Origin of the sequence: Mesorhizobium sp. M0296 (assembly GCF_040321675.1) — a bacterium.
Classification (GTDB): domain Bacteria; phylum Pseudomonadota; class Alphaproteobacteria; order Rhizobiales; family Rhizobiaceae; genus Mesorhizobium.
Map to the genome: position 1 here is coordinate 1 of NZ_JAMYRZ010000031.1, position 57,082 is coordinate 57,082.

General features: G+C 62.9%; 52 protein-coding genes (1 of these 52 cut by a window edge). 24 read left to right on the forward strand and 28 right to left on the reverse strand.

What is annotated here, in order from left to right; translation table 11 throughout:
• Window positions 1-197: 197 nt before the first annotated feature.
• The 11 genes from NKI97_RS25130 to NKI97_RS25180 form a co-directional block, all read right to left on the reverse strand.
• A complete protein-coding gene (locus tag NKI97_RS25130; RefSeq protein WP_352837140.1) occupies window positions 198-1,718 on the reverse strand; it encodes a hypothetical protein in 1,521 nt (506 codons plus the stop codon).
• Window positions 1,719-1,810: 92 nt separating this feature from the next.
• On the reverse strand, window positions 1,811-3,208 hold the full coding sequence (locus NKI97_RS25135; protein WP_352452205.1) for an NAD(P)(+) transhydrogenase (Re/Si-specific) subunit beta: 1,398 nt from the start codon (window positions 3,206-3,208) through the stop codon (window positions 1,811-1,813).
• Window positions 3,209-3,214: 6 nt separating this feature from the next.
• Complete coding sequence (locus NKI97_RS25140; RefSeq protein WP_036238371.1) at window positions 3,215-3,637, reverse strand: NAD(P) transhydrogenase subunit alpha part 2; 423 nt, start codon at window positions 3,635-3,637, stop codon at window positions 3,215-3,217.
• Window positions 3,637-4,911, reverse strand: a complete 1,275-nt coding sequence (locus NKI97_RS25145) for a Re/Si-specific NAD(P)(+) transhydrogenase subunit alpha (RefSeq protein ID WP_352837143.1) — start codon at window positions 4,909-4,911, stop codon at window positions 3,637-3,639. Before NKI97_RS25145 ends, NKI97_RS25140 begins: the two co-directional genes overlap by 1 nt.
• Before the next feature lie 81 nt (window positions 4,912-4,992).
• Complete coding sequence (locus NKI97_RS25150) at window positions 4,993-5,217, reverse strand: aa3-type cytochrome c oxidase subunit IV (RefSeq protein WP_023676259.1); 225 nt, start codon at window positions 5,215-5,217, stop codon at window positions 4,993-4,995.
• Between the two features lie 173 nt (window positions 5,218-5,390).
• Complete coding sequence (locus NKI97_RS25155; protein WP_013528205.1) at window positions 5,391-5,540, reverse strand: DUF3096 domain-containing protein; 150 nt, start codon at window positions 5,538-5,540, stop codon at window positions 5,391-5,393.
• Window positions 5,541-5,659: 119 nt separating this feature from the next.
• On the reverse strand, window positions 5,660-6,442 hold the full coding sequence (locus NKI97_RS25160; protein ID WP_023676258.1) for an N-acyl amino acid synthase FeeM domain-containing protein: 783 nt from the start codon (window positions 6,440-6,442) through the stop codon (window positions 5,660-5,662).
• A 150-nt stretch (window positions 6,443-6,592) separates the two neighbouring features.
• Window positions 6,593-8,914 (reverse strand): putative bifunctional diguanylate cyclase/phosphodiesterase, encoded by a 2,322-nt coding sequence (locus tag NKI97_RS25165; protein ID WP_352452207.1) that lies wholly within the window; start codon window positions 8,912-8,914, stop codon window positions 6,593-6,595.
• A 152-nt stretch (window positions 8,915-9,066) separates the two neighbouring features.
• Window positions 9,067-12,546, reverse strand: a complete 3,480-nt coding sequence (locus NKI97_RS25170; protein ID WP_352837146.1) for an indolepyruvate ferredoxin oxidoreductase family protein — start codon at window positions 12,544-12,546, stop codon at window positions 9,067-9,069.
• A 225-nt stretch (window positions 12,547-12,771) separates the two neighbouring features.
• Window positions 12,772-13,302, reverse strand: a complete 531-nt coding sequence (locus NKI97_RS25175) for a hypothetical protein (RefSeq protein WP_352452209.1) — start codon at window positions 13,300-13,302, stop codon at window positions 12,772-12,774.
• On the reverse strand, window positions 13,295-13,903 hold the full coding sequence (locus tag NKI97_RS25180) for a CGNR zinc finger domain-containing protein (RefSeq protein ID WP_352837149.1): 609 nt from the start codon (window positions 13,901-13,903) through the stop codon (window positions 13,295-13,297). The genes NKI97_RS25175 and NKI97_RS25180 overlap by 8 nt, the downstream gene beginning before the upstream one ends.
• Before the next feature lie 137 nt (window positions 13,904-14,040).
• Between NKI97_RS25180 and NKI97_RS25185 the strand changes: the two genes are divergently transcribed.
• The 4 genes from NKI97_RS25185 to NKI97_RS25200 all read left to right on the forward strand — a co-directional run bounded on the left by NKI97_RS25185 (window position 14,041) and on the right by NKI97_RS25200 (window position 18,552).
• Window positions 14,041-14,946, forward strand: a complete 906-nt coding sequence (locus tag NKI97_RS25185) for a branched-chain amino acid ABC transporter permease (RefSeq protein WP_023676253.1) — start codon at window positions 14,041-14,043, stop codon at window positions 14,944-14,946.
• Window positions 14,947-15,150: 204 nt separating this feature from the next.
• Window positions 15,151-15,735, forward strand: a complete 585-nt coding sequence (locus NKI97_RS25190) for a TRAP transporter small permease subunit (protein ID WP_352452211.1) — start codon at window positions 15,151-15,153, stop codon at window positions 15,733-15,735.
• On the forward strand, window positions 15,735-17,513 hold the full coding sequence (locus NKI97_RS25195) for a TRAP transporter large permease (protein WP_352454837.1): 1,779 nt from the start codon (window positions 15,735-15,737) through the stop codon (window positions 17,511-17,513). The genes NKI97_RS25190 and NKI97_RS25195 overlap by 1 nt, the downstream gene beginning before the upstream one ends.
• Before the next feature lie 16 nt (window positions 17,514-17,529).
• Window positions 17,530-18,552, forward strand: coding sequence for a zinc-dependent alcohol dehydrogenase family protein (locus NKI97_RS25200; RefSeq protein ID WP_352452212.1), 1,023 nt, complete (start codon window positions 17,530-17,532; stop codon window positions 18,550-18,552).
• Window positions 18,553-18,617: 65 nt separating this feature from the next.
• Here the strand turns inward: NKI97_RS25200 and NKI97_RS25205 are convergent, their stop codons facing one another.
• Window positions 18,618-19,727, reverse strand: coding sequence for a TRAP transporter substrate-binding protein (locus tag NKI97_RS25205; protein WP_023676249.1), 1,110 nt, complete (start codon window positions 19,725-19,727; stop codon window positions 18,618-18,620).
• 284 nt (window positions 19,728-20,011) lie between these two features.
• Here NKI97_RS25205 and NKI97_RS25210 point away from each other — a divergent pair, with 284 nt between their 5' ends.
• Complete coding sequence (locus tag NKI97_RS25210) at window positions 20,012-20,785, forward strand: gamma-glutamyl-gamma-aminobutyrate hydrolase family protein (RefSeq protein ID WP_352452213.1); 774 nt, start codon at window positions 20,012-20,014, stop codon at window positions 20,783-20,785.
• 14 nt (window positions 20,786-20,799) lie between these two features.
• On the opposite strand, the gene NKI97_RS25215 is transcribed toward NKI97_RS25210, so the two are convergent.
• The 5 genes from NKI97_RS25215 to NKI97_RS25235 all read right to left on the reverse strand — a co-directional run bounded on the left by NKI97_RS25215 (window position 20,800) and on the right by NKI97_RS25235 (window position 24,907).
• Window positions 20,800-21,195, reverse strand: coding sequence for a hypothetical protein (locus NKI97_RS25215; protein ID WP_352452214.1), 396 nt, complete (start codon window positions 21,193-21,195; stop codon window positions 20,800-20,802).
• 154 nt (window positions 21,196-21,349) lie between these two features.
• The gene (locus NKI97_RS25220) at window positions 21,350-22,330 is read right to left on the reverse strand and encodes a 2-hydroxyacid dehydrogenase (RefSeq protein ID WP_352452215.1); all 981 of its coding nucleotides are present in this window, start codon (window positions 22,328-22,330) and stop codon (window positions 21,350-21,352) included.
• Window positions 22,327-23,349: a LacI family DNA-binding transcriptional regulator gene (locus NKI97_RS25225; RefSeq protein WP_023676245.1), complete on the reverse strand. Its 1,023-nt coding sequence runs from the start codon at window positions 23,347-23,349 to the stop codon at window positions 22,327-22,329. The genes NKI97_RS25220 and NKI97_RS25225 overlap by 4 nt, the downstream gene beginning before the upstream one ends.
• A gap of 68 nt (window positions 23,350-23,417) precedes the next feature.
• Entirely contained in the window at window positions 23,418-24,302 is an 885-nt protein-coding gene (locus tag NKI97_RS25230) for a DMT family transporter (RefSeq protein ID WP_352743835.1), read from the reverse strand.
• Window positions 24,303-24,499: 197 nt separating this feature from the next.
• On the reverse strand, window positions 24,500-24,907 hold the full coding sequence (locus NKI97_RS25235) for a DUF2000 family protein (RefSeq protein WP_352452217.1): 408 nt from the start codon (window positions 24,905-24,907) through the stop codon (window positions 24,500-24,502).
• 52 nt (window positions 24,908-24,959) lie between these two features.
• Between NKI97_RS25235 and NKI97_RS25240 the strand changes: the two genes are divergently transcribed.
• Window positions 24,960-25,832, forward strand: a complete 873-nt coding sequence (locus NKI97_RS25240; RefSeq protein ID WP_352452254.1) for an AraC family transcriptional regulator — start codon at window positions 24,960-24,962, stop codon at window positions 25,830-25,832.
• Window positions 25,833-25,834: 2 nt separating this feature from the next.
• On the opposite strand, the gene NKI97_RS25245 is transcribed toward NKI97_RS25240, so the two are convergent.
• Complete coding sequence (locus NKI97_RS25245) at window positions 25,835-26,317, reverse strand: MarR family winged helix-turn-helix transcriptional regulator (RefSeq protein ID WP_352454736.1); 483 nt, start codon at window positions 26,315-26,317, stop codon at window positions 25,835-25,837.
• A gap of 203 nt (window positions 26,318-26,520) precedes the next feature.
• Window positions 26,521-27,243: an intradiol ring-cleavage dioxygenase gene (locus NKI97_RS25250; RefSeq protein ID WP_352452219.1), complete on the reverse strand. Its 723-nt coding sequence runs from the start codon at window positions 27,241-27,243 to the stop codon at window positions 26,521-26,523.
• Between the two features lie 197 nt (window positions 27,244-27,440).
• On the opposite strand from NKI97_RS25250, the gene NKI97_RS25255 reads away from it, so the two are divergent.
• Both NKI97_RS25255 and NKI97_RS25260 read left to right on the forward strand, forming a co-directional pair.
• On the forward strand, window positions 27,441-28,508 hold the full coding sequence (locus NKI97_RS25255; RefSeq protein ID WP_352452220.1) for a CobW family GTP-binding protein: 1,068 nt from the start codon (window positions 27,441-27,443) through the stop codon (window positions 28,506-28,508).
• Between the two features lie 250 nt (window positions 28,509-28,758).
• Window positions 28,759-29,733 (forward strand): WD40 repeat domain-containing protein, encoded by a 975-nt coding sequence (locus tag NKI97_RS25260; protein WP_352452221.1) that lies wholly within the window; start codon window positions 28,759-28,761, stop codon window positions 29,731-29,733.
• Window positions 29,734-29,741: 8 nt separating this feature from the next.
• Here the strand turns inward: NKI97_RS25260 and NKI97_RS25265 are convergent, their stop codons facing one another.
• The gene (locus tag NKI97_RS25265) at window positions 29,742-30,065 is read right to left on the reverse strand and encodes a hypothetical protein (RefSeq protein ID WP_352837156.1); all 324 of its coding nucleotides are present in this window, start codon (window positions 30,063-30,065) and stop codon (window positions 29,742-29,744) included.
• Window positions 30,066-30,349: 284 nt separating this feature from the next.
• Here NKI97_RS25265 and NKI97_RS25270 point away from each other — a divergent pair, with 284 nt between their 5' ends.
• The 3 genes from NKI97_RS25270 (at window position 30,350) to NKI97_RS25280 (ending at window position 33,978) form a co-directional block, all read left to right on the forward strand.
• Window positions 30,350-31,732 (forward strand): aspartate aminotransferase family protein, encoded by a 1,383-nt coding sequence (locus tag NKI97_RS25270; protein WP_352452223.1) that lies wholly within the window; start codon window positions 30,350-30,352, stop codon window positions 31,730-31,732.
• A gap of 14 nt (window positions 31,733-31,746) precedes the next feature.
• Window positions 31,747-33,168 (forward strand): glutamine synthetase family protein, encoded by a 1,422-nt coding sequence (locus NKI97_RS25275; RefSeq protein ID WP_352454740.1) that lies wholly within the window; start codon window positions 31,747-31,749, stop codon window positions 33,166-33,168.
• Between the two features lie 132 nt (window positions 33,169-33,300).
• The gene (locus tag NKI97_RS25280; protein WP_023676234.1) at window positions 33,301-33,978 is read left to right on the forward strand and encodes a UdgX family uracil-DNA binding protein; all 678 of its coding nucleotides are present in this window, start codon (window positions 33,301-33,303) and stop codon (window positions 33,976-33,978) included.
• A gap of 1 nt (window position 33,979) precedes the next feature.
• On the opposite strand, the gene NKI97_RS25285 is transcribed toward NKI97_RS25280, so the two are convergent.
• The 4 genes from NKI97_RS25285 to NKI97_RS25300 form a co-directional block, all read right to left on the reverse strand.
• Window positions 33,980-35,245 (reverse strand): glycerate kinase type-2 family protein, encoded by a 1,266-nt coding sequence (locus NKI97_RS25285; protein ID WP_352452225.1) that lies wholly within the window; start codon window positions 35,243-35,245, stop codon window positions 33,980-33,982.
• Window positions 35,246-35,420: 175 nt separating this feature from the next.
• Window positions 35,421-35,927 (reverse strand): heme-degrading domain-containing protein, encoded by a 507-nt coding sequence (locus tag NKI97_RS25290; RefSeq protein ID WP_352452226.1) that lies wholly within the window; start codon window positions 35,925-35,927, stop codon window positions 35,421-35,423.
• 74 nt (window positions 35,928-36,001) lie between these two features.
• Window positions 36,002-37,315, reverse strand: a complete 1,314-nt coding sequence (gene guaD, locus NKI97_RS25295; protein WP_352743842.1) for a guanine deaminase — start codon at window positions 37,313-37,315, stop codon at window positions 36,002-36,004.
• A gap of 1 nt (window position 37,316) precedes the next feature.
• Window positions 37,317-38,534, reverse strand: a complete 1,218-nt coding sequence (locus tag NKI97_RS25300; protein WP_352452228.1) for a urate hydroxylase PuuD — start codon at window positions 38,532-38,534, stop codon at window positions 37,317-37,319.
• A gap of 140 nt (window positions 38,535-38,674) precedes the next feature.
• Between NKI97_RS25300 and NKI97_RS25305 the strand changes: the two genes are divergently transcribed.
• The 4 genes from NKI97_RS25305 to dps all read left to right on the forward strand — a co-directional run bounded on the left by NKI97_RS25305 (window position 38,675) and on the right by dps (window position 42,568).
• Entirely contained in the window at window positions 38,675-39,595 is a 921-nt protein-coding gene (locus NKI97_RS25305; protein ID WP_352452229.1) for a LysR family transcriptional regulator, read from the forward strand.
• 74 nt (window positions 39,596-39,669) lie between these two features.
• The gene (locus tag NKI97_RS25310) at window positions 39,670-40,683 is read left to right on the forward strand and encodes an LLM class flavin-dependent oxidoreductase (RefSeq protein ID WP_352837162.1); all 1,014 of its coding nucleotides are present in this window, start codon (window positions 39,670-39,672) and stop codon (window positions 40,681-40,683) included.
• Window positions 40,680-41,933: an LLM class flavin-dependent oxidoreductase gene (locus NKI97_RS25315; protein WP_352452231.1), complete on the forward strand. Its 1,254-nt coding sequence runs from the start codon at window positions 40,680-40,682 to the stop codon at window positions 41,931-41,933. The genes NKI97_RS25310 and NKI97_RS25315 overlap by 4 nt, the downstream gene beginning before the upstream one ends.
• 146 nt (window positions 41,934-42,079) lie before the next feature.
• Window positions 42,080-42,568, forward strand: a complete 489-nt coding sequence (gene dps, locus NKI97_RS25320) for a DNA starvation/stationary phase protection protein Dps (RefSeq protein ID WP_352837165.1) — start codon at window positions 42,080-42,082, stop codon at window positions 42,566-42,568.
• A gap of 8 nt (window positions 42,569-42,576) precedes the next feature.
• Here the strand turns inward: dps and xdhC are convergent, their stop codons facing one another.
• From xdhC to uraH, 4 genes are all read right to left on the reverse strand, one after another.
• Entirely contained in the window at window positions 42,577-43,566 is a 990-nt protein-coding gene (gene xdhC / locus NKI97_RS25325; protein ID WP_352452255.1) for a xanthine dehydrogenase accessory protein XdhC, read from the reverse strand.
• A 62-nt stretch (window positions 43,567-43,628) separates the two neighbouring features.
• Entirely contained in the window at window positions 43,629-45,980 is a 2,352-nt protein-coding gene (gene xdhB, locus NKI97_RS25330; protein WP_352743997.1) for a xanthine dehydrogenase molybdopterin binding subunit, read from the reverse strand.
• Window positions 45,980-47,461, reverse strand: coding sequence for a xanthine dehydrogenase small subunit (xdhA, locus tag NKI97_RS25335; RefSeq protein WP_352452234.1), 1,482 nt, complete (start codon window positions 47,459-47,461; stop codon window positions 45,980-45,982). The genes xdhB and xdhA overlap by 1 nt, the downstream gene beginning before the upstream one ends.
• A 1-nt stretch (window position 47,462) precedes the next feature.
• The gene (uraH, locus tag NKI97_RS25340; RefSeq protein ID WP_352452235.1) at window positions 47,463-47,837 is read right to left on the reverse strand and encodes a hydroxyisourate hydrolase; all 375 of its coding nucleotides are present in this window, start codon (window positions 47,835-47,837) and stop codon (window positions 47,463-47,465) included.
• Between the two features lie 173 nt (window positions 47,838-48,010).
• On the opposite strand from uraH, the gene puuE reads away from it, so the two are divergent.
• The 9 genes from puuE to NKI97_RS25385 form a co-directional block, all read left to right on the forward strand.
• Window positions 48,011-49,444: an allantoinase PuuE gene (puuE, locus tag NKI97_RS25345; protein WP_352452236.1), complete on the forward strand. Its 1,434-nt coding sequence runs from the start codon at window positions 48,011-48,013 to the stop codon at window positions 49,442-49,444.
• A gap of 63 nt (window positions 49,445-49,507) precedes the next feature.
• The gene (locus NKI97_RS25350) at window positions 49,508-50,356 is read left to right on the forward strand and encodes a bifunctional allantoicase/(S)-ureidoglycine aminohydrolase (protein WP_023676221.1); all 849 of its coding nucleotides are present in this window, start codon (window positions 49,508-49,510) and stop codon (window positions 50,354-50,356) included.
• Window positions 50,353-50,856 (forward strand): ureidoglycolate lyase, encoded by a 504-nt coding sequence (locus NKI97_RS25355; RefSeq protein WP_352452237.1) that lies wholly within the window; start codon window positions 50,353-50,355, stop codon window positions 50,854-50,856. Before NKI97_RS25350 ends, NKI97_RS25355 begins: the two co-directional genes overlap by 4 nt.
• Window positions 50,856-51,449: a nucleoside deaminase gene (locus NKI97_RS25360; protein WP_352743999.1), complete on the forward strand. Its 594-nt coding sequence runs from the start codon at window positions 50,856-50,858 to the stop codon at window positions 51,447-51,449. The genes NKI97_RS25355 and NKI97_RS25360 overlap by 1 nt, the downstream gene beginning before the upstream one ends.
• 85 nt (window positions 51,450-51,534) lie before the next feature.
• Window positions 51,535-53,517 (forward strand): CocE/NonD family hydrolase, encoded by a 1,983-nt coding sequence (locus NKI97_RS25365; RefSeq protein ID WP_352452239.1) that lies wholly within the window; start codon window positions 51,535-51,537, stop codon window positions 53,515-53,517.
• Window positions 53,518-53,671: 154 nt separating this feature from the next.
• Complete coding sequence (locus NKI97_RS25370) at window positions 53,672-55,258, forward strand: ABC transporter substrate-binding protein (RefSeq protein ID WP_023676219.1); 1,587 nt, start codon at window positions 53,672-53,674, stop codon at window positions 55,256-55,258.
• Window positions 55,259-55,274: 16 nt separating this feature from the next.
• A complete protein-coding gene (locus tag NKI97_RS25375; RefSeq protein WP_352837171.1) occupies window positions 55,275-56,234 on the forward strand; it encodes an ABC transporter permease in 960 nt (319 codons plus the stop codon).
• Window positions 56,235-56,245: 11 nt separating this feature from the next.
• On the forward strand, window positions 56,246-57,073 hold the full coding sequence (locus NKI97_RS25380) for an ABC transporter permease (RefSeq protein ID WP_352452240.1): 828 nt from the start codon (window positions 56,246-56,248) through the stop codon (window positions 57,071-57,073).
• Window positions 57,073-57,082, forward strand: partial view of an ABC transporter ATP-binding protein gene (locus tag NKI97_RS25385; protein ID WP_352837174.1) — the beginning only. The gene runs 1,676 nt beyond the window's last position; the window shows 10 of its 1,686 coding nt (coding positions 1-10); the start codon lies at window positions 57,073-57,075; its stop codon lies off the right edge, out of view. Before NKI97_RS25380 ends, NKI97_RS25385 begins: the two co-directional genes overlap by 1 nt.

Genomic DNA, 57,082 nt, shown 5'->3' on the forward strand with positions numbered 1-57,082 from the left:
TGTCGCTGGTCGTCGGGGCCTTCATTGCCAGCGCGGCTGCAGCACTTGGCGGCAGGCAGCGCGACGACGAGGAAGCGATTTTCCTGACCAATCGTTGATCGGTGACTAAGCGAACTCGGTCCGCTTCGGGAAGATTGCGTCCGAAGGGGACCTTGCTTTGAACTGCCGCCGCGGCATTGTCGTGCGCTGCTCGCCGCCTACAGCTCAGCTTCCAGTTTGCGGCCGAGATCGACCGCATCGCGCAGCACGGCAAGGTGCGAGCGCGGTTGTACGCCGGCCGGCGCGTTGACCTCGACGCCGCTCGCCGTCAGCGACCAGTAGAGCCTGTGCGTGAAGACGCGGCCGCCCGAGCCGCGCAGCTCGACCTGGATGTTTTCCACGCCGGGACCAAAATTTTCCGTCATCCGCCCTGAAATCGGGTCGCCGGTCAGCCAGCCATTGCCCCTGTCGAAAATATTGGTCCAGCGCGTCGCGGCAAACACCGCGCCATGATGCACCGCCCGCTGCGGCTTGCCGGAATGGCTGCGCCCTTCCTGGTAGAGCATGGTCCCGCCCGCCGCCCTGTCGGCGATCGGCGGGCATGCCGAAAACAGGCGCTCGGCGATGCCGCGCCTGAATTCGGCGAGGTTGTAGGTCACCAGAAACTCGCTGTGGGTCAGCGGACTGCCGAGCGTGACGAAATCGCTGATCTTCCACGGCAGCGGATGATCGGCGTCGCCGACGCGAAGCTGCCGGTAGAGCTCCCATTGGCTGCGCCGGAATGCGGGGAGGTCATCGAGGCTGTCGGGCCAACCGGAGGCATCGGCGGCCAGCGTCGCCTTGTCGACGACGTGGATCGCCTTCAGCCTCGCTTTGTCGCGAATGGCTTCCAACTTTCTAGGCCTGAAATCGGCCCACAATATCTGCAACAGATCATAGGCGATGATCGACCCGAGGCTGTGCGAGACCAGCACGATGCGGTCATAGGCATCGTCCATCATGAGACGCTTCAGCAGCTTGAGGCCACGCTCGCGGACCAGCGCCCGCTTCTCGACCGTTGCCGCTTCGGCCCGCACATAGGCGGCAACGTCGCCGAAATAAGGCAAGCCAAACTGGTCCACCGACCAGATGACGAACGACGCCAGAACCGTGACAAGCACACCGGTCGTCCAGGAGATGTAGCCTTGCCAGGTCGACGTTGCGAGCGCCAGCGCCGCGCCAAGGACGACGATGGTGGCCAAAAGCGTGACGACATAGAGTTTGAGCACATCGCGCGGAATATCGGCCGGCTTGCGCCAGAGCAGGGTCGTCACCCAGGCAGCAAGGCGGCTTCGGGTCGTGCCCTGGGTGATGTCGGCCCAGTAAAGCTCATAGAAATCGGTGCGGCGGCCATCGACATCATAGGGCGTGGTGATCCGGCGGAGTTCGTGCGAATTGGTCCGGCTGTCGGGCGTGATCCAGCTCTGGTTGATCTTCGCACCCATCGGGTCGGGCGGATCGGGGACATGGGCATAGAACGGTGCACGGGCAGGATCGTGGCTCCATACGGCCTGGACAAACTCCCTTAACGTATCCATGGGCCGCTGCTCGCCCATGCCGTGCACGACCACTACCGCCTGGCTGCGCTTGCGTGGCGCCTTCTCTGCTGCGGTCAGATCGGCGGCCGGCGATGCAGCAGAACCAGGGTCGGGCACCAGCACCTCCACGATGACGCCGTTAGCAAGACGACGGGTCGGCATCGTAGCTTCAGAACCGGTAACAGCCAAGAAAAAGCCCGGCGCGGAGCCGGGCTGTATTCGACGATCGGCAGTGAGTTGGCAGCGACGCCGTTTCAGTGATCCATCGCTTTGACGATCTCCTCGGTCATCTTCTTGGCGTCGCCGAGCAGCATCATGGTGCCGTCCTTGTAGAACAGCGTGTTGTCGATGCCGGCATAGCCGGAGCCGAGCGAGCGCTTGACGAACAAGCAAGTGCGCGCCTTGTCGACGTCGAGGATTGGCATGCCGTAGATAGGTGAGGACTTGTCGTCACGAGCCGAGGGATTGGTGACGTCATTGGCCCCGATGACATAGGCGACGTCGGCCTGCGCGAACTCAGAGTTGATGTCCTCCAGCTCGAACACTTCGTCATAAGGCACATTGGCTTCGGCCAAGAGCACGTTCATGTGGCCGGGCATGCGGCCGGCAACCGGGTGGATGGCGTATTTGACGTCGACGCCGTTGGCCTTGAGCTTGTCGGCCATCTCGCGCAGCGCGTGCTGCGCCTGGGCGACGGCCATGCCGTAGCCCGGCACGATGATGACCTTTTGCGCATTCATCATCAGATAGGCGGCATCCTCGGCCGAGCCCTGCTTGACCGTGCGCTCGATGCCGTCATTGGCAATGGCTGATGTCTCGCCGCCGAAGCCGCCGAGGATGACCGAGATGAAGCTCCGGTTCATGCCTTTGCACATGATGTAAGACAGGATGGCGCCCGACGAGCCGACCAGCGCGCCGGTGATGATCAGCGCCAGATTGCCGAGCGTGAAGCCCAGAGCGGCCGCGGCCCAGCCCGAATAGGAATTCAGCATCGACACGACCACCGGCATATCGGCGCCACCAATCGGGATGATGAGAAGCACACCCAGCACCAGCGAGGCGGCAACGATCAGCCAGAACACCACCTTGGACTCGGCGGTGACGAGCAGCACGATCAGCACGATCAGCGCAATGCCCAGGGCCGCGTTGATGAAGTGGCGGCCACCGATCATGATCGGCTTGCCCGACATGCGGCCGTCGAGCTTCAAAAAGGCGATGACCGAGCCGGTGAAGGTGATGGCACCTATGGCAACGCCGAGGCTCATCTCGATCAGTGCCTGGGCATGAATATCGGCGACGGTGCCGATGCCGAAGCTTTCCGGTGCATAGATGGCGGCGGCCGCCACCATGACCGCGGCAAGACCGACCAGCGAGTGGAAGGCGGCGACCAGCTGCGGCATCGAGGTCATGGCAATGCGCCGTGCCGTGACCGCACCGGCCGAGCCGCCTATCAGCAGCCCGAGCACTATGAGGCCGAAGCGCCCGGCCGAAGGGGTCGCCAGCGACAGCGTCGTGGCGATGGCGATGCCCATGCCGATCATGCCGTACATGTTGCCCTGGCGACTGGTGGTCGGATGCGACAGGCCGCGCAATGCCAGGATGAACAGGATGCCGGAGACCAGATAGAGAAAGGAGGCGAAGTTGGCGTTCATAGCGGCCTACTTTTCCTTCTTCTTGTACATGGCCAGCATGCGCTGGGTGACGAGGAAGCCGCCGAAGATGTTGACCGATACCAGCATCAGCGCAACGAAGCCGAAGCCGGTGGCAAGCCCTGAGGCCGAGATGCCGACGGCCAGCAGCGCGCCGACGACGATGACCGAGGAAATGGCGTTGGTAACCGCCATCAGCGGCGTGTGCAGTGCCGGCGTGACGGACCACACGACGTAGTAGCCGACGAAGATCGCCAGGACAAAGATGGCGAAGCGAAAGACGAAGGGATCGATGGCACCGCCGGACAGCGCGTGAGCGGCGTCACCCGCCGCCTCGGTGCCGGGCGCGGCCGCCAGGTTCTGCACCGCGAGCCGCACGGCAGCTGTCGCCTGGTCGAGCTGGTCGAGGGCTTTCTGCAGAGTCTGATCCATCACGCGATCCCTCCGGTGGTCTTGGGCTTCCTCGAAGCGGCCGTTTTCTTCGTAGCCGGCTTCGCCGAAGCCTCGGCAACCATCGTCCTGGCCGGAATGGCCGGTGGCTCGACATATTGGCCCTTTGGCGGCTCCTGCTCAGCCTTTGCGAAAGCCGGATGCACGATCTTGCCAGCATCGGTCAGCATCGTCGCCTTGACCAGTTCGTCGTCGTGGTTGATGGCAAGCATCTTCGCCGCCTTGTCGACCAGCGTCTCGAGGAAGGCATAGAGGTTCCTGGCATAGAGAAGCGAGGCCGAGGCGGCGACGCGACCGGGAACGTTGAGATGGCCGACGATCTTTACCCCGTTGGCCGTGGTCACCACCTTGCCGGCTTCGGCGCCCTCGACATTGCCGCCGCGCTCGACCGCGAGGTCGACGATCACAGAGCCGGGTTTCATCGAGGCGACCATTGCTGCCGAGACCAGCTTCGGCGCCGGACGGCCGGGGATCAGCGCGGTGGTGATGACGATGTCCTGCTTGGCGATGTGCTCGGCGGTCAGCGCCGCCTGCTTGGCCTGGTATTCCTTCGACATTTCCTTGGCGTAGCCGCCGGCCGTCTCGGCCGCCTTGAACTCCTCGTCCTCGACGGCCAGGAATTTTGCGCCGAGCGAGGCGACCTGCTCCTTGGCGGCCGGGCGCACGTCGGTGGCGGTGACCACGGCGCCGAGGCGGCGCGCGGTGGCGATGGCCTGCAGACCGGCGACGCCGACGCCCATGACGAACGCCTTCGCTGCCGGTACGGTGCCGGCCGCCGTCATCATCATCGGTAACGCTCGGTCATATTCGGCAGCCGCGTCGATCACCGCCTGATAGCCGGCGAGGTTGGCCTGGCTGGATAGAACGTCCATCGACTGGGCGCGGGTGATGCGCGGCATGAACTCCATGGAGAAGGCAGTAACACCGGCCTTGGCAAGGGCAGCGACGGCAGCGTCGTTGCCGTAGGGATCCATGATCGCGATGACAGCGGCGCCGGACTTGTAGCCCTTCAGCTCGGCGTCCATGGGCCGGCGCACCTTCAGCACGACATCGGCCCTGGCTGCATCGCCGGCCTTGCCGATCGCGGCGCCCACCCGGGCGAACTCCTCGTCGGGAATGCGCGACGCAGTGCCGGCGCCGGTTTCGACAATCACGTCGAAACCCAGTGCCGCCAGCCGCTTCACCGTGTCGGGGGAGGCCCCGACGCGCGGCTCGTTTGCGTCGAGCTCACGAGGGATGAAAACCGTCTGTCCCACCGCATGATCCTTTCGGCCGGAACCCTGTTACCGCAAGACACCGACCGACCCCGGCGGCGCCTTCGACAAAGGTTGGAGGAGTTATCGGAGAATAAAGGCGCCGATGGCCAGGATCAGCACGAACAGGATAGTCCCCGAGAAGAAGCCGCCCACAAAGAAGCCGAACGCCATGGCAAGAAGCACGGCGGCGCAAAATAGCGACCCATATTTGGCCAGCATCACAAAGCCGGCATAGGTGCGGTCGTGCTCGGCATAGTCCATCTTCGCGCCTAGTTCGACAGGACCGGTCGGCGTGTGTTCAGCCATTGGAATACCCCTTCGAAGACATCTTTCAGGCACATAGCGAAAAGCCGCGTTAAGGGCAATGGCGCTATTGCCGCATCGCCGCAGCCAACAATCTCAAGCAAAACTTGAAATCGCTGCGCGAAGCGCGGCGATACCAATCACAATGGATGGCAGGTCCGCTATTGCCGATGTCGTTAGCCGGCGAGATGCGGGAACAGACCGAGCAGGCCGACAACGATCAGATAAAGGGCGACGATATAATTGAGCAGCCGCGGCATCACCAGGATCAGCACGCCTGCAATCAGCGAGATAAGCGGGGTAAGGGCGAGCGTGGAAATGGTCATATCGGTTCCTTTGATCGGATCGCTATCGAAGCGATGCTTGGCGGATGCCGGCCGTGCCGACCTACTACCAGCACCCTTGCCCAGAACGCCGAAGCGACCGGAAGGCTCCATGGGCTCGTTCAGGCGGCTTCGCGAAAATACTTGGCGGTGGGCAGGATGGTCAGCGGGGCGAGTTCGCCGGCACCGGGCGTATCGAACAACATGCGCTGCTCCATTGGCGTCGAACGGAAGAACGGAAAGCGAGCGTAGGTTTCATTCTTGATCGCCAGGACATCGGCTTGATAAAGCAGCGCGAAACAGTTGATCACGCCGGCATAGGGCCGCGCATCGCCAATCGGTCGCGCCCGATAGATGCGCTTGTAGAAAGCCGCATGGTCCTCGCGGATCATGGATATGCAATAAGGCGCGCCGAAATGGAAGCAAGCCATGCCCGCAAGGCGCAGCGTCACATACGGGATCTGCGGGTAAAGCCGTGACCATTCGGCGTCCACGGCAAAACGGCTCGGGTCGATAAAGACTTCGCCGGCCGCCAGACGCGGCATCAACAAGTCCTTGTAGACGCTGAGCGCTGGTGATGTGGCGTTATCAGCAGACACGTTATGCAGGCGCATTGTGCTGACCAGCCGCCCCTCGATGTAGATTCCGAACGTATGGCAATTGGGCAGTTCGTCAAACTCGTCATGGACCTGACGGGACGCATTCTCGGGCACCAGATCGTTCATCCGATAGGAATTGTAGCGCAGCCTGTAAATGCTTTCGAAGTCCTCGCCGCTTTCACAGCGTCGGTACTCCGTCCGGTCAAGCAGCGCATAAACATGTTGCGCGAAGCTGGACATGGTCTCGGACGCATCTTTCCCACCAGCGCCCGCCGCATGGCCGAGCGAACTCAACTGGGCACACATGAACTCTATTCCCCGCGATTACCGCCACCAGCCGACACTACGGACGGGTCATGAGATGTAAAGATGAAAATAAGTAGGATCTCGTTTACCGCTCGTTAAGGTTAATAATTAATAAAATTATACTAAAATACGCGGTTTTTCAGCGCGAAGTCAGCGCCGCGGCGCCTTCCTTGCCGTCTGGATGTCCTTGGCGAAGGGCCAGACGGTGCTCGACATCGTCTCGATGCCGGACGCGCTGAGTGCCGACCCGAACAGAAAGCCCTGGACCAGGTCCGGCTTGACCTGCAATGCCAGGATCTTGAGCTGTTCGAAGGTCTCGACACCTTCGACGGTAACCGAAAGTCCCAGCGGCCGTGACAGGTTGACGATGCCCTTGAGCAATTCGAGCGACCGGCTGTTCTGAGTGACATCCATCAGGAACGAGCGGTCGATCTTGATTTTGTCGAGCGGCAGTTTGTGGAGATAGCTGAGGCTCGAATACCCGGTACCGAAATCGTCGAGCGCAATGCGCACGCCGAGCCGCTTCAACTCCTCGATATATTGGCGTGTCAGCGACTTGTCGTCGAGCAGCGCCGTCTCGGTGACTTCGATCTCCAGACGTCCGGCGGAGAGACCGGATTCAGCCAGCGCGTCGCGAACCTTCTGGATGACATCACGGTTGCGGAAATCCTTGGCCGAGAGATTGACCGACACGCTGGTCTGGGCCGGCCATTTGGCGCATTCCGTGCAGGCCGCATGCAGGACGAAGGTGCTGATGTCGGAAATAATCCCCATTTCCTCCGCCAGCGGAATAAAGATACCGGGGGAAATCGGCCCGAGATCGGGATGATCCCAGCGGCACAGCGCTTCGCAACTGGCGATACGCATCGTGCTCATCGCCACGATCGGCTGATAGACCACCCGCAATTCGTTGTTTTCCACGGCGCTGCGCAGGTCCGCCTTCATCAGCTGACGGCTGCGGAAGGCAGCATCCATGGAGGCCTCGAACAGCCGCCAACCGTTCTTGCCAAGCTCCTTGGCCTTGTAGAGTGCAAGGTCGGCTTTGACGATCATGGCGTCAACGTCGGTATCCTTGACCCGCGACAGCACCGCGCCGCCGCTGGCCTGGATGCGTAATCCGTGGCCGGCGACATCGACCTCGCCCTGTAGATTGACAAAGATCTCATCAACCTGGCCGGTCAAGTGGCTTTCATCCTCGATGCGCTCGAAGAAGATCATGAACTCGTCGCCGCCGAAGCGGCTGACGGTGATGCCTGGCCCAGCGACTGCCGCCAGCCGCTCGGCAACGGCGTAGATCAATCCGTCGCCGACCGGATGGCCGAGCGTGTCGTTGACGCTCTTGAAATCGTCGAGATCGAGCACCACCAGCCCGCAGAGACGCTCGGGATCCCCTGAGGCCATGGCTTCCACCACCAACTCGTGGAAGTAGGCGCGGTTGGGCAGGCCGGTGAGACTGTCGTAGCGCGCCATGAAGCGGATCTTGTCTTCCGCCTCGACCCGGGCGGTCACATCCTCGAAAGTGACGACGCCCAGTTCCTGGCTGCCTTCGCGCGCCGAAAATTCATAGTGCTGGCCGTTGGTGAGCGAGACCAGGACCTTGCGGTCGCGGCCCTCGCGCAACGCACGCGTCAGCTGGGCTTCGATGTAACGGCAATCTTTCGGCGCCAGCATGCCGCCTGCAGCGCCGCGCATCAGCAGACCATGGATCGAGCGGCCTAGCAGCGCATCGGCCGATTTGAGCGACATCAGGTGCGCGGCTTCGGCATTGGCCACCGCCACCCGGCCGTCGGGACCAAGCATGACAAGGCCATGCGACATGGTGTTGAGCGCGCGGTTGAAACGCTGCGCGATGCGGTTCGCCTTCTTTTCCTCCGACAGGGCGGTAAACAGGACTTCGCGGACGATGTCGGCGAACCGCTTGATCGCAAACAGAAAAGGGGCCGACATCAGACCGAGGATGATGTGGTAGATATCGCCGCGCAGGATAAAGCCAAGCGATATGGGCCATGTAGTGGTTATGATAAAAATCATGACCATGCGCGGCGACCCATAATTGCGGCCGGCAATCGACGTGACCGATGCCAGAGTGACGCAGACAGAGGCTATTTCGGCATAGTTGTCGTGGCTGTCATTTGCCAGATAGATACTGACGAAACAGAACGCGCCAAGCATGAAACCATGCATCGAACCAAAAATTATGTAATCGTTTTCGCGATCATGGGCTTCTTCCCACGTCGTCGGGGAAGGAAGTCGCCCGTATTTTCGGATGTTGCGAAGGCGCAGGGTACCGACAATGATGAGCCCAGCGGCAACTAGAAGATACGCCAAGTCCATGGTCTTCCAATAGACCAGAATGACGAGGAGTGTCTGCGCAACAAGGCCGATCGACAGCGTGAACCCGTCGCGAAACAGCGTTTCCACGAACGGAATGTAAACGTCGACCGGAATCTCGTTTTTTCGTCTCAGATTCACGCCTGGATCCCAACCCTGGGGAACCCAGCAGTGTCACATTGGCCTTAAGAAAGGTTTAGAGCAGCGGTTCGGGCTCTATTGGCATTCATCGGTGACGCAGCGGAAGCAGGGAAACTACAGTTCAGGTAAACAAGGCGTATCACAGCGCTGAATTATTCGGCGGCTTGAAGTTGCGGCCGCAGCGGCGCCGTTGAGAGGCGGTCGAGCAGTCGCTGGCGTTCGCCGGCGGCTTTTTCGGCACTGGCCTGCTTGACGTAGCCAAAGCCGCGGATGAGCGCCGGTACCGAAACAAGCGCGGCAGCAACCTCGATCTTGCCCGGCGCCAGCGCGCCGGCGACAAGTTCCAGGTCGGCTTCATAGAGGGCAAGAAGCTGCCGCTCCATACGCCTCTCGGCGCTGTAGCCGAACAGGTCGAAAGCGGTGCCGCGCAGGCCCTTCATCGCCGCCAGCAGGCGGAACCCGTTCATCAGCCACGGGCCAAAGCTCGATTTCTTCGGCTTCCCGTCACTGCCGCGCCTGCCCATGATCGGCGGTGCGAGATGGAATTCAAGCTTGCCGTAGCTCTGGAACTGCTTTGCGAGCTCTGCGGCAAAGGAGCCGTCCGTATAAAGCCGCGCCACCTCGTATTCGTCCTTGATCGCCATCAGCTTGAACAGGTTCTTTGCGGCAGCCTCGGTCACCACGGTCGACCCGGGCACAGCATTGGTTTCGGCCTTGCGCAGCGCCGCCAGTCTGTCGGCATAGCGCTTGCCATAGGCGGCGTTCTGGTAGGCGGTCAGGAAGGCGACGCGGCGAGCAATGATATCGTCCAGCGTCTCGGCAATGGCGGCATGCTGCGTGGCCTTGCCCGGCTGGGCGAGAAGGCTGCGGACGAAATCCGGCTGGTGGGCGGCGCGGCGGCCCCAGCGAAATGCCGCGACATTCATCGCTACCGCCTCGCCGTTGAGCTCGATCGCCTTCTCGACCGCCTCCGCCGACAGCGGCAAGCCGCCATGCTGGAAGGCGAATCCGAGCATGAACATGTTGGCACCAAGCGAGCTGCCGAACAGCGCAGTGGCGGTGCGGGTAGCGTCGAAGAAATGCGTCCTGTCGTCGCCCGCGGCCGTTCTTATCGCTTTCTTCAGCCGCTCGACGGGCAGCGAGAAATCGGCCGAACGGGCGAACTCGCCCGGCATGATCTCGGCAGTGTTGGCGAGGAAGATGGTATGGCCTTCGCGCACCGCGGCCAACACCTTCTTGGCACCCGAAACGACGAGATCGCAGCCGAGCACGAGATCGGCCTTGCCGGCCGATACCCGAATGGCGTGGATGTCGTCCGGCGTGCGGGCGATGCGGACATGGGTGAACACCGAGCCGCCCTTCTGGGCGAGGCCGGCCATGTCGATCATGCCGCAGCCCTTGCCTTCCAGGTGCGCGGCCATGCCGAGCACCGCGCCTATTGTGACGACGCCGGTGCCGCCGACACCGTCGATGATCGCCGCCCAGCCTTGTTCACCGAGCGTAAATTGCGCCGGCGCCGGCACCCCCGCGAGCGGGTCGGCCGCGCCGGCTATGCCTTCGGCTTTCCTGATTTTGGCGCCATGAACGGTGACGAAGGAGGGGCAGAAGCCGTTGGCGCAAGAGAAGTCCTTGTTGCAACTCGACTGGTCGATCTTGCGCTTGCGGCCGAATTCGGTCTCGACCGGCTGGATCGAGACGCAATTCGACTGCACGCCGCAATCGCCGCAGCCTTCGCAGACCAGTTCGTTGATGAAGATACGCTTGTCCGGATCGGGGAACGTGCCGCGCTTGCGGCGGCGACGCTTCTCGGCGGCGCAGGTCTGGTCGTAGAGCAGCACCGAGACGCCTTTGACCGAACGCAACTCGCGCTGGACGAGATCGAGGTCGTCGCGGTGATGGATGGTGGCGCCGGCGGGAAATTCCACCTTGCCGGTATATTTGTCCGGCTCGTCAGTGACGATGGCGATGCGCTCCACGCCCTCGGCGCGCACCTGTCTTGCGATCATGTCCACCGTCAGGCCGCCCTCGTGCGGCTGCCCGCCGGTCATCGCGACGGCGTCATTGTAGAGGATCTTGTAGGTGATGTTGGCGTCGGTCGACAGCGCGAAGCGGATCGCCAGCACACCCGAGTGGTTGTAAGTGCCATCGCCCAGATTCTGGAAGATGTGCTCGCGCTTCGAGAACGGCGCCTGGCCGACCCACTGCGCGCCCTCGCCGCCCATGGCGGTGAAGCCGACGGTGTTGCGGTCCATCCACAGCGCCATGAAATGACAGCCGATTCCGGCGGCGGCGAGCGAGCCGTCCGGCACCTTGGTCGAGGAATTGTGTGGGCAGCCGGAGCAGAAGAAGGGCGTGCGCGAGGCGATGTCTGACGTGTCGGCCAGCATCGCCTGGAACTGGCGCAACTTCGCCACCCGCGCGGCGATTTCTTCCGACGGGCCGATCGTTCGCAAAATCCTCTCGCCGAGCGCGATGGCAATATCGTTGGGGTCGAGCGCGCCCTTGGCCGGGAACAGCCAGTCGCCGCGCTCGTCCTTCTTGCCGACGATGACCGGCTGCGTCGCGGTGCCGTAAAGGTTCTCGCGCAGTTGCACCTCGATCAGCGAGCGTTTCTCCTCGACGACGACGATGGTATCGAGGCCGCGAGCAAAGTCGGCGATGTGTTGCAGGTCGAGCGGCCACGGGCAACCGACCTTGAACAGCCTGATACCGATACGACTGGCGGCCGCTTCGTCGACGCCGATATCCTCCAGCGCCTGGCGAACATCGAGATAACTCTTGCCGATGGTGACGATGCCAAGCCTGGCGCTGGTGCCGCCCGAATAGACGATCCGATTCAGCCCATTGGCGTGGATGAACGCTGAAGCGGCGGCGCGCTTGTATTCATGCAACCGCTCCTCCTGGCCGAGCATGTCGATCTCGTTACGGATGTTGAGGCCGCCGGGCGGCATGTCGAAGTCCGGGATGACGATATCTAGCCGGTCGAGCGCGGCACCGACAGAGGCTGTCGATTCGATGTTGTCCTTGACGCATTTGATCGCCGCCCAGGTGCCGGCAAAACGCGACATGGCAAAGCCGTAGAGGCCGTAGTCGATGATCTCCTGGACGCCGGCCGGATTAAGGATCGGCACCATGGTGTCGACGAACAGGAACTCGGTGGCATGCGCGTTGGTCGAGGATTCGGCCATGTGGTCGTCACCCATCAGAGCCAGCACGCCGCCATGTTTTGACGACCCGGCGAGATTGGCGTGGCGGAACACGTCGCCGGAGCGGTCGACGCCCGGACCCTTGCCATACCAGACCGAAAAAACGCCGTCATGGGTACCCTCGCCCAGCAATTCGGCCTGCTGCGAGCCCCAGCAGGCGGTGGCGGCAAGCTCCTCGTTGAGACCGGGCTGGAAGACGATGTCCGACTGCGCGAGCTGGTTCCTGGCCTTCCACAGCTGCATGTCGAGGCCGCCGAGCGGCGAGCCGCGATAGCCGGAGACGAAACCGGCGGTGTTCAGGCCAGCCCGGCGGTCGCGCTCGCGCTGCATCAGAAGCATGCGGATGACTGCCTGGGCACCCGACAGGAAGATCCGCTCCTTTGCCAGGTCGAACTTGTCGTCGAGCGCGACATTGTGCAGCGTCATCAGGCATTTCCTGTGCGGAGGCCGCGCCTGGAGGTGCGCGGCCAACGTCGGAGTCGAGTGCCCACAGTCTTTCTTCCCTTGCCGGGGAGGTCAAACAAAATCGAAGGTGCCAGGCGGTCCGCAACAAACGATCCGTGCGCGGCCGTGTGGCGCCACGAAACGCCTGTCGGGGAGGATGGCCGAGCATGAAAAATTCCGGCGGCGCTCAGTGCCGCTGGTGATGCATCATGCAGCCTTTGGGCAACTGGGCTTCGGTTCACCGGGCAGCTTGCCGTCGACATGGCCGGCCAAGTCCTTGTTGAGCTCGTAGACTGGCCCGACCACCAGAGGCCGGTCGGGCAGGACCGACTGGTCGAGCGAGGACGTCAGAGTGGTCGCGAAACTCTGCAGCAACTTGCCGCTGGAATCCTCGATGCGGATCGACACCGCATAGGGCTTGTCCTTGACAACGCAGGTAAGCGGCGGGCTGGTAAGCGTCACATGCGGCAGCTTCGGCCATATTTTCTGGGTGACGATGATCGGATCACCACCGGCCGGGTTCTGGAAGGAGACCACAGCGACCTGCCCCTCACCCACCGGCCGCAGCGGATTGAGGGTGATGACATAGGTGGCGATACCCAGCCGGTAGTTGAACTCGAACAGCTTCCCGGAAATGGCGAACAGCTGGTCCTTGCCGGAATCACGGCAGGCGCCGAGCGCGGCCGCCGCGAACAACGCCGCGACGACAATCATCGCGCGTGAGAATCTTCTAGACATTGGTGACCTCCCTGGCCGCGGTCCGGCGGCGATAATGTCGGTTTGCCTTCTGGCGGTTGCCGCACACCGCCATGTCGCACCAGAGGCGGCTGGAATTGCGGCTTTTGTCGACAAACAGCCAGCTGCAGTTCGGACATATCCGCAGCCTGGCGATGGTGTCGCTACGCAGCAGCGACAACGCCGAGACCGCAAGCGCGGCCTCAAAGACAATCGGCGTCGCCGGATCACCGAACGGTTTTCCAGGCGTGCCGATTTCGGTGCGGCTATGAGCGAGGCCATCGGCGCAGGCCTCCAAGAATTTCGGCATATCGCCGGTCGCGATCGCACCTTTCGATACCGCGCCGCGAAACAGCCGATCGGTCGTCTCCCGGATCGACAGCACCACCGGTGCGATCTTTTCAGGCGCCGGCGCTACGAGCCGCCTGCCGCCGCGCTCGGCGGCGCGAAAGGCACTCGCGGCTTCGGCAAAGCGGGCGATCTCGGCCGGATCGTCGAAACGGTCGAAAGTTTTCTTCGGATCGTTCCGCAAAACGACGGTGTTCGCCGTATCGAGCGCCAGCATGCCACCGGTAAAGCGGTGCGGAGTCCAGGATACCGTCATATGGCGAATCTAACTGATAACTCGCGTTTGACAAGTTAGATTCCGGGTGCAACGCTCACTGAGGCGATCGCCGTACTGAGAATATCGTTCGTCCCAAACCTCTGCCCCGATTGCGGGGCATGCATAGAGGGTCTTGCATGCTCTATTTCTTCCAGCAGGTTCTGAACGGGCTGCATTCGGGCGCGCTCTACGCATTGCTTGCCTTCGGCTACGTGCTGACCAACGGCATCCTGCACCGTACCAATCTTGCCTATGGCGCGCTGTTCGCCTTTTGCGGGCATACGATGATCCTCACCGCGGCGTTCGGCTATCAGGCGCTGTGGCTGACGCTGTTTGCGTCGGTCGCGCTCGGCGTAGCTGCGGCATTCCTTTATGCGGCGCTGCTCAGCCATGTCCTGTCCCGAAGTATCTTCGAACCGCTGGCCGACCGCTCGCCCAACGCCATCGTGGTGACGACGCTCGGCATATTGCTGGTCTTGTCGGAAGCCAGCCGCATCGCCGCCGATACCCATGACCTATGGTTGCCGCCAATGCTGGCCCAGACCATCGTCTTCGCGCAGAATGCCAGCTTCAAGGCGACGTTGACGCTGATCCAATTGCTCGATTGCGCCGCCGTACTGGCGGCCATAGCGCTGGCTGCCTGGGGCTTCGCATATTCGAGCTTCGGCCGGAGCTGGCGCGCCGTATCCGACGATCCCAAGGCGGCTGCGATGTGCGGCGTCGATGTCCGTGCGGTGTTTCGGCGTGCGGTGCTTTTCGGCGGCCTTTGCGCGGCACTGGCCGGCGTGCTCGCCGCCTTCTACTACGGCAACATCAGCTTCGGCACAGGGTTGGTCTACGGGTTGAAAATCCTGTTCGTGACCGCAGTGGGCGGCTATCTTTCGCCTTTGCGGGCGGCACTGGGCGCCGCCGCTTTCGGCATGGCCGAATCGCTATGGGCCGGCTATTTTCCGCTCGAATGGCGGGACGGCTGGATGTACCTGTTCCTCGTCGCCATGCTTGTGCTGATCGGCGCCGGCCGCGACCAACAGAAGATCGCCTGAGCCGCACCCGACTTTGCTTGGGTGAAAGCGCCGCATGTCCTTGGACATGCAAAGGACGCGGCAGCATTTTGCCGCCCGTCATCTCACAACTGTGTTTATGCGGGCTGTCCCGTGTTGACCCGCCGGACCACGCACTGCATACCGTTGGTCCACAGCGACGCGACGGACAGTGAACCGCCGCGCTCTGACACAAGGGAGGAATGCATGGCAGGGCTTCTCGCTCTTTCCAGAACCATTGACCGTTTGAACGAATTCATCGGCAAATGGGTTTCGTGGCTGATCCTGCTGGCGATCCTGGTAAGCGCCGCCAACGCCGTCATCCGCAAGGTGTTCGACATGTCCTCGAACGCCTGGCTGGAATTGCAATGGTATCTGTTCGGCGCCGCCTTCATGCTGGCCGCCGCCTACACGCTGAAGCAGAACGACCATATCCGCATCGATATCGTCTACGGCATGTTCTCGCGCCGCGTGCAGCACTGGATCGACCTTTTCGGTCACGTCTTCTTCCTGATGCCGTTCGTGACGTTGATGGTGGTCTATTTCGTTCCCTATGTGTCGCTGTCGTATCGCAGCGGGGAGATGTCGAACAATTCCGGCGGGCTGATCATCTGGCCGGCGAAGGCGATCCTGCTGGTCGGCTTTTTTCTGCTCGCGCTGCAGGGCATTTCCGAAATCATCAAGAAAATCGCCATCATGCGCGGTCAGATGGACGATCCCACTCCGTTCATATCGGCGCATGAGCAGGCCGAACTCGAAGCCAAGGCGCTCGCCGAAGAGGTGCGCTCGTGATCGAGTTCATCGCCCAGAACATGGCGCCGATCATGTTCGCCTCGCTGGTCGTCTTCCTGCTGATCGGCTACCCCGTCGCCTTCTCGCTCGCCGCCAACGGCCTGATGTTCTTCTTCATCGGCGTGCTTCTGTCGCCCTATTCGGGCGGCTCGATCAATCTCGCCTGGCCGTTGCTGCACGCGTTGCCGGATAATTTCTATGGCAGCCGGGTGATGTCGAACGATACGCTGCTGGCGATCCCGTTCTTCACCTTCATGGGCATCGTGCTCGAACGATCCGGCATGGCCGAAGACCTGCTCGACACGATCGGCCAGTTGTTCGGACCGGTCCGTGGTGGCCTCGCCTATGCCGTGATTTTCGTCGGCGCGCTGCTCGCCGCGACGACCGGCGTGGTGGCGGCCTCCGTCATTGCCATGGGTCTGATTTCGCTGCCGATCATGCTGCGCTACGGCTACGACCGGCGGCTGGCATCCGGCGTCATTGCCGCGTCCGGGACGCTCGCCCAGATCATCCCGCCGTCACTGGTGCTGATCGTCCTGGCCGACCAGCTCGGCCGCTCGGTCGGCGATATGTATAAGGGAGCGCTGATCCCCGGACTCATTTTGACCGGCATCTACATGCTCTACATCCTGCTGATGTCGATCTTCCGGCCGAAGTCGATGCCGGCCCTGCCGCTGGAGGCCCGCACGCTCGGCCACGGCGTGCTGTCGCTGCTGGCGGCGCTGCTGGCGGCGGTGGTGGTTTCCTATGCGGCGTATCGCTACCTTGCGCCGAACCATGGCGGCAACGCCGATATCCTCGGCGCCACCATGGGCGTCATCTTCATCTATGTCGTGGCGATCGTCGACCAGCGCCTGAAGATCAACCTGATGTCCAGACTGGCACAGCAGGTGATCATCGTGCTGATCCCGCCGCTGGCGCTGATCTTCCTGGTGCTGGGCACCATCTTCCTTGGCATCGCCACGCCGACGGAAGGCGGCGCCATGGGCGCCGTCGGCGCGCTGGCAATGGCGGCGATGAAGGGGCGGCTGTCGCTCGACGTGGTCAAGCAGGCGCTGGCCTCGACGACCAGGCTGTCGTCCTTCGTTCTGTTCATCCTGATCGGCGCGCGGGTGTTCTCGCTGACCTTCTACGGCGTCAATGGCCACATCTGGGTCGAGCACCTGTTGACGTCGCTGCCGGGCGGTGAAGTCGGTTTCCTGATTGGCGTCAACATCCTCGTCTTCGTGCTCGCCTTCTTCCTCGACTTTTTCGAGCTTGCCTTCATCATCGTGCCGCTTTTGGCGCCAGCGGCTGACAAACTCGGCATCGACCTGATCTGGTTTGGCGTGCTTTTGGGCGTCAACATGCAGACCTCCTTCATGCATCCGCCCTTCGGCTTCGCGCTGTTTTATCTGCGCTCGGTCGCCGCGCGCGTGCCCTATCTCGACCGACTCACCGGCAAGCAGATCGCGCCGGTCACCACAGGGCAGATCTATTGGGGCGCAGTGCCCTTCGTCTGCATCCAGGTGATCATGATCGGCCTGACCATCGCCTTCCCGCAGATGGTGATGCACTACAAAGGCACTGTCGTCGATCCTGGCACCATCAACTACCAGGTGCCGGAAACGCCTGGCATCGGCTTGTCGCCGCTTGGCACGCCGCCGGCCAACGGCGGCACTGCCCCGGCCTCACCTTCCACACCGGATTTGTCGCAGCCGCCGAGCTTCGACGAAAAGCCGCCCGCGAAACCGGCGGCGCCGGCAATCGATCTGTCGCAACCACCGAGTTTCAACTGAGGAGGGCCCGGCAGCCATGAAGGCGGTTCGGTTGGAGCGAGTGGGCAGCCTCGCCGTGTGCGAGGTCGAGAAACCGACCGCCGGGCCGAACGATCTGCTGGTGCGCATCGAGGCGTGCGGCGTCTGCGGCACCGACAGGCATCTTTTCCATGGTGAATTCCCGTGCACGCCGCCGGTGACGCTCGGGCATGAATTCTCCGGCATCGTCGAGGCGGTCGGACCTGCCGTATCCGGCTTTTCCGTCGGCGACCGCGTCACCGGCGATCCCAACATTGCCTGTGGCCGATGCGAGCATTGTCAGGCCGGCCGGGTCAATCTCTGCGGCAATCTACGCGCCATCGGTATCCATCGCGATGGCGGCTTTGCCGAATATCTTGTCCTGCCACAGAAACAGGCCTTCGTCTTGCCAGGCGATCTGAAGCCTACGCATGGTGCTTTCTGCGAGCCGCTCGGCTGCTGCCTGCATGGCGTGGACCTTGCCGCGATCAAACCAGGCTCGTCGGTCGCGGTGCTCGGCGGCGGCGTGATCGGCCTGCTCACCGTTCAACTGGCAAAGCTCGCCGGTGCGACGACCATTATCTTGTCGACCCGTCAGGCCTCGCGGCGGGCTCTTGCCGAGCAATTTGGCGCAACGGCGACGCTCGATCCCAGCGCCTTCGATGTCATCGATGCGATCGTCGGCCGGTCGGGTTTGATGCCGGGCGGCGTCGACGTGGTGTTCGAATGCGCCGGCGTGAAAGACACTGTTGAGCAGGCGATGCGGCTGGCCAAAGCGGGCGGCACCGTCGTCGTCGTCGGCGTGATGCCGCAAGGCATGAAAGTGGCGTTCGAACCGTTCGATCTGCTGTTCCGTGAGTTGAAGGTCCTGGGTTCCTTCCTCAACCCCTTTACCCATCGCCGGGCCGCCAATCTTATCGCCTCGGGGACGATCGAAGTAGATCGGCTGATATCACGACAAGTCAGCCTCGACGAGGCGGTGGCGATCATTGCCAACCCGCCGGCGCCAGGCGAGGTCAAGGTCGTGGTGGTGCCCGGCTGATCGCAAATGAATGCGCTACGGCGCCAGTGTTCCGAAAGGAACACTGGCGCCGCGAAGCAACAGGATCAGAGCTTGGCATTGCGCTGCTGGACCATCATGAAGGTGTCATAGTTGTACTCGGCCACCTGCGCCCAGAGATAATGCTCCTTGCGGAACGCCTTGATCGAATCCCAGATCTTCTTGAACGGCGCATTCGAGGCTTCCATCTCGGCATAGACTTCGTTGGCCTTTTCGAAACAGGCGGCCATGATCTCCTGGCTGAACGGGCTCAACTTGGCACCGCCGGCAACCAGCCGCTTAACCGCCGCCGGATTGAGATAGTCGTATTTCTGCAGCATGTTGGCGTCGGCCGCTTGAGCGGCAGTATGCACCAGCGACTTGTAAGCCGGCGAAAGTTCGTCGTATTTCGCCTTGTTGAACATCAGATGGACGGTCGGTCCACCTTCCCACCAGCCGGGATAGTAGTAATAGGGCGCAACCTTGTAGAAGCCGAGCTTCTCGTCGTCATAGGGGCCGACCCATTCGGCGGCATCGATCGTGCCTTTTTCCAGCGCCGGATAAATGTCGCCACCGGCGATCTGCTGAGGAACCACGCCGAGCCTTTGCACCACTTTGCCGGCAAAACCACCGATACGCATCTTGAGGCCGGAAAGGTCGGCGACCGTTTTGATCTCCTTGCGGAACCAGCCGCCCATCTGCACGCCGGTATTGCCGCCCGGCAGCCCAAACAGACCCTGCGTCGCCAGGAACTCGTTGAACAGATCGATGCCGCCGCCATGATAGTGCCAGGCGTTTATGCCGCGCGCGTTGAGCGAAAACGGAACCGCCGCTCCCAGCGCCCAAGTCGGGTCCTTGCCCCAGTAATAGTATGCCACCGTGTGGCAGGCCTCGACCGTGCCGGCAGTGGTGGCATCGGCGGCCTGCAGGCCGGGAACGAGTTCGCCGGCGGCGAAGACCTGGACCTGGAAGTTGCCGTCGGTCGCCTCCGACAGCATCTTGGAAAACACTTCGGCACCGCCATAGATCGTATCGAGCGACTTCGGGAAGGACGACGCCAGCCGCCAGGTCACTTTCGGATTGGACTGGGCGATGGCCGGCGCGGCAAGTGTCGCGGCAGCGGCCGCAGCGCCAACGCCGGCGGTGCCGGCCTTGCGGATGAACGAACGACGATCCATGAAGTTCCTCCCTTTTGGATCCACTGACCGACATTCGGGACACTTCGGCGCCCGGATCGGCTTCGAGCCGACAATACACAGGCAAGGAGTCGAGTCCAGCACGGCAGCCCGGTTTGAGCGACGCATTTCGGGGAAATTCACGGCGTTGGGGCAGATCTTGCAACTATAGTCTAAGGTCGATTAACTGGCCTACGCGACACGCCGAAACTTGCCATGGAAATGCGCCTTCGGATCGCCTATTTTGCAGGCAGATAATTCGTTGCACCCGATGGGATCCGGACCAAATGCACCAGCCGCTCGTGGCCGTATCGGCCGACGTCCGCCAGTTCGACAATTACACCTGGCATGCCACGCCACAGCAATATCTCGAAGCGGCGCTTTCGGGTGCAGGCGTGTTCCCGCTGCTGGTACCGTCCTTCGGCGACCGGCTCGACTTCGACGAACTGCTTTCCGCCGTCGACGGCGTCATGGTCACCGGTTCCAAATCGAACGTTCATCCCTCGCTCTATGGCGGTGACGCCAGCGAAGCCAATGGTCCTTACGACTCCGCCCGCGACGCGACGACGTTGCCGCTGATCCGCCGGGCGGTGGAGCGCGGGGTGCCATTGCTCGCCATCTGCCGCGGCATCCAGGAGATGAATGTGGCGCTGGGTGGCACGCTGGCCACCGAAATCCAGGAACGCGCCGGTTCGCTCGATCATCGTGCGCCGGCAAGCGACAATCAGGACGAACGCTTCGCCATCCGCCAGAGCGTGGCGATAAAACCCGGCAGCTGCCTGGCCGGGGTCTTCGGCGCCGGCGACATCATGGTCAATTCGGTGCATCGCCAGGCCATCGACCGGCTTGGCCCAAAGCTGCAGGTCGAAGCGGTCGCCGCCGACGGCACTGTCGAGGCGGTTTCGGTGCGCGATGCACGGGCTTTCGCCGTCGGCGTCCAGTGGCATCCCGAATACTGGGTCAAATCGGACAGTATCTCGGTAAAGATATTTCGCGCATTCGGCGATGCGGTGCGCCTGCATCAGGCGGCGAAATCGGGTGCGCGCGCAGCCGCGGAATAGTCCTGCCGCGCTCGCTAGTTGCCGGCCGACGCCAGCGTCAGCAGCGGCAGCGCCGGCGCGTAGGATTCGTAACCATCGCCGTCGGCGACTGAGAACATGACGATCGGATCGGTGCCGTTGGCGCTGAAGGTGACCGTGCCATCATCCTGCTCTCGCCAGAACTTCGCCTGCTCGACGCCGGGCAACACCCGGCGGCAATTTGCTGCGATCGTCAACAGCGACAGGCCTTGCGAAATCTCGGCGCCGCGGCTGACCGCACAAGACCCCTCGTTGCCATGGGCTACCAGCCTGTAGTTGCCGGATGAAAGCGGTGACTCACTGGCCGCACGGCTTTCACCGCTACCGGCGTAAAACAGCTGGGCGCTGCCGAACAGCACAGCGACTGTCATCAATGCAGGAAGCGTCTTCATCCTGGTTCTCCGCGCATTTCAAGCGCGCCGGTTCGAAGAGATCAGGGAGGCGCGCTTCATCTTGCTGTCATGTCCTGTCAGGCGGACATACACTGCGAAGGGACCAGAATGATTCCGAAGGGTTAAGCTGAAGTTAATAGATATGGCAGCCCGCTTACGGCCTTGCCTTGACATTTGCCGTCTCCGGCACCGGCGTCAGCGCCTTGCGCTGCGAAAACCACGAGACCAGATTTTCGACGCACAGGTCCGCCATGGCGCGGCGGGTGTGCTGCGAGGCCGAGCCGACATGTGGCAAAAGCGAGGTGTTGGGCGCGGCAAGCAACGCCGCTGGCACATTCGGCTCGTCGGCAAAGACGTCTAGCCCGGCAGCGGCGATGCTGCCGCTGGCAAGTGCGGCGGCAAGGGCTGGTTCGTCGACCGTGCTGCCCCGGCCGATGTTGACAAAGACGCCGTTCGGCCCAAGAGCCGAGAGGATTTCGGCATTGACGGCCTTTTCCGTCGAAGCCCCGCCGGGCGCCACCGAGATCAGTGTGTCGACCGCCCCGGCGAGACCTTTCAGCGTCGGGTGATAGTCATAGGACAGGCCTTCGACGCGGCGCCGGTTGTGATAGGCAATGGGCAGCCCGAAAGCGTCGAGCCGGCGGGCAATGGCGAGGCCGATGCGGCCCATGCCAAAGATACCGACATGGCGCCCGCGCAAGGTCAGCCGGCTCAGCGGATAGTTGCCGTTGCGCAGCCAGCTTCCGTCGCGTAGCCAGGCCTCGGCGCGCGGCAGTTCGCGGATGGTATTGATCAACAGGCCGAGCGCCGTATCGGCGACCTCTTCGGTCAGCACATCCGGTGTGTTGGTGACCATGATGCCGCGCTGTGCGGCGTGGCGGACATCGACCGAATCATAGCCGACGCCGAAATTGGCGATGATCTCGAGCTTTGGCAGCGCGTCCATCAACGCGGAGCTTATGCCGCCAAAGGCGGCGATGCCGCGCACCGTATGACGCATCTCGTCGGTGACCAGCGACGGATCGGCGCGTTCGATCCGGACGCGGCTGAACACCCCGTCGATGCGGCCGACCGCATGATCGTTGAACTGGCCCGGCACCAGAATGGCGACAGCTTGCTGTTTGGTTTTTGTCATGCACGTTCCACCGGTTTGCCGGTCGACTGGCGCACATGCAGTTCCGGCTTGATCAGTTCCTGCGACGGCCGCACCGTCTGTCCGTTGAGTTTGTCGAGCAGCGCGCTGGCGGCGCGGCGGCCAACCTCGCGCTGGCCGTTCCACACGGTAGTCAGCGCCGGCGTCGCGATCGCCGCCTCCTCGAGGTCGTCATAGCCGGTAACGGAGATGTCGATGCCCGGCACCAGCCCGGCGCGCGCGATGCCGTTCATCAGGCCGATGGCGACGAGGTCGTTCCAGCAGCAGGCCGCGGTCGGCCTGTCCTTCAGCGCTAGGAACTGCCCGGCGGCCTCGAAGCCGGCCTGTTTGGTGCGCGGGCCGGCGATACGCCAGGACGGCCTGACCTCAAGCCCCGCCGCCTCCATGGCATTGACATATCCCTGATAGCGGTCGCGGCCGGTCGACGTCTGATCGGTACCGCCGATCATTGCGATGCGCTTGTGGCCAAGCGAGATCAGATGATTGGTAGCAAGCCCGGTACCGTAGGCATCGTCGCCGCGAAACACCGGCACGTCGGCACCTTCGACGGTGCGTGCAATCAGCACTGCCGGGAGACCGTTCTCCTCGGCCATGATTATGTCTTCGGGCGGCGTGCCGATGGCCGGCGACATGATGACGCCGTCGGCGCCGAGTTGCAGAAGCGTGTCGATGAAGGTGCGTTGTTTCTCGAGTTGGTCGTAGTGGTTCGACAGGATGAAGGTTTGCCGGCTGCGGTCGAGTTCGCTCTCGATCGAACGCAATATCTCGGCAAAGAACGGGTTCATGATATCGTGGACGACGACGCCGACAATGCCCGAGCGCGAGGTGCGCAGGCTGGCGGCGCGGCGGTTGTAGATATAGCCGATGGCGCGGGCATGTTCCTTGATGCGATCGCGGGTGCCGCCGGCGACCAGCGGGCTGTCGCGCAAGGCCAGCGAGACCGTGGCCGTGGACACGCCGAGCGCATCCGCGATGGTGGAAAGCTTGATCTTCTGTGCCAGCGCCCTGCGCTCCCGAAGCAATTTAAACTGTTTAAAGGCCGGCTCTTATGCCATCGATCCCGAGCAAATCAAAGTTTTTTTGCCAGCGCTTCCGCCTCCGCGTCCAGCGTCGCGCGGTTGCGCACACGAAGCCGGTGCTCGCGGTGGACGATGTAGAGGCCGCTGGCGACGATGACTGTCGCACCGGCCAGCGTCCAGCGGTCGGGAAACTGGTTGAAGACGATCAGGCCGGAGATGATCATCCAGATCATCTGCGAATAGGGATAGGGGGCCAGGGCCGTGGTGGTGGCAAGGCGATAGGCCTGCACAAGAAGCCAATGGCCGATGGCGCCGAAGACGCCCAGCATCAGCAATATGAACCAGTGCCAGCCATCCTGCGGCAGCGAAAGCGAAAACGGCAGTGTCGGCAGCAGCAGAACGGCCGGCGCCAGCGCCGAAAACAGGATGAGGCTTTCCGAGGTTTCCGTGGCCGACATGCGGCGCGTCATGATGACGTAGAAACTGTTCGATAGCATCGAGCCGAGCGCAAAGAGATGGCCGACGCCAAAAACGCCGACGCCCGGCCGGGTGATGATGAGGACGCCGACAAAGCCGCTCATGATCGCCAGCCAGCGCCGCCAGCCGGCCCATTCCCCTAGCAACGGACCGGCAAGCGCGGTGATCACCATCGGGCCGAAGAAGTAGATCGAGGTGGTTTCTGCCAGCTGCAGCGTCCGCAGCGCGAGAATGTTGCATATCGTCGATCCGAACAGGAGCAGACCGCGCGTGAGATGCGCCGGCAGGTTGGCGGGACGAAAGCGCAGCGGCTCACGCCATCCGCGCAGAAAGACGCCGACGATCAGCACATGGACCGCGAAGCGGGTCCAGGCGACGATCAGCGCCGAGACGCCGGCCAGCACAAGGTACTTGCTGCTGGTGTCGAGGAAGGTGAAAAACACATAGACGGAAAGCATGCACAGGATCGCCGCCGGCGATGTCGCGCTTTCGTCTTGTCTTGGGGGAGCATTCAATTTCAGGCCGGACGGGAAGCAAGGCAGTCCCTCACCAATGCGGCAATTGTCGCCTGCGGGCAAGCCAAAACAGGCTGGCACAACGACAGCCGCCGGCAGGCTCAGTTTGTTTCCCAGTGGCCGACCTAGTGGCCGACGACTCAGGCGTGCATGCGGGCGCCCTTGGTGATCTTGTCGACGAGCTTCTTTTCGGCGCGAAGCGCGATGCCGACCACCTTGGCATCCTCCGGCGCAAATTCGGCAAAGACGGCGCGGTTGGCCAGATCATACCCGGTCGAAAACATTTCCTCGACATAGAGCGAAACCGTCACACCACGCTCCAGCGCCCGCCGCTGGATCGCGCCGAGCGTCTGGCCGTCCACCGAAAGCACGATGACCGGCTGGATCGACAGCGGGTTGTAGATATTGCCGGCGCGATCACGGTAGGGGTCGCCGATAATGTCGGGAAATTGCGCGACGATGCCGCTGGTCAGAAAGGCGGTGACATTGAGCTTTTGCCAGACGGGAAGATCATCCTTGAGCACGATTGCAAATTTCGTATCGAACATGCGACAGTTTCCAATCCGAAAAGGGGGCCAATCCGAGGCTGCGAGTGAAGCGATGGCGCACGATCTGGACCGGGAAGCCTTTCAGGGTCTTGGACGTTTGTGCGTGGATGCAGCCGAGAACTGCATCGTACCGGCACCCGGTGCTGCCGGGATGGAACGCATCGAGGCCCGGTTCCACGGCAATGCCTTCGATCTCCATCGCCACGACACCTATGCGATCGGGGTGACGCTTTATGGCGTGCAGCGCTTCCGCTATCGCGGCCAAACGCATCAGAGCCTGCCTGGCCAGATCATTATCCTTCATCCCGACGAACTGCACGATGGCGGTGCCGGCACCGAAGACGGCTTGCGATACAGAATGCTCTATTTGGAGCCGTCCCTGATGCTCGATTGTCTCGGCGGCGGATCACTGCCATTCGTCGGGAATGCCGTGGTGACAGACCGCGATCTCCGGGCGACGCTGCTTTCCGCGCTCGGGCCGTTGAATCAGGAACTGGACGAGCTGTTTGTCGTCGATTTCATGACGCAGCTTATGCAAAGCTTGGCCCGGCACGCCGGTCAGCCGACGAAACCGGTAGCGAAAACTGCGTGGCGCGCCGCCAGCCTGGCGCGCGACTATCTGGAGGAAAATGTCGCGCGGATTGTACGTTCGGATGAATTGGAGGCGATAACCGGATTGGACCGTTATGCCCTGTCGCGGCATTTCCGCGCCACCTTCTCCACCAGCCCGCACCGGTTCCTGTTGATGCGCCGGCTTCAACGAGCCCGTCGGATGATCGAAGCCGACGAGCCACTGGCGCAAATCGCCATCGCAGCCGGCTTCAGTGACCAAAGCCATTTCAATCGGCATTTCAAAAAGGCGTTCGGCGTCACACCGGGACGCTGGTCGGCACTGACGCGACGGCCGCCAGCGGCGAACGCGTGACCTTATTCAAGGATCTTGTCCTCGATATCCAGTTCGTCATCGGGGAGCACCATTTCGCCGTTCGAAAGGTTCGCCTCGACACGGGCAAGCAGCTTGAACAGCGCTTTCTGATCCTTCTTGTCGAGACCCTTCAATGCCTGCTTTTCGGTCTTCTTCACCGATTTCTCGATGGCGTGGATGATTTCGCGGCCGGTGTCGGTGAGGAAAATATGCGCCTGGCGGGCATCGGCGGACGAGGCCCGCTTCTCCAGAAAGCCCTGCGCCTGCAGCCGGTTGATGGTCTTGGTGATGGTCGGCGGACGCACGCCGAGGCGGCCGGCAAGGTTGCCGGGCGTCTGCCCGTCCTCGCGGTCGAGCGCCAGCATGATCTGGTCCTGGCCGGCATAGAAACCATGCGCCAGAAGCCGGGCGGCGAGCGCCGTGCGCGCCAGCCGCGCCGCCGAATGCAGCCGGCTCATTGTTGCAGTCTTGTCCGCCTTGGCCATGCTCATCCCTCCTCGGCCGAACCGGAGCGGACAGCATAGAAGCAGGCCGCCGATTGGCAATGACGATCGAAAACATTCCGGCTCGGAAAATAGCTTTGCCGGCAAGCTTCGCGGTGTTCGCCGTGGCTAATGCCAGATGTTTATTTCAGTTAGATGACAAACGACTTTCCGCAATGGCTGGATGGGGACGTGACGAGGCGTTCTCAACCGGCTTTCACCGCGACCACCATCAACGCCTGATAGGCGTCCGCCATTTCCCGCAGCGCTGCCTGCGACAGCGACCCGGCCTGCCGAGCAATGCCGTCCCGCGCGTTCGATGTATCGCGTTTGCCGGGGCGATCTTTATAGGGCGCGACGGTGGCGAATATCTGCTCGCTGAGGCTGTCGGGGAAGAACATCTGGCCGGTCATCATCGAGCGGTCGTCAGGGAAGATCTTGAAATGGATGTGGGTGGTGCGGCCGCGATACCAGCCGGGATAGATGGTGGCGAAAGAAGCGATGCCGCTTTCATCGGTTCTCTGCCAGCCGCGGAGAAAGCTCTGGCCGGACGTGTCGATATCCTGCCCGTCGCCCTGTCCGGGATAGCCGGAATAGGTGCCCTGGGCATCGCAATGCCAGATATCGACGCGTGCGCCGGGAAGCGGCCGGCAGGCGGCGTCGACGATTTGCAGCCGCACATTGAGGCCGATGCCCTTCTTGCCCTCGGTGATATCGGCGCGTTCGAGCTTCGGGTCGAAATAGAACGGCCCTTCGGTGACCTCGGGCGTGATGGCGCAGACGCCGGCACCGGCTTCGAACAAAGCAAGCCCGGCATAGGGCGAAACCTGCCCGGCCCTTGCACCGGCGGGCAGGAATATGCCGCCAGCGGTAACCGCAACGAGACCGAGCGCCTGCCGACGGCTTAGTGGCAAGGACTTGTCGGACATCTGGCGCCTCTTCAACGCGAACAGCTCCGTAAATGACCCCGCCTATCTAGGGCCCGCTGTCAGGCGGCGCCAATGAAAGTTCGGTAATGTGAGGAAAGTTCGGCAATACCAGCCCCTCTTTGGCCCACCGGTTTGCCTCGTGCAAAAGCCGAGCACACATCCTATATGGAGCCGACAATTCCTATTCGAGGCACAATATGAGCGACGCACAGACGCAGATCCCCGTAACCGTCCTCACCGGCTATCTCGGCGCCGGCAAGACGACACTGCTCAACCGCATCCTTTCGGAAAACCATGGCAAGCGCTACGCCGTCATCGTCAATGAATTCGGCGAGATCGGCATCGACAACGAGCTGATCGTGGAATCCGATGAGGAGATCTACGAGATGAACAATGGCTGCGTCTGCTGCACGGTACGCGGCGACCTGATCCGCGTCGTCGAGGGCCTGATGCGCAGGCCTGGCCGCTTCGACGCCATCCTCGTCGAGACCACAGGCCTCGCCGATCCCGTGCCGGTGGCGCAGACCTTCTTCATGGACGACGACGTGCGTTCCAAGACCAGGCTCGATGCGGTGGTGGCGCTGGTCGACGCCAAGCACCTGCCGCTGCGTCTGAAGGATTCCCGAGAGGCCGAGGACCAGATCGCCTTTGCCGATGTCGTCGTACTCAACAAGACCGATCTGGTCACCCCCGAAGAGCTGAGCAAGGTGGAGGCGACGATCCGCGCCATCAACCCGGCGGCACGAATCCATCGCACCACACGCGCCAGCGTGGCGCTGTCCGAGGTGCTCGATCGCGGTGCGTTCGACCTGTCCCGGGCGCTGGAGAACGATCCGCATTTCCTCGAGGCGCATGACGATCACGACCATCATGATCATGATCATGACCACCATCACCATGATCACGACGGCCATGATCACCACGATCATGACGGGCATCATCATGCGCACCCTTCCGACATCCATGACGTGACTGTGCAGTCGGTGTCGCTGCGCGGCGGCGAGATGGACCCGAAAAAGTTCTTCCCGTGGATCGAGAAGGTGACCCAGATGGAAGGCCCGAACATCCTGCGGCTGAAAGGGATCCTTGCGCTGAAAGGCGATGACGAGCGCTATGTCATCCAGGGTGTGCACATGATCATCGAGGGCGACCACCAGCGCGCCTGGAAGGACGACGAGAAGCACGAGAGCCGGCTGGTGTTCATCGGCCGCGAACTCGACGCCGAGCGACTGAAGACAAGCTTCGAGGCCTGCCAGGCCGCTTGATTTCCGGACTTTATAGCGCTAGCGCTGCCCCTTCTCTCCTTCTCCCCTTGTGGGAGAAGGTGGCCGAGCGAAAGCTCGGTCGGATGAGGGGTGTTCCAGCTTGGCAAGGACGGCACTCCGTCCAGCACCCCTCATCCGTCTTGGCGCTGCGCGCCAATCCACCTTCTCCCACAAGGGGAGAAGGCGGAGCCTCGCCGACAGCCCGGCGGGGTTAGATGACAAGCAGAAATCTCGAACGGAATGATCTCTCATGCCGACAGTCGCCCCGCTCGATCTCGAAGGCCACTGCCTCGCCGCCGTGTTTCTCGGCGACGTGCCGCATTTTGCGCTGGCCGACGGCACAATCCATCGGCTCGACCACGGCCACAAGACGGTGGAGGCCAATGACGGAATGCTCGCCGCCTTCCATGATGCGGCAACCGACCGACTGATCACCGGCGGTGAGGACGGCAGGATCTTTGCCGTGACCCCAGGCGGCAATACAACGGAATTGGCGACCGCAGGCAAGAAATGGATAACCAGCGTCGCCGCCGGGCCGCAAGGCGCTGTTGCCTATGCTTCGGGCAAGATTGCCTATGTGCGCTTTGCCGACGGCAAAACCAGGGAATTCTCGCATCCGCGCTCAGTCGAGGGGCTTGCCTTCTCGCCCAAGGGCATGCGCTTCGGCGTTGCCCGCTACAATGGCGCGACGCTGCACTTCCCGGCTGCCGACGGCAAGCCGGTCGAGCTCGAATGGGCCGGCGCCCACACCGGCATCACCTTCTCGCCGGACGGCGGCTTCGTCGTCACCACCATGCAGGAAAACGCGCTGCATGGCTGGAAGCTCGCCGACGGCAAGCACATGCGCATGTCCGGCTACCCCGGCAAGGTGAAAAGCCTGTCGTGGAGCGCCAAGGGCAAATGGCTGGCGAGTTCCGGCGCGCCGGCGGCGATCGTCTGGCCGTTTTCCGGCAAAGACGGGCCGATGGGCAAGGCGCCGCTGGAACTCGGCACGCGCGGCAATGCGATGGTCACCTCCGTCGCCTGTCACCCGAGCCAGGACGTCGTTGCTATCGGCTATGATGACGGGATGGTGATGGCGGTGCGCTTCGCCGACGCCAAGGAAGTGCTGTTGCGCCGGCCGGGCAAGGGCGCCGTCACTTCGATGATGTGGGACAAGGAAGAGCGCCGCGTCGCCTTTGGCAGCGCTGCGGGCGACTGCGGCGTCATCGATATTTCGGCGTAGCCTGTTACTTACTCGGCTCCGCAAGATACTTTGCCGGTCAATTCAGCCTGCTTGCCGTCCTTTTCGGCATCGGCCGTTACACCATGGATTGAGAGCAAATAGCGACCGTCATAGACGCCTTCCTCGCTGGCCTTGGTCAGGATCGCCAGTTCGACATAGCCGTGGGCGTTTTCGACCTGCCGTTCGTGGTAGACGAGCAGCCGCAATTCCTTGTTGTCGAGCCAATATTGCGTGAGGTTCTGATCCTCGAACACCGTCTTGCGCAGACTGTCGCCAGCCGGCCTGCCCAGAATCTCGAGCTCGCCGCTAAAATTGAAGGTCGGCCCGCCCACTGGTGACCCCGGCACCGACCTGAAATTTGACGGCTGCATCCTCGGCGGAACACCAGATGCCGCCGGACGCCAGAGCCGCACCAACCGACGACAGCAGCGTTGCTGCGCAGACGGTCGCCCGCACCATCTTATCCCCTCCAGCCGAAATACCATTGGCGCCCGAAGGCGGCTCGCGGTCAAGCGCCTGTTTTCATTCAAACGACCGCTGACCCAACACAGGGCAGCCGCCCGGCCAATTGCGGTGGCGGATGCCGATTGTCTAAAGTGCGACTGAGAGGGCCGCCATGAACGTCATGAACCATTCAAAGACTTCCATCGGCGGCATCGGCCCGGCCCGGATCGCCGAGTTGCGCGCGACCGAAGCAGAAGTCTTCCGCCGGGCGCGGCCAAAATCGATGGCGAAAATCGGCAATGGCCTGCCCGGCTTCTTCGGCGGCGTGCCGATGCATTGGATGAACGACTGGCCGACGCCGTTCCCGATCCTCGTCGATAGGGCCAGGGGCGCCATCATCAGAGATATCGACGGCAACCGGCTCGACGATTTCTGCCTTGGCGACACCGGTTCGATGTTCGGCCATTCGCCGCCGCCGGTCGCACGCGCCATCCGCAGGCAGGCCGGACGCGGCCTGACCTACATGCTGCCTGCCGAGAACGCGCTCGCCATCGGGCCGTTGCTGCAGCAGCGCTTCGGTTTGCTGTCGTGGCAGATCGCGACGACGGCGACCGATGCCAACCGCTTCGCGCTGCGGGTTGCCCGCGCCGTTACCGGCCGGGAGAAGATACTGGTCTTCAACGGCTGCTATCATGGCTCGGTCGACGAGACGATGGTGCGGCTGGTCGCCGGGAAAGCGGTGAATCGACCGGGACTGGCCGGCGAGTTCCGCGACCTGACGCGGGCGACTGATGTCGTCGAGTTCAACGATCTGCCGGCGCTCGACGCGGCACTCCGGGGCAACGATGTCGCCTGCGTCATCGCCGAGCCGGTGCTGACCAATTCCTGCATGGTGCTGCCCGAAGCCGGCTTTCATGATGGTTTGCGGCGTCTCACCCGTGCGACCGGCACGCTGCTTCTAATCGACGAGACGCATACAATCTCGACCGGTCCCGGCGGCTATTCAAGCAAATACGGGCTGGAGCCGGACCTGTTCGTGCTGGGCAAGCCGATTGCCGGCGGCGTACCGGCGAGCGTCTGGGGCATGAGCGAAGACGTTGCGGCCCGCTATGCCGCTTATATCAGCCGGAAAGAGCCCGGCTACTCCGGCATGGGGACAACGCTGTCGGCCAATCCGCTGCAATTCGCAGCGATGCGCGCCACGCTCGAATACGTCATGACCGACGAGAACTACAGCCATATGGACCATCTGGCGCGGCGGCTCGACGCCGGGCTGACCGCCGTCATCGATCGCTATCGTCTGCCCTGGCATGTTGCTCGCGTCGGTGCCCGTGTCGAGTTCATCTGCGCGCCGGGCCCGCTGAGGAACGGCGGCGAAGCGGAAGCTGCGCACGTGCCGGAGCTCGAGGCGGCAATCCATGTCGCGCTGGTCAATCGCGGCGTGCTGATCGCACCCTTCCACAACATGATGCTGATCTCTCCTGCGACCAGCGCCGCCCAGGTGAACCGGCTGATCACTGCCTTCGGCGCGGTTGCGGCAAAGCTTACGGCGTGAGACAAGCTTGCGGCATGAAACAAGCGCCCAAGCAAAGTTTGAACCTGGTCACGGCATCCCCTTCGGGCTCGACGCCCGCCGAGGCGCAGGCCTTTCTCGACGCTCATCCCGAGATCGAAGCGTTCGACATCGTGCTGACCGACGCCAATGGCGTCGGGCGCGGCAAGATCGTGCGCCGGCATGAGTTGATGAGCATCTTCGAGGGGGGCCGGCACATGCCGATCTCGATCCTCGGCCTCGACATCACCGGCGAGGATGTTCACGAGACCGGGCTGATCTGGACGACGGGCGACGGCGACCTGCGGGCGTGGCCGATCCCCGGCACACTGGTGCCGCTGTTCGGCACCCAGCCGCCGCGCGGCCAGGTGCTGATGGCGATGTACCATCTCGATGGCCAGCCGATGTCGTCCGACCCGCGGCTGGCACTCGCCCGCCAGGTAGACATCCTCGCGGCCAAGGGCCTGCATCCGGCCGGCGCCTTCGAGCTCGAATTCTTCCTGCTCGCCAACGAGCGCGACGCCGAAGGCAAGGTGCAGCCGGCGCACGCGGTGCTTGACGGACGCCGCTCGGCCAAGACGGAGGTCTATTCCGTCGACCATCTGCACGGCATGGAGCCGCTGTTTTCCGACATCTACGCCGCAGCCAAGGTGCAAGGCATCCCGGCCGAGACGGTCATCTCGGAATATGCGCCCGGCCAGTACGAGCTGACGCTCAACTACCGCAAGGATGTGATGCGGGCGGCCGACGATCTCGTGATGCTCAAGCGACTGGTGCGGGCGCAGGCGCGCCGTCATGGTGTCACCGCTTGCTTCATGGCCAAGCCGATCGAGAAATATGCCGGCTCGGGCATGCATTTTCATGTCTCGCTGCTGGACGATGCCGGCAAGAATGTCTTTGCCGAAACCGGCGGCGAAAGCTGGTCGCTGCCGCTGCTGCGCGGCCTCGGCGGACTGATCCAGACGATGGCGGAATCGATGCTGGTCTTCGCGCCGCATGCCAATTCATGGCGGCGCTTCGTCTCGCAATCCTATGCGCCGGTGGCGCCGACCTGGGGCGTCAACAACCGTTCGGTGGCACTGCGTGTGCCGGCCGGCGATGCCAAGAACCGCCGCATCGAGCACCGGCCATCGGGCGTCGACGCGAATCCTTACCTAGTGGCGGCAACGGTGCTGGCCGGTGTCGTCAAGGGCCTCGACGAAGGCCTCGACCCCGGTCCCGAAACCACCGGCAATGGCTACGAATCGGCCGTCACGCGCACGACGATGCCGGTCGACTGGCGCGCCGCGATCGAGGCGGCAAGGGCGTCGAGTTTCCTCAAGGGCGCATTGGGCGAAGACCTGCACCGGACGTTCGTGGCGATCAAGCAATCGGAATATCTGCGCGTGGCGCGCACGGTCAGCGAACTGGATTATCACCTCTATCTGCACGAGGTGTAGGGCATCGCATCGTCGGCCATCCGCCGGTGAAGGCGCATGCGGAATAATTTCAACGGAACCTTCGGCGGGCTTTGCTCATTGCGTGTCTGATTGCAGCGAGCGAGCAAGGCCGCCTTAGTCATGATCGCCAGGATGCAGACAACCCCGACGCCGCACCATGCCAAAGTGCAGGCAAGACGCTTGCCTGCAAGCAAGTCTCCGGAAACGACAGAAATCGACGCCAGGACGATTCCTGAACTGCGCGAAACGGCCAAGATCTGCCGCCGCTGTCCGCTCTGGCACGACGCCACGCAGACCGTGTTCGGTGAGGGCCCTGATAAAGCCAAGGTGATCTTCGTCGGCGAACAGCCGGGCGACCAGGAGGACCTGGCGGGCAAGCCCTTCGTCGGTCCGGCGGGCAAGGTGTTCGACGCGATCCTGGACGATGCCGGCGTCGATCGGCTGAAAGTCTACGTCACCAACGCGGTCAAGCATTTCAAGTTCGAGCCGCGCGGCAAGCGGCGCATCCACTCCAAGCCGAACGCCGGCGAGGTGCAGGCTTGCCGCTGGTGGCTCGACAAGGAAATCGATCTGATCAAGCCCAATCTGGCGGTGGCGCTCGGCGCAACGGCGGCGCAGGCGCTGCTTGGCAAGGTGGTGCCGATCATGAAGATGCGCGGGGCCGTCGTGGAGCGCGACGATGGCTTGCGTGTCTTCGTCACCATCCACCCGTCCTTCATCCTGCGCATTCGCGAGCCGGCGGACAAGCAGGCAGAACGCGACCGGTTCCTGCAGGATATGAGAGCGGTGAAAAAGCTGATGGCCGCCTGAGCTATTTGATCAATATCGCCCGGAGATCGTTGACGTTTGTGCCGGTCGGACCGGGTACGAAAAGGTCATCTACGGCATTGAATGCCGTCCAGGCGTTGTTGCCGGCAAGCATGGCCTTGGCATCGACGCCCGCCTTATGCATCCGCGACACCGTCGAGCCGTCGGCGAAGGCGCCGGCATTGTCTTCCGAACCGTCAATGCCGTCGGTGTCGGCGGCCAGTGCGTGGACGCCCGCCATGCCGCTGACCCCAATGGCGAAGGCGAGCAGGAATTCCGAGTTGCGGCCGCCTTTGCCTTTCGCGCGCAAGGTCACGGTCGTCTCGCCGCCCGACAGGATCAGCACCGGTTTTGCGAATGGCCGGTTGCGCGTCGCCACTTCGCGCGCGATTGCAGCGTGGACGCCGCCGACCTCACGCGCCTCGCCCTCGATGGAATCGGAGAGAATGACCGCTTCGATACCTTGGTACCTGGCTTCGGCCGCAGCCGCTTCCAGCGATACGCCGGCCGAGGCGATCAGATGTACCTCGTTGCGCGAAAAACGCGGATCATCGACGCGCGGTGCATCGGCGGCCGGCGAATTGATGTGCGCCATCACTGAAGCCGGTAGTTTCATGTCATAGGCGGCGATCGACGCTAATGCATCTTCGCGGCTGCCGGAATCGGGAACGGTCGGGCCGGAAGCGACCAGCGCCGGGTTATCGCCCGGAATGTCGGAGACCACCAGCGACACCACCTTGGCTGGATAGGCAGCGGCCGCCAGCCTGCCGCCCTTGATCGTGGAAACATGTTTGCGGATGGTGTTCATCGCGGCGATCGGCACGCCGGAGGCGAGCAGCGCCTCGTTGACAGCGACCTCATCGGCCAGCGTCAGACCTTCGGCAGGTGACGGCAGCAGCGCCGAGCCGCCGCCCGAAATGAGCGCCACGACGAGGTCGTCCGCAGTCAGTCCCTGGACCTTTTCGAGCAGCCGTCGCGAGGCCTCCAGCCCCGCGGCATCCGGCACCGGATGCGCCGCCTCGATGATCTCGATGCGCCGGCAGGCCGCGCCATAGCCGTAGCGGGTGACGACCAAACCTTCGATCGGCCGGTCCCACACTTTCTCGAAAGCCGCCGCCATCTGCGCCGAGCCTTTTCCTGCACCGATGACGATCGTCCGTCCCTTCGGCCTTGCGGGCAAATGATCCTTGATCGTCCTCTGGGGATCGGCGGCGGCAACGGCGGCGTTGAAGATCGAAATGAGAAAGGACTTGGGATCGAGCGCGGTCATACTGAGCTACCACGGACGCTGTGCGAGCTTCTGCGGCGTTTGCGCTGCCCCTCACCCTTACCCTCTCCCCGTATAGAGACGGGGAGAGGGGATCGCCAGCGTTGGAGCGTTGCCCTTCTCCCCGTCACTACGCGGGGAGAAGGTGCCGGCAGGCGGATGAGGGGCAGCGCCAACGTCACGATGTTGCTTCCGGCGGCAGGACCAACTCCTGGCTATCGACGCCCAAGTAGCTACACAGCGTATGGACGACAACTCCGTGGTCCTCGCGCTCCGGTAGACCGGAGACGGCGATCACGCCGATGACGCCAGCGCCCTTGACAGTGATGGGAAAGCCGCCACCGGCCAGCACATAGTCGGCAACGTCCAGCCCCTCGCCGGGCTTGAAGCTGCGGTCGGGGCGCTGCTGCTCCAGCACAATGCGGTAGGTGCTTTTCAGGAACCGCCGCACGACGTTGATCTTGCGCCGCGCCCAGTCCGGATTGGAGGCGTTCGAGCCGGGCATTGCCGCATAGAACAGCGGCCGGTCGAAAGTTCTGATATCGACGATGATCGGCAGGTTTTCCTTGAGAGCCCGGTCGCGGATCGCCGAGCCGATCTCGAAAGCGACGGCTTCATCGAAGGCCGAAAAGACAAGCGTGGCTTCCTGTTTCTTGATCAGAGCGATGTCGTCCGCAACGGCCATGTCGTTCCCCTGTCGATCTCGCCTGTTGCTTTGGCGGATGGCTGCCGCCCGGTCAAGCCGGCCGCATACGACGGCTAAACCGCTATATCCGCCTTGGCCGCCCGGCCGGCGACATAGACCTCGCGCACGGCGCGGTCATCGCCGAGCGTCTGCAGCAGAAACAATTCCTCGGCGAGCGTGTCCGCCGTCTCCACCCGCAGCCGCATCGCCGGCGTGGCGCGGGCGTCGAGCACGATGATATCGGCGTCGCTGCCTTCCTCCAGGGTGCCGATCTTTTCCGCAAGCGACAGCGCCTCGGCATTGCCGCGGGTCAGCTGCCAGAAGGACTGGAACGGATTGAGCTTCTCGCCGTTCAGCGCGATCACCTTGTAGCCCTCGTCCATGGTGCGCAGCATCGAATAGTTGGTGCCACCGCCGACATCGGTGGCGGCGGCGATGCGAAGCGGCTTCTCGCGGCGGCTATAGCGCTGATAATCGAACAGGCCCGAGCCGAGAAACAGGTTGGAGGTCGGGCAGAACACCGCCACCGAGCCGCTATCCGAAAGCACATCCGCCTCGCGTTCCGACAGGTGGATGCAATGGCCGAACAGGCTTCTGCGCCCGAGCAGCCCATAGTGTTCGTAGATGTCGGTGTAGTCCCGCGTCTGCGGGTACAATTGCTGCGTGAAGGCGATCTCGGCGTGGTTTTCCGACAGATGCGTCTGCATGTGCAGATCAGGATATTCGCGGCAGAGCGCGCCCGCCATCTCCAATTGCTCGGGCGACGAGGTGATGGCGAAGCGCGGCGTGATGGCATAGTGCTGGCGCCCCTTGCCGTGCCACTCATCGATCAACGCCTTGCTGTCGTCATAGCCCGATTGCGGCGTGTCGAGCACGCCGTCCGGCGCGTTGCGGTCCATCATCACCTTGCCGGCGATGTTGAGCATGTTGCGGTCGTGCGACTCGGCAAAGAACGCTTCGGCAGATTCCTTGTGTACCGAGCAATAGGCCGCGACTGTCGTGGTGCCATGCCGCAATACTTCATCCAGGAACAGCCTGGCGATACGGCGGCCATGCTGGGCGTTCTGGAATTTGGTCTCTTCCGGAAAAGTGTAGGTGTTCAGCCAGTCGAGCAGCTCGGCGCCGAAGGAAGCGATGACCTGCATCTGCGGAAAATGCGCGTGCGCATCGATGAACCCGGGCAGCAGCAGATGCGGCCTGTGGTCGATTTTTTTTGTTCCCTCGCCCGCCTTTTTCTCGACCTCGGCATAGGCGCCCGCGGCAACGATCCTTCCGTCGCGCATCAGCAGGCCGCCATCTTGCTCGTAGCGCCAGGCGGAATGGTCGTCGATGGTTTCGGGCCAGCGCAAAAACGACAGCGTGCGGCCGCGCAGCAGCGTGCTGGTCATGCTATTTCCCCGCGCCTTCGAACCAGGCTACCAGCAGTGCCCGTTCCTTGTCGGTGATCTGGGTGACGTTGGCGGGCGGCATGGCGTGGCTGCGTCCGGCCTGCAGGTAGATCTCGCCGGCGTGCTCGGCGATGCCGGCATCGGTGTCGAGCATCACGCCCTTCGGTGCGTGGTAAATGCCCGCGTAGGACGGCTCCGCCGCGTGGCACATCGAACAGCGGCCAAGGACCGTATCGCGCACGGCAGGGAAATGCGCCGAGGCAACGTAGACCTGTGCCGCCGAGGACGTTTTGACCTCGCCGGTCAGCAGCTTCGGTGCCGTCGACAGCCAGATGATGACGACGAACAGGACGGCGGCCGCCAGCCAGGTCCAGGTAGGATTGCCTTTGCGCGCATGCCTGGTGTTGAAATAGTGCCGGATCAGCACGCCGATGATGAACACCAGCGAGGCGATGACCCAGTTGAACTCTGTCCCGAACGCCAGCGGATAATGGTTCGACAGCATCAGGAACAAAACCGGCAGCGTCAGGTAATTGTTGTGCAGCGAGCGCTGCTTGGCGATCTTGCCGTATTTCGGATCGGGCTTACGGCCGGCGATCAGGTCGGCGACGACGATCTTCTGGTTGGGGATGATGACCATGAAAACGTTGGCCGACATGATCGTCGCGGTAATGGCGCCGAGATGCAGGAAGGCGGCGCGGCCGGTGAACAGGTGGGTCAGTCCCCAGGCCATGAATACCAGCACCCCATACAGCACCAGCATCAGGCCGGTGTCGCTGTTGCCGAGCGGCGAACGGCACAAGAGATCGTAGACCACCCAGCCGACGCCGATCGTCGCCAGCGACAGCAAGATGCCTGTAGGCACCGACATGGCAAGGACATTCGGATCGATCAGGAACAGGTCCGCCCCGGCATAGTAGACGACGCACAGCATGGCGAAGCCCGACAGCCAGGTGGCGTAGGATTCCCACTTGAACCAGGTCAGATGCTCGGGCATCTCAGCCGGCGCCACCAGATATTTCTGCACATGGTAGAAGCCGCCGCCATGCACCTGCCATTCCTCGCCGAAGGCTCCGGCAGGCATGCCCGGACGCTGGCGCAGCCCGAGATCGAGCGCGACGAAATAAAAGGACGATCCAATCCAGGCGATACCGGTGACGACGTGCAGCCAGCGCACGGCGAAACTCAGCCAATCCCAGAATATCGCGAAATCCATCATGAAAAAATCGTCCCTGCCGATCCACTGACTTTACGGACTGGAGCGCAAACGGAAAGAGCCGAGCTGCACGATGACTTTCAAAAAAATTTGGAAAATACTAGGCTCGTTACACGCTGCCACATGAGAGCCACGAAAGACGCATGGCCTATCTCGACAACATCGCCGTTTTCGTCCGCGTCGTCGAGCTCGGGAATTTATCGGCGGCTGGGCGCGACATGCGCATTTCGCCGGCAGTCGCTTCCAATCGCATCAAGGAGCTCGAGAAGCATCTCGGTGTCAGGCTGTTCAACCGCACGACGCGGCAGTTGATGCCGACCGAGCACGGCACGGTGTTCTACTCCGGCGCCAAGCAGGTGCTGGAGGCGGTCACCGAGGCGGAAGCGGCGGTCAGCGCGTTATCCGGGCAGCCGCGCGGCACCATAAAGGTGACAGCGCCGCTCGGCCTCGGGCGGCGGCTGGTGGCATCCGGCATCCCGGATTTCCACGACAGATACCCCGATATCGAGGTGCGGCTCCGGTTATCCGACCACAATGTCGATATCATGAAGGAAGGCATCGACGTTGCGTTCCGGCTGGGCATCATCGAGGATTCCAGCCTCAGGATGCGCGGCATCATGGACTGCGAACGCGTGCTGGTAGCGGCTCCGCAATATCTGGACGTGCGCGGCGAGCCGACCGAGCCGCAGGAGTTGATCGGCAAGAAACACGATTGCCTGATGCTGCGCTATTCCGGCGCGCGCGAATATGTCTGGACGCTGCAGACGCCGAATGGGCCGCAAAAGTTCGAGGTGCACGGCCCCTACGATACCGATGATGGCGACGTGCTGACCGGCTGGGCGCTGTCCGGCCGCGGTATCATCAACAAGCCGCGCTTCGAGGTCGAGCCGTTTATCCGCGACCAGCGGCTGAAGGTGATCCTGAGCAACACGCCGCCGACGCCGGTGCAGTTCGCCGCCGTCTACCCGCACAAGAAGCTGCAGGATCCGAAGGTGCGGCTGCTGCTCGATTTCATGGCCGAGCGCTGCCAGCGGCTGATCAGGGATATTCTGGCCGGCAAATGATCGCTGGCTGGCCGGTTGCTTTCCGTCCAGCCGGCGAGATAATTCTCAAGGAATCTCGCTCAACAGGGAAAGCGATGGCCAACGGCGCCACAATGTGTCTCGCCGTTTCACTGTCTCCGGAAGCCGCTCCTTCCCATCCGCCCGACGCCGGCCCGGACTTCAGTCTGCTGACGCGGTTCGTGCAAGAAGCCGAAGCGGCCGGTCTGGATATGGTGTTGCTCGGCGATTCCGCGACGGTTGCAGGCGGGCTGAACCGGCAAATGCGCTTCGAAGCAACGACCTTGGTGGCGGCCCTGGCGACGGTGACAAGCAGGATCGGCCTCGTCGCTGCCGCGTCGACGGTCGCCCACCAGCCCTATAATCTCGCGCGCCGTTTCGCCTCGCTCGATATCATCAGCCATGGCCGCACCGGCTGGAACGCGAGCATGATGCCCGACCCGCGCGAGGCCGCCAATTTCAGCCGGCCGGAAGGGTTTTCCTGCGACGATTTCCGCCTGCGCGCCGATGAATTCATCGGCATCGTGCAAGGCTTGTGGAAAGGCTGGGACGCAGACGCGCTGCTGTTCGACAAAGTTGGCGGCCGCTTCTTCGATCCCGAGAAGATGCACCTTCTCGACCACAAGGGCGAATACTTTTCCGTGCGCGGGCCGCTCAACGTGGCGCGGTCGCCGCAGGACACGCCGGTGCTGGTCATGTCCGGCCTGTCCGAGCCCGCCATGTATATCGCCGCCCACACCGCCGATGTCGTCCTGCTCGATGAGCCATCGATCGAGCCGGCGAAGGCTGGCGATCTGAAGCGCCGTGCGCTTGCCTTCGGGCGCAGGCCGGAGGCGCTGAAAGTGCTGATGAACGTTACCGGCAGCGCCGAAATAACCGCCGCGCCGGACCTGTTTGCGGACAGGCTCGAAGAGTGCTTTCGCTCGAAAGCCTGCGACGGCTTCAACATCGCCATGCCGTTCACATCGGCGCTCGACGATTTCGTCGGTCTCGTGCTGCCGGAGCTTCGCCGCCGCGGCCTTGTCCGGTCCGGCTACAGCGCGGCGACACTGCGCGCCCATCTCGGGCTTGCAGGGGAGGATCGGCAATGAGCGCCGGTCGAGGCCAGATGAAGCTCGGCGCCTTCCTGTGGGCGACAGGCCACCACATCGCCGCCTGGCGTCATCCGCAGGCGCATGTCACGGCCGGCATCGACATCGATCATTGCATCCAGCTGGCGCGGACGGCGGAAGCGGCAAAGTTCGACATGATCTTCTGCGAGGACGCCGCCGGCGTGCGTGAGGCCAATGTCAACATCGCCAGCCAAACGTCGCGCTCGATCGGCTTCGAGCCGATCAGCCTGCTTGCGGCGCTCGCGGTGCAGACGGAGCGCATCGGCCTCGTCTCAACGGCGTCGACGAGCTATAACGAGCCTTACGGGCTGGCGCGAACCTTCCTGTCGCTCGACCATCTGAGCGGCGGGCGTGCCGGCTGGAACCTTGTCACTTCGGCCAGCCAGATCGAGGCCGCCAATTTCGGCTCGACCGGTCTGCGCCCGCATGCCGACCGCTACGAACGGGCGCGCGAATTCGCTGCCGTGGTTGCTGGCCTTTGGCAAGGCCAGGGCGGACACGAAGGCAGAAGCTTTTCGGTGCGCGACCCGCTCGATCTGCCGCGCTCGCCACAAGGTGCACCGGTCATGGTTCAGGCGGGAGCGTCGGATGAGGGCCGCGATCTTGCCGCCCGGACCGCCGATGTGGTGTTCACTGCGGCGCAAACATTCGAGGAGGCAAAGGCCTTCTACGACGACCTCAAGGGACGGCTGGCGCCCCATGGGCGCGAGCCGGAGGACGTCAAGATCATGCCCGGCGTCGCGCCGGTCGTCGCGGCAAGCGAAGCGGAAGCCCGGGCAAAACATGATGAACTGCAGGAGCTGATACCGGACGATGTCGGTGTCGCGCTGCTTTCCAGCTATCTCAGCATATCCGATCTCGCGCGCTATCCCATCGACGGACCGCTGCCCGAGCTGCCGGCCAGCGAAGGCATGCAGAGCCGGCAGGCGCTCGTCATCGAGCAATCACGCCGCGACAAGCTGTCCATTCGCCAGCTTGCCCGTCATTTCGCCGGCGCGCGCGGCCATTGGCGCGTCGTCGGAACGCCCGCCCAGATCGCCGACGAGCTCGAGGCACGCTTCGAGGGCGGCGCCGCAGACGGTTTCAACGTCATGCCATCCTATTTTCCCGGCCAACTCGATGCCTTTGCCACACTAGTCGTCCCGGAGCTACAGCGGCGCGGGCTGTTCCGTACGGATTATGAAGGCAGCACGCTGCGCGACCATCTGGGCTTGAAAAGGCCGGCGTAAACGACGAGCGGAACGAAAGTCGGAGATCGCCGTTTTGGGATGCTGTGCCGCGCGGCGATGAGGGCGTCTGCGCGCATGTTCGATTGACCTTCCACAAACTTCGCCCTCTTCAAACCAAGCGGACGCAACCGCCACAGGAGCCGATCATGGATGCCATCGCCACCCGCAACGACCTGCAATCCAATGCCAAGAAAGAGTGTATCGATCTTCTCAATGCCCGCCTCGCCGACGCCATCGATCTGGCCTTGATCACCAAGCAGGCGCACTGGAACGTCAAGGGACCGCAATTCATCGCCATCCACGAGATGCTCGACACGTTCCGCGAGGAGCTCGACGGCCATGTCGACACCATTGCCGAGCGCGCCGTACAGCTCGGCGGGACGGCGCTCGGCACATCGCAAGAGGTGTCGAAGGCGACTATGCTCGAGGCCTATCCGACCGACATCCACAAGACCCGGGATCATCTGGCGGCGCTGATCGACCGCTATGCCGCAACCGCCACGCGGGCACGCGCGGCGATCGAAGAGGCGGCCGGCGCGGGCGATGCCGACACCGCCGACATCTTCACCGCCTATTCACGCTCGCTCGACAAATTGCTGTGGTTCCTTGAGGCGCACACGCAGGAGAAGGAATAGCCAAAACGTCAGCCAGCCATCGCCTTGCGGTGAGGGGCTTTGGACTGAGCGAACGGTGCCGCCGCATGGCCGGCCAACGCTGTCATAATCTCGGCTACGGCGAGTGCGGCGATCACCTGCGGGCGCTTGTCTTTCACCGCATCGCCGCCGATCGGCGAGACGAGGCGGGCAAATTCCGCCTCGCTTCCGTCCGCCGACTTAAGGAACCAGTTCCGGAAGGTCGCCTTCTTGGTCCTGGAGCCGATCATGCCGACATAGGCGACATCCCGGCGTTTCAGCGCCTCGGCGACGATCAGGAAGTCCAGCGCATGGTCATGTGTAAGGACGACGAAGGCGGATCCAGCCGGGGCTTCGCGCACCATCGCCTCAGGCATCGGCGTCAGCTTGGTTTCGACCGCTTCCGGCATGCCTTTGAGCGCCTCGGCTCGCGTCTCGACAACGACGACATGCACCGGCAGCAAGGCCATCGCGGAGGCCAGCGCCTGGCCGACATGGCCGCCGCCGAGGATGTAGACATGCGGTCGCTGCGCTTCCTCGGTTTCCGCCGCCGCAACCAGCTTGGCTTCAAGCGCGGGGTCGACTAGCTGGATCAGCAGCTCGACCCTGCCGCCGCAGCACTGCCCGATGTCCGGGCCGAGCGCGATGTCGAGGGTGGCGCGGATATCCCTCCCCCTTGAGGGGAGGGTGGCGGCGAAGCCGCCGGGTGGGGTCGCCGCGGCAGTGCTCGACGCGCTGGCGGTACCTTCTGAGACGACCCCCTCTGGCCGCTCCGCGGCCATCTCCCCCTCAAGGGGGGGGAAAAGCATCTGTCGCGCTTTGTCGATCGCCATGTATTCGAGCTGGCCGCCGCCGATCGTACCGAAAGTGGCCGATCCTGAGACGAGCATGAAGGCACCCGTCTCGCGCGGCGTCGAACCTTTTGTCCGGGCCACCTCAACGAAGGCGACCCGGCCGGCGCCGGCAAGAAAGGCTTTCAGGCTCTGCACTTTCGCGTTCATCATTTGCGTTCCCTATCGGGAAATATAGAGTTTTTCGGCCTGAATTGCACGTTTTCCGGGATTCAAGTGCCGGTTTTGGCTTCCCGCTTCAGCCGTTCGATCGCCATCAGCACACGCTCCGGCGTGGCCGGCGGGTCGAGGCGCGGGCAGATCTTGTGGCTGGCAACGCTCGCAACTGCGTCCGACAGCGCATGCAGCACCGACATTGCGAGCGGAAAGGGCGGCTCGCCGACCGCCTTGGAGCGGTGCACCGTCGGCTCGCCTGCTTGCGCCCAGTCGGCCAAAGTCACATTAAAAATCTTCGGCCGGTCCGACGCGAGCGGGATCTTGTAGGTCGATGGCGCATGGGTGCGCAGCCGCCCCTTGTCGTCCCACCACAGTTCCTCCGTCGTCAGCCAGCCCATGCCCTGGATGAAGCCGCCCTCGATCTGGCCGAGGTCGATGGCGCGGTTCAGCGAGCGGCCGGTTTCGTGCAGGATGTCGGTGCGCTCGACGACATATTCGCCGGTCAGCGTATCGACCGAGACTTCCGAGCACGCGGCGCCATAGGCGAAATAGTAGAAGGGATGGCCCTCGCCCTTGTCGCGGTCCCAATGGATTTTCGGCGTCTTGTAGAAACCCGCCGCCGAAAGCTGGATGCGCGCCATATAGGCCTGCCTGACGAGATCGGCGAAGGCGATCTCCTGGTTTCCGATGCGCACGCGGTTGGGCAAGAACAGCACCTGGTCGCGCGGCACCTGGTATCTCTCGACGGCGAAATTGATCAACCGGTCCTTGATCTGGCGGGCGGCATTCTGCGCCGCCATGCCGTTGAGATCGGAGCCGGAAGACGCGGCGGTGGCCGAGGTGTTCGGCACCTTGCCGGTCGTCGTCGCGGTGATCTTGACCTGATCGAGGTCGATCTGGAACTCTTCCGCCACGACCTGCGCCACCTTGACATAGAGGCCCTGCCCCATCTCGGTGCCGCCGTGGTTCAGATGCACCGAACCGTCGGTATAGACATGCACCAGCGCGCCGGCCTGGTTGTAGTGGGTGGCGGTGAACGAGATGCCGAACTTGACTGGCGTCAGCGCCAGTCCGCGCTTGATGAAGCGGCTGTTGGCATTGAAAGCATCGATGGTGCGGCGGCGCCTCGCATAGTCGGAACTCGCCTCCAGCTCGGCGACGATGCGGTGGATGATGTTGTCCTCGACCGTCTGGTGATAGGGCGTGATGTTGCGGTCGCTGGTGCCGTAGAAATTCTTCTTGCGGATTTCGAGCGGGTCCTTGCCGACGGCAAACGCGACTTCGTCGATGACGCGCTCGGCGCCGACCATGCCTTGCGGGCCGCCGAAGCCGCGAAAGGCAGTGTTCGATACCGTGTTGGTGTAGAGCGGCGCCGATTGCGCGTGCACCGCCGGCCAGAAATAGGTGTTGTCGCAATGGAACAGCGCGCGGTCAGTGACCGGGCCGGACAGGTCGGCCGAGAAGCCGCAGCGCGCCGCGAACATGAAATCTACGCCCAGAATATTGCCCTGGTCGTCGAAGCCGACCTCGTAGTCGACGAGGAAATCGTGGCGTTTGCCGGTGGCAATCATGTCGTCGTCGCGGTCGGGCCGGATTTTCACGGCCCGATGATGTTTCTTCGCGGCAATAGCCGCCAATGCCGCAAACTGATTGCCTTGCGTTTCCTTACCGCCGAAAGCGCCGCCCATCCGGCGGATTTCCACCGTCACCGCATGGCTCGGAACACCGAGCGCATGGCTGACCATGTGCTGGATTTCGCTCGGGTGCTGGGTCGAGGAATAGATGGTGACGTCGTGGTCCTCGCCGGGGATGGCCAAGGCGATATGGCCTTCGAGATAGAAATGCTCCTGGCCGCCTATGCGCATTTTTCCCTTCAGCCGGCGCGGCGCCGCCTTGATCGCAGCCGCTGCATCACCGCGCTTCAGCGTCAGCGGCGGCGTGACCAGCTTATCTTTCCGGGGATCGAGCTCACCGACATCGGCGACGAACGGCAATTCCTTGTATTCGACCTTGGCCAGCGTCGTTGCACGGCGCGCCTGCTCGCGGGTTTCGGCAATGACGCAGAAGATCGGTTGGCCAAAGAATTGCACCTTGCCGTCGGCCAGCACCGGCTCGTCGTGACGGCCGGTCGGCGAAATGTCGTTCTCGCCTGGCACGTCGCTCGCCGTCAGCACGTCGATGACGCCGGGTGCGGCGCGCACCGCCGAAAGGTCCATGCTGGTGATGGTGGCATGCGTCGCCGTCGAAAGCCCAAGGCAGCCGTGCAGCGTGCCGGCCGGTTCCGGCATGTCGTCGATATAGACGGCCGTGCCACTGACATGCTTGTGCGCGGAATCATGGCGCTGGTCGGTGGCGACGCCGCCGGCGATTTTTTGCGCCTTCAGATTGGGGGTGGCGTGCTTGTTCATCATGCCGCCTCGTGCCGTGATACCTGGATCGGCGCCCGGGTGCCGGTGGTTTCGGCAAAGAAGCGCAGCAGCAGGTTGCGCGCCGCCAGCGCCCGGTATTCGGCGCTTGCCCGCATGTCGGTCAGCGGCGTGAAATCGTCGGCATACGCGGCCATCGCCGCCTCGACCGTCGCTTCCGTCCAGGGCTTGCCAAGCAATGCCTTTTCGACGCCAAAGGCTCGCTTCGGCGTTGCCGCCATGCCGCCATAGGCGATACGCACATCCGCCACCGTGCCATGCTCGGCGAGCTTCAGGAAAAACGCGCCTAGCGCTGCTGTGATGTCTTCGTCGCGGCGCTTGGAGATTTTGTAGACGGCAAATTTCGTCTCGCTGCCTGGCACCGGAACATGCACGGCCTCCACGAATTCGCCGGGCTGCCGGTCCTGCTTGCCATAGGCGATGAAAAACTCCTCGAGCGGGATCGTTCGACGCTTGTCGCCACGGCGCAGCGTCAGGCGGGCACCGAGTGCGATCAGCGGCGGCGGCGTGTCGCCGATCGGCGAACCGTTGGCGATATTGCCGCCGATGGTGCCCATGTTGCGCACCTGATCGCCGCCGATTCGATCGAACAGCGGGCCGAGCGCCGGGATGCGTTTCGCCAGCGTCGAGAAGGCTTCGCTATAGGTGACACCGGCGCCGATCGAGACGACGCCCTTGTCCTCGGAAATCCCGCACAGACCATCGAGATTGCCGATGAAAACCGCCGGCGCAATATCGCGCATGTGCTTGGTCACCCAAAGGCCGACATCGGTCGAACCCGCGACGATAGTGGCGCCCGGCTCCTTGACCAGCACGCTGGCCAGATCGTCGGCATTGGCCGGCACGATCAGCCGCTTGTTGCCGGAGCCGATCTCAATGCGCGAACCGTCCTTCATCGCTTCGAGCTTGGTCGTGACTGCCTTGCGCTCCGCCGCCAACGGATCCTTTGTCGCCTTGCCGTAGCTGGAGATGGCACGTGCGGCGCGCATGATCGCCTCGTAGCCGGTGCAGCGGCAGAGATTGCCTTGCAGCGCCTTTTCGATGGCGGCGTCCGACGGCTCCGGCGCCCGCATCCACAGAGCATAAAGCGACATGACGAAACCCGGCGTGCAGAAGCCGCATTGCGAGCCGTGGAAATCGACCATCGCCTGCTGCACGGGATGCAGTTTTCCTGCGTCGCCGCGCAGATGCTCGACGGTCACGACATGCGTGCCGTCTAGCGAGCCAAGTAAGCGGATGCAGGCATTGACGCTTTCATAGACCAGTGTTCCACCGGAGAGCCTGCCGACCAGCACCGTGCAAGCGCCACAGTCGCCCTCGGCGCAACCTTCCTTGGTGCCGCGCAGCGAGCGGTCGAGCCGCAGCCAATCGAGCAGGGTCTGGTCGGGTGCAACCGTGCTGAGCGCGACGTCCTCGCCATTGAGGATGAAGCGGATTTCATTGCGTGTCTTGATTCCGGCCATCTCAGCTTCCCCGGTAAGTCGAATAGCCGTACGGGGACAGAAGCAGTGGCACATGATAGTGCACCGGCTCGGCCATACCGAAGCGGATCGGCACATGGTCGATGAAGGCCGGTTCCGCCAGATTTGTCCCTTGCCGGCGCAGATAATCGCCGGCCGCAAAGACCAGCTCGTATTCGCCGGTACGGAATTCCGCGCCGGCAAGCAGCGGAGCATCGCAACGGCCGTCATCATTGGTGACGACCGTTTTCAGATGCGTCCGGGCCTGACCGTCAAGATGATAGAGCTCGATCGACAGACCGGCCGCCGGTTTGCCGGCCGCAGTGTCGAGGACGTGGGTCGTCAGGCGCCCGCCTTCGGCTTTCGACGTTTCCGCCACTGGCTGCTCCATTCCCTGCACAGTCGAACACTATTCATGAATTGTGCGCCAATTAAAGGCGATGCATAAGTCCCGGTCGAGCGAAGCGCGACAAAAACACTTTCAAAAATTTCGGGGGAATGCGCAGGCACTCCTTTCGACTATCCTGATCACAATTTCCGGCAGGAGCGACAATGCGTTACGAACGAGACATGCGCGGCTACGGAGCCAATGCGCCGGATCCGAAATGGCCCGGAGGCGCCCATGTCGCGGTGCAGTTCGTCGTCAATTACGAGGAAGGCGGCGAGAACTGCGTCCTCCACGGCGACAAGGCTTCGGAAGCTTTCCTGTCTGAGATCGTCGGCGCCGCGCCCTGGCCCGGCCAGCGCCACTGGAACATGGAATCGATCTACGAATACGGCGCCCGCGCCGGCTTCTGGCGATTGCTGCGCCTGTTCAGCCAGGCACAAGTGCCGGTCACCTGTTACGGCGTCGCCACGGCCCTGGCGCGTTCGCCCGACCAGGTCGCGGCGATGCAGGAGGCCGGCTGGGAGATCGCTTCGCACGGGCTGAAATGGATCGACTACCGCGACCATCCCCCGGAAGACGAGCGCCGCGACATGGAGGCGGCGATCCGGCTGCATTATGAGGTCACAGGGGCGCGGCCGACCGGCTGGTACACCGGCCGCACCTCGATCAACACGGTGCGGCTGGCGGCGGAAGAGGGCGGCTTCGACTATGTGTCAGACACCTATGACGACGAGCTACCCTACTGGTTCGAGCATGTGGCACCGGACGGGTCGGCGAAGCCGCAGCTGGTCATCCCCTATACGCTCGACGCCAACGACATGCGCTTTGCCACGCCGCAAGGCTTCAACTCGGGCGACCAGTTCTTTGCCTATCTCAGGGATAGTTTCGATACGCTCTATGCCGAGGGCAAGGCAGGACGGCCGCGCATGATGAACATCGGCCTGCACTGCCGCCTCGTCGGCCGGCCGGGCCGGGTCGCGGCACTGAAGCGCTTCATCGACTACGTCAAATCACACGACAAGGTCTGGCTGGCACGGCGCATCGACATCGCAAAACATTGGCAGGAGACGCATCCGTTCCGGTTGCCGGCGCTGCGCCCGTCGAAAATGGAATTCGAGGCCTTCGTCCATACATTTGGCGGCGTGTTCGAGCATTCGCCGTGGATTGCCGAGCGCGCTTATGAGCTGGAGCTCGGCCCGGCGCATGACAGTGCCGGCGGCCTGCACAATGCGCTCTGCCGCGTCTTTCGCGCGGCAAGCGAGGCCGAGCGGCTTTCCGTGCTCAATGCCCACCCCGACCTTGCCGGAAAACTGGCGCAGAGCAAGCGGCTGACGGCGGAATCGTCGAGGGAACAGGCTTCGGCCGGCCTCGACGCGCTGACCGACAAGGAGCGCGAGCTGTTCGCAAAACTCAATGCCGCCTACGTCACCAGTTTCGGTTTCCCCTTCATTATTGCGGTGAAAGGCAAGACCAAGGCGGAGATCCTGGCCGAGTTCGAGGCGCGTATTGGCAACAGCCACGATGTCGAATTCGAAACCGCCTGCAGACAGGTCGAGCGCATCGCGCTGCTTCGTCTCAAGGACATGCTTCCGCAATAGGCTTTGGCTGCCGCGATAGGCCCTGGCTTCCGCAACAGGCTTGAATTTATGGATATGATGAAAATGGCCGAGCGAACCTATTATGCGCCGCAGGGCGGACATCCCGGCCAGAGCGAATTGCTGACCGGCCGCGCTGTGTTCACACAGGCCTATGCCGTCATCCCCAAGGGCGTGATGCAGGACATCGTCACCAGCGCCTTGCCGTTCTGGGATGGGACACGCGTCTGGGTGCTGTCGCGGCCGCTGTCGGGTTTTGCCGAGACGTTTTCGCAATATATCGTCGAGCTCGCGCCTGGCGGCGGCAGCGACCACCCTGAGCTTGACGCCGCCGCCGAAGGTGCGCTGTTCGTGGTCGAAGGCGAGTTAAGCGTTTCGCTTGCCGGCAAGAAACATAGCTTAAGGCCGGGCGGCTTTGCCTTCCTGCCGCCGGCGAGTGGGTGGACGGTGCACAATGAAAGCGGCGCCGCCGTCCGCTTCCACTGGATTCGCAAGACTTATGATGCAGTCGACGGCATCGAGCCGCCGCAAGCGTTCTTCGTCAACGAACAGGACATCGCGCCGACGCCGATGCCGGGTACCGAAGGCCGATGGGCAACCACGCGCTTCGTCGATCCGGCCGACATGCGCCACGACATGCATGTCACCATCGTCACGCTCGAGCCGGGCGCGGTCATTCCTTTCGCCGAGACGCATGTCATGGAGCACGGGCTCTATGTGCTGGAGGGCAAGGCGGTCTATCGTCTCAACCAGGATTGGGTCGAGGTCGAGGCTGGCGATTATATGTGGCTGCGCGCCTTCTGCCCGCAGGCTTGTTATGCCGGCGGGCCAGGCAAATTCCGCTATCTCCTCTACAAGGACGTCAACCGCCACGCCAAGCTTGGCAGCGCCGGCGTCGCGAGACCCACACCATGACCCGCATCGTCGCGCGGCCGCTGACCCGCGAGAATTTCGCCGAATTCGGCGACGTCATCGATATGGGCGGCGACAACCATTATCCGATCAATGGCGGCAAGGCCGAGCGCTACGATGACCTCGCCACCGCGGAAGCACGAGGGCCGAATGCGCGCGTGCTGATCTCGATGGTGCGTGGCACGCCCTATGAGCTGCCGTTGAAGCTGACCATGGTGGAGCGCCATCCGTTCGGCAGCCAGGCCTTCATCCCGCTGTCACCACGGCCGTTCCTGGTCGTCGTCTGCCATGATGGCGAGGAAGGACCTGGCGAGCCGCACGCCTTCATCACCGCGCCCGGGCAAGGCGTCAACTACCCGCGCAATCTGTGGCACGGCGTGCTGACGCCGATCGGCGATGTCCAGGATTTTGTGGTCGTCGACCGCGGCGGCGACGGCTCCAATCTCGAAGAGTGCCATTTCTCGCACGCCTACGAGATCGATCTTCCCGACGGGATTAGATGATGACCGACATTTCGCTGATCGATCGCCTGCTCGACGTCATCGAGCACGACATCGTGCCGAAGACCGTCGAAGGCGTTGCGGACGGCAACAAGTTGTTCGGCGCGGCCATTCTGCGCAAGGACGACCGCTCGCTGGTGCTTGCCGAAACCAACAACGAGACCGAAAACCCGCTCTGGCACGGCGAGGTGCATTGCCTGAAGCGCTTCTACGAAATGCCTAAAGCCGAACGCGTCGATACCAAGGAGGCTATCTTCCTCTCCAGCCACGAGCCCTGCTCGCTCTGCCTGTCGGCGATCACCTGGACCGGCTTCGACAATTTCTTCTATCTGTTCAGCCACGAGGACTCGCGCGACAGCTTCGACATCCCGCACGATCTGAAGATTCTGAAAGAGGTCTTCACCCTCGATCCCGGCGGCTACAATGCCGAGAATGCCTATTGGAAGAGCTTTTCGATCCGCAAATTGGTGCGCTCGCTGCCCGACCCCGAGCGCGGTCGGCTGGAAGCGCGCATCCACACAATATCAGCGCGCTATGACGAATTGTCCGCCGCCTATCAAGCAAGCAAGGCCGAAAACGACATACCGCTGAATTGACGCGGATTGACCAGCCGAATTCGTTGACTGGCCCATGACGCGCTCTCACGGGCTCCATCATCTGGCGCTCCTGGAGTTCGCCCGCATGAAAATCGTCACTGAATTCCCACGAAAGATCGTCGAATTTCCGGATATAGGGATCATCATGCCGGACGGCTGCCGGCTGTCGGCGCGGGTGTGGATGCCGGCCGATGCTGCCGACGATCCGGTGCCGGCGATCCTCGAGCACCTGCCCTACCGCAAGCGCGACGGCACGATCTATCGCGATCAGCTGACGCATCCCTATTTCGCAGGCCACGGCTACGCCTCGATCCGCGTCGACATGCGCGGCAATGGCGATTCCGAAGGGCTGATGGACGATGAATATTCCGAGCAGGAACTGCAGGACGCCTGCGACGTCATCGCCTGGGCGGCGGCGCAGCCCTGGTGCAACGGCAATGTCGGCATGATGGGCATTTCCTGGGGCGGCTTCAACTGCCTGCAGGTAGCAGCCAAGCAGCCGGCAGCGCTGAAGGCGGTCATCAGTCTCTGTTCGACGGTCGACCGCTATGCCGACGACATTCACTACAAGGGCGGCTGCCTGCTGATCGAGAATTTTGGCTGGGCCTCGACCATGCTGTCCTATTCGTCGCGGCCGCCGGATCCGTTGCTGGCCGGCGACAACAGATGGCGCGACCTGTGGCTGACCCGGCTGGAGAACCAGCCCTTTCTGGCGCCGCTATGGCTGAAACACCAGCATCGCGACGCCTATTGGAAGCGCGGCTCGATCTGTGAAGACTATTCGGCGATCCATGCCGCGGTGCTGTCGATCGGCGGCTGGCATGACGGCTATCGCAATACGATTTCCCATCTCGCCGCCAACATCCAGGCGCCGGTCAAGGGCATCGTCGGCCCGTGGATCCACAAATACCCGCATTACGCCGCGCCCGAACCGCGCATCGGCTTCCTGCAGGAGGCCTTGCGCTGGTGGGACCGCTGGCTGAAGGACATCGACACCGGCGTCGAGGCCGACCCCGCCTACCGCGCCTATGTCATGGACAGCGTGCGTCCGGCGCGCTGGCATCCCGAGCGGCCGGGCCGCTGGGTCGCTGAATCGGAATGGCCGTCACCTAACATCAAGACGCAAGAGGTTGAGCTTATCGCTGAAGGCAACCACGCTATCGTCGCTTCGCCGCAAAGCTGCGGCCTCGCCGGCGGCGAATATTTCCCCTTCACCTTCGGCCCGGAACTGCCGGGTGACCAGCGCCCCGACGATGCGCTGTCGGTGTGCTTCGACCAGCCGGTGCTGACCGAAACGGTCGACATTGTCGGTGCTCCCGAAGTTGTGGTCAGGGTCTCGTCGGACCGGCGCCAGGCGAACATCGCGGTTCGGCTGTGCGACGTCCACCCGGACGGCGCGTCGGAACTCATCTCCTACGGCGTGCTCAACCTGACGCATCGCAACTCGCACGAATTTCCCGAAGCGCTGGTGCCCGGCGAAACCGTCAGCGCCCGGGTGGTGCTCGACCAATGCGCCTATCGCGTGCCGGCCGGCCACCGCTTGCGCGTTGCCGTTTCGAACGCCTATTGGCCGATGATCTGGCCGTCGCCGGAGCCGGTCCGGCTCGAATTGTCGGCCGCGACATTGATGCTGCCGCTGCGCCCGCCGGCGACAGGCGACGAGGTCACCTTCCCCGCTCCCGAAAGCGCCACGCCCTGGGCAACCGAAACGGTCCGCGCCGCCAATTCCGAGCGTCATGTCGATCGCGACGAAAAGACCGGAATGACCACGCTTTCCATCGTGGACGATTTTGGTGAGGTGCGCGACCTGGAGCATGGCCTCGCCAATGGCAGCGTCGCCAGAGAGACATGGGCGATCCATCCCGACAATCCGCTGTCAGCCTCGGGCAAGGCGCATTGGACCCAGACGCTGTCGCGAAATGGATGGTCGGTGCGCACCGAAACCTTCGCCGAAATGCGCTCCGACGCGCAAAGCTTCGTGGTTAGCGCCAGAATTGAAGCCTATGAAGGCGAGAAACTCGTCTTCGAGCGCAACTTCGAGGAGAAAATCCCGCGCGCACTGCTTTGAGCGCTTATAGCGATTGGTCCAATTGCGACGCACGATTTACGCCACGGCATGTCGCATTCGGTCTTGCTTACCGCTTTCCCTTACGGTCATTATTCTCCCGATAGAAATGAGAAAAACGACCATAAGGTCGGACCAACAGAGTGAGGAACTCAACATGTCAAACGAACTGGAATATCTGAGCCGGCGCGTTGCGTCCGGCAAGCTGAGCCGTCGCGATTTTCTCGGCCGGGCAGCAGCGCTTGGCGTCACCGCAACCATCGCCAATTCGCTGCTATCCAGCGCTTCCCGCGCGGCGGGTCCGGTCAAGGGCGGCACGCTCAAGGCCGGCCTGGTCGGTGGCGAGTCCACCAACAGCCTCGATCCGGCGCTGTTTATGACGCAGGTGCCGTTCGCCTTCGGCAAGATGTGGGGCGAACTGATCGTCGAACTGTCTCCCGAAGGCAAGCTCGAGAACCGCATCGCCGAAGAGATCGGCTCGTCGGACGACGCCAAGACCTGGACGCTGAAGATCCGCGATGGCGTCGAGTTCCACAACGGCAAGAAGGTGACCGCAGAGGACGTGGCCGCCACCCTCGAACGCCATTCGGACGAGAAGTCAAAGTCCGGTGCGCTCGGTTACATGAAAGGCATCGAGAGCATCAAGGCCAGCGGCAAGGAAGTGGTGCTGACGCTGAAGGAGCCGAATGCCGACCTGCCCTACCTGCTTAGCGACTATCACCTGATCATTCAGCCGAATGGCGGCAAGGACAAGGCCGATGCCGGCATCTCGGCGGGTCCTTACAAGGTCACCACCAACGAGCCCGGCGTGCGCCATGGCGGCGAGCGCTTCGCCAATTATTGGCAGGGCGACAAGATGGGCCATGCCGACCAGATAGAGATCATCGTCATCAACGACGCCACGGCGCGTACGGCCGCCCTGCAGGGCGGCCAGGTCCACATGATCAACCGCGTCGAGCCGAAGATCGTCGATCTGATCAAGCGCGTGCCCGGTGTCACCATCCGCAACCATTCGGGACCCGGCCACTACGTCTTCATCATGCACTGCAACACCGCGCCGTTCGACAACAACGATTTGCGGATGGCGTTGAAGCTGGCGATCGACCGCGAGGAGATGCTGAACAAGGTGCTGCGTGGCTATGGCTCGCTCGGCAACGACTTCCCGATCAATGCATCGTACCCGCTATTCACCGAGATCGAGCAGCGCAAATACGATCCCGACAAGGCCAAGTTCCACTACAAGAAGTCGGGCCATGACGGTGCCGTCCTGCTCCGGACGTCGGACGTCGCCTTCCCCGGTGCCGTCGATGCTGCACAGCTGTTCCAGCAGAGTGCTGCCAAGGCCGGCATCACGCTGGAGATCAAGCGCGAGCCGGGCGACGGCTATTGGTCGGAAGTCTGGAACAAGCAGCCCTTCTGCGCCTCCTACTGGGGCGGCCGGTCGACGCAGGACCAGATGTACTCGACTGCCTATCTGTCGACGGCCGACTGGAACGACACACGGTTCAAGCGTCCGGATTTCGACAAGATGGTGCTGGCGGCTCGCGCCGAGCTCGACGAGGCCAAGCGCAAGGCAATGTACCACGACATGGCTGTGATGGTGCGCGACGAGGGCGGCCTGATCCTGCCGATGTTCAATCAGTTTATCGACGCGACGGGCGCCAAGGTTGCCGGGTGGGTGGATGATCCGCATCAGGAGTTGATGAACGGATATGCTCTGGCGAAGTGCTGGCTCGAAGCCTGAGCCCGGCCTTGCGGATATGTCCTCACCCATCGTGAAACTGGTGGCCCAGCGCATTGCGCTGGGCATTCTGCTGCTGTTGGCCGTTTCGGTCCTGATCTTCGCCGGCACCCAGATCCTGCCCGGCGACGTCGCGCAAGCCATCCTAGGACAGTCGGCGACACCGGAGTCGCTCGCCAATCTGCGCGAGCAGCTCGGCCTCAATGATCCCGCTTACATCCGTTATTTTCGCTGGCTCGGCGGCATTCTGACCGGTGATCTCGGCACGGCGATGTCGAGCGGTCAGGATATCGCAACCTCTATCAAGGGAAGGCTGTGGAACACGCTGTTCCTCGCCTTCTGGGCGGCGGTCGTCGCGGTGCCGCTGGCGATCATCCTCGGGCTGATCGCGGTGCGCTACCGCAATGGCTGGGTCGACAAGCTGATCTCGGGAATGGCGCTGGCCTCGACGTCCTTCCCGGAATTCTTCGTCGGCTATGTGCTCGTCTTTTTCTTCGCGGTGCAACATCAATGGTTTCCCGCCATTTCCACTGTCTATGACGGGATGCCTTTCGGCGAACGCATTCAGGCCATCGCACTGCCGGCGGCGGCGCTGACCCTGGTGGTGCTAGCCCATATGATGCGCATGACGCGCGCCGCGATCCTCAATGTCATGCAGTCGGCCTATGTCGAAACCGCCGAACTCAAGGGGCTTTCGGCCTTCGCGGTCATCCGCAGGCATGCCTTCCCCAATGCCATTGCGCCGATCATCAACGTCGTCATGCTCAATCTCGCTTACCTGATCGTCGGCGTCGTCGTGGTCGAAGTTATCTTTGTCTATCCAGGCATGGGCCAATACCTCGTCGACCACGTCACCAAGCGTGACGTGCCGGTGGTGCAGGCGGTCGGGCTGATCTTCGCCGCCGTCTACATCAGCCTGAACATCATCGCGGACATAGCGGCGATCATCGCCAATCCGCGCCTCAGACATCCGAAATGAGGGGGGCGGGTATGCTCGTCATCAAACGCATCCCCATCCCGGCATTGGTCGGCATCGTGCTGACGGCGCTGTTCGTGCTGGCAGCAATTTTTGCGCCGTGGATCGCGCCGCATGGCAATGCCGAGATCGTCAGCGACGTCCCTTGGGAACCGATGTCCGCGGCGCATTGGCTGGGCACCGACAATCTCGGCCGCGATCTGTTGTCGCGCATGATCTACGGCGCCCGCATCACCCTGTTCATCGCGGTGCTGGCGACCGCGCTGTCCTTCTCGCTCGGCGCCATCCTCGGCTTTTCGGCAGCGGTTTTCGGCGGCTGGTTCGACACGCTTCTGTCGCGTCTCGTCGATCTCCTGATGTCGATCCCGACACTGATCATGGCCCTTGTCGTGCTGTCGGTGCTGCCATCCAATCTCGTGACACTGATCCTGGTCATGGGCATTCTGGACTCGACCCGCGTCTACCGCCTGTCGAGGGCGGTCGCCGTCGACATCAACGTCATGGATTATGTCGAGGCGGCCAAGCTGCGCGGCGAAGGCAGCGGCTGGATCATCTTCCGGGAAATCCTGCCCAATGCGCTGTCGCCGCTGGTTTCGGAACTCGGCCTGCGCTTCATCTATGCCGTACTGTTCCTGTCGACGCTGTCCTTCCTCGGGCTTGGCGTGCAGCCGCCGGACGCCGATTGGGGCGGCATGGTCAAGGAAAACAAGGATGGCATCGTCTTCGGCATAGGCGCCGCCCTCATTCCGGCGGCGGCGATCGCAGCGCTGGCGATTTCCGTCAATCTCGTCGCCGACTGGGTGCTCAACCGCACGACAAGCCTGAAGGGAGGACGCGGGTAATGGCTGACA

Excerpts from the sequence above, each read along its gene's own strand:
- NKI97_RS25130 (WP_352837140.1), bottom strand. The coding sequence starts at position 1,718 with ATGCCGACCCGTCGTCTTGCTAACGGCGTCATCGTGGAGGTGCTGGTG.
- NKI97_RS25135 (WP_352452205.1), bottom strand. The coding sequence starts at position 3,208 with ATGAACGCCAACTTCGCCTCCTTTCTCTATCTGGTCTCCGGCATCCTG.
- NKI97_RS25140 (WP_036238371.1), bottom strand. The coding sequence starts at position 3,637 with ATGGATCAGACTCTGCAGAAAGCCCTCGACCAGCTCGACCAGGCGACA.
- NKI97_RS25150 (WP_023676259.1), bottom strand. The coding sequence starts at position 5,217 with ATGGCTGAACACACGCCGACCGGTCCTGTCGAACTAGGCGCGAAGATG.
- NKI97_RS25155 (WP_013528205.1), bottom strand. The coding sequence starts at position 5,540 with ATGACCATTTCCACGCTCGCCCTTACCCCGCTTATCTCGCTGATTGCA.
- NKI97_RS25160 (WP_023676258.1), bottom strand. The coding sequence starts at position 6,442 with ATGTGTGCCCAGTTGAGTTCGCTCGGCCATGCGGCGGGCGCTGGTGGG.
- NKI97_RS25170 (WP_352837146.1), bottom strand. The coding sequence starts at position 12,546 with ATGACGCTGCACAATGTCGCGCTCGACGACAAGTTCGACCTGGCAAAG.
- NKI97_RS25175 (WP_352452209.1), bottom strand. The coding sequence starts at position 13,302 with ATGTCTAGAAGATTCTCACGCGCGATGATTGTCGTCGCGGCGTTGTTC.
- NKI97_RS25180 (WP_352837149.1), bottom strand. The coding sequence starts at position 13,903 with ATGACGGTATCCTGGACTCCGCACCGCTTTACCGGTGGCATGCTGGCG.
- NKI97_RS25185 (WP_023676253.1), top strand. The coding sequence starts at position 14,041 with ATGCTCTATTTCTTCCAGCAGGTTCTGAACGGGCTGCATTCGGGCGCG.
- NKI97_RS25190 (WP_352452211.1), top strand. The coding sequence starts at position 15,151 with ATGGCAGGGCTTCTCGCTCTTTCCAGAACCATTGACCGTTTGAACGAA.
- NKI97_RS25200 (WP_352452212.1), top strand. The coding sequence starts at position 17,530 with ATGAAGGCGGTTCGGTTGGAGCGAGTGGGCAGCCTCGCCGTGTGCGAG.
- NKI97_RS25205 (WP_023676249.1), bottom strand. The coding sequence starts at position 19,727 with ATGGATCGTCGTTCGTTCATCCGCAAGGCCGGCACCGCCGGCGTTGGC.
- NKI97_RS25210 (WP_352452213.1), top strand. The coding sequence starts at position 20,012 with ATGCACCAGCCGCTCGTGGCCGTATCGGCCGACGTCCGCCAGTTCGAC.
- NKI97_RS25215 (WP_352452214.1), bottom strand. The coding sequence starts at position 21,195 with ATGAAGACGCTTCCTGCATTGATGACAGTCGCTGTGCTGTTCGGCAGC.
- NKI97_RS25220 (WP_352452215.1), bottom strand. The coding sequence starts at position 22,330 with ATGACAAAAACCAAACAGCAAGCTGTCGCCATTCTGGTGCCGGGCCAG.
- NKI97_RS25230 (WP_352743835.1), bottom strand. The coding sequence starts at position 24,302 with ATGCTTTCCGTCTATGTGTTTTTCACCTTCCTCGACACCAGCAGCAAG.
- NKI97_RS25235 (WP_352452217.1), bottom strand. The coding sequence starts at position 24,907 with ATGTTCGATACGAAATTTGCAATCGTGCTCAAGGATGATCTTCCCGTC.
- NKI97_RS25240 (WP_352452254.1), top strand. The coding sequence starts at position 24,960 with ATGGCGCACGATCTGGACCGGGAAGCCTTTCAGGGTCTTGGACGTTTG.
- NKI97_RS25245 (WP_352454736.1), bottom strand. The coding sequence starts at position 26,317 with ATGGCCAAGGCGGACAAGACTGCAACAATGAGCCGGCTGCATTCGGCG.
- NKI97_RS25250 (WP_352452219.1), bottom strand. The coding sequence starts at position 27,243 with ATGTCCGACAAGTCCTTGCCACTAAGCCGTCGGCAGGCGCTCGGTCTC.
- NKI97_RS25255 (WP_352452220.1), top strand. The coding sequence starts at position 27,441 with ATGAGCGACGCACAGACGCAGATCCCCGTAACCGTCCTCACCGGCTAT.
- NKI97_RS25260 (WP_352452221.1), top strand. The coding sequence starts at position 28,759 with ATGCCGACAGTCGCCCCGCTCGATCTCGAAGGCCACTGCCTCGCCGCC.
- NKI97_RS25270 (WP_352452223.1), top strand. The coding sequence starts at position 30,350 with ATGAACGTCATGAACCATTCAAAGACTTCCATCGGCGGCATCGGCCCG.
- NKI97_RS25275 (WP_352454740.1), top strand. The coding sequence starts at position 31,747 with ATGAAACAAGCGCCCAAGCAAAGTTTGAACCTGGTCACGGCATCCCCT.
- NKI97_RS25280 (WP_023676234.1), top strand. The coding sequence starts at position 33,301 with ATGCAGACAACCCCGACGCCGCACCATGCCAAAGTGCAGGCAAGACGC.
- NKI97_RS25285 (WP_352452225.1), bottom strand. The coding sequence starts at position 35,245 with ATGACCGCGCTCGATCCCAAGTCCTTTCTCATTTCGATCTTCAACGCC.
- NKI97_RS25290 (WP_352452226.1), bottom strand. The coding sequence starts at position 35,927 with ATGGCCGTTGCGGACGACATCGCTCTGATCAAGAAACAGGAAGCCACG.
- guaD (WP_352743842.1), bottom strand. The coding sequence starts at position 37,315 with ATGACCAGCACGCTGCTGCGCGGCCGCACGCTGTCGTTTTTGCGCTGG.
- NKI97_RS25300 (WP_352452228.1), bottom strand. The coding sequence starts at position 38,534 with ATGATGGATTTCGCGATATTCTGGGATTGGCTGAGTTTCGCCGTGCGC.
- NKI97_RS25305 (WP_352452229.1), top strand. The coding sequence starts at position 38,675 with ATGGCCTATCTCGACAACATCGCCGTTTTCGTCCGCGTCGTCGAGCTC.
- NKI97_RS25310 (WP_352837162.1), top strand. The coding sequence starts at position 39,670 with ATGGCCAACGGCGCCACAATGTGTCTCGCCGTTTCACTGTCTCCGGAA.
- NKI97_RS25315 (WP_352452231.1), top strand. The coding sequence starts at position 40,680 with ATGAGCGCCGGTCGAGGCCAGATGAAGCTCGGCGCCTTCCTGTGGGCG.
- dps (WP_352837165.1), top strand. The coding sequence starts at position 42,080 with ATGGATGCCATCGCCACCCGCAACGACCTGCAATCCAATGCCAAGAAA.
- xdhC (WP_352452255.1), bottom strand. The coding sequence starts at position 43,566 with ATGAACGCGAAAGTGCAGAGCCTGAAAGCCTTTCTTGCCGGCGCCGGC.
- xdhB (WP_352743997.1), bottom strand. The coding sequence starts at position 45,980 with ATGAACAAGCACGCCACCCCCAATCTGAAGGCGCAAAAAATCGCCGGC.
- xdhA (WP_352452234.1), bottom strand. The coding sequence starts at position 47,461 with ATGGCCGGAATCAAGACACGCAATGAAATCCGCTTCATCCTCAATGGC.
- puuE (WP_352452236.1), top strand. The coding sequence starts at position 48,011 with ATGCGTTACGAACGAGACATGCGCGGCTACGGAGCCAATGCGCCGGAT.
- NKI97_RS25350 (WP_023676221.1), top strand. The coding sequence starts at position 49,508 with ATGGCCGAGCGAACCTATTATGCGCCGCAGGGCGGACATCCCGGCCAG.
- NKI97_RS25355 (WP_352452237.1), top strand. The coding sequence starts at position 50,353 with ATGACCCGCATCGTCGCGCGGCCGCTGACCCGCGAGAATTTCGCCGAA.
- NKI97_RS25360 (WP_352743999.1), top strand. The coding sequence starts at position 50,856 with ATGACCGACATTTCGCTGATCGATCGCCTGCTCGACGTCATCGAGCAC.
- NKI97_RS25365 (WP_352452239.1), top strand. The coding sequence starts at position 51,535 with ATGAAAATCGTCACTGAATTCCCACGAAAGATCGTCGAATTTCCGGAT.
- NKI97_RS25370 (WP_023676219.1), top strand. The coding sequence starts at position 53,672 with ATGTCAAACGAACTGGAATATCTGAGCCGGCGCGTTGCGTCCGGCAAG.
- NKI97_RS25375 (WP_352837171.1), top strand. The coding sequence starts at position 55,275 with ATGTCCTCACCCATCGTGAAACTGGTGGCCCAGCGCATTGCGCTGGGC.
- NKI97_RS25380 (WP_352452240.1), top strand. The coding sequence starts at position 56,246 with ATGCTCGTCATCAAACGCATCCCCATCCCGGCATTGGTCGGCATCGTG.